At 76.0% G+C, this 57,043-nt stretch carries 53 protein-coding genes (2 of these 53 only partly in view); 35 read left to right on the top strand and 18 right to left on the bottom strand.

The annotated features are described in order from the left end of the window. The 4 genes in view from K5O09_RS18260 to K5O09_RS18245 are tightly spaced (at most 21 nt apart) and all read left to right on the top strand, a layout consistent with a single transcriptional unit that may run on beyond the window. On the top strand, positions 1-515 hold the end of the coding sequence (locus tag K5O09_RS18260; RefSeq protein ID WP_222170857.1) for an MMPL family transporter. It extends 2,227 nt beyond the left edge of the window; only the last 515 of its 2,742 coding nucleotides appear in the window; its start codon lies off the left edge, out of view; the stop codon is at positions 513-515. Then, on the top strand, positions 512-2,425 hold the full coding sequence (locus K5O09_RS19475) for a YhgE/Pip domain-containing protein (RefSeq protein WP_222170856.1): 1,914 nt from the start codon (positions 512-514) through the stop codon (positions 2,423-2,425). Before K5O09_RS18260 ends, K5O09_RS19475 begins: the two co-directional genes overlap by 4 nt. A 21-nt stretch (positions 2,426-2,446) precedes the next feature. Beyond that, positions 2,447-3,136 (top strand): response regulator transcription factor, encoded by a 690-nt coding sequence (locus K5O09_RS18250; protein ID WP_222170855.1) that lies wholly within the window; start codon positions 2,447-2,449, stop codon positions 3,134-3,136. Further along, positions 3,133-4,527: a cell wall metabolism sensor histidine kinase WalK gene (locus K5O09_RS18245; protein ID WP_222170854.1), complete on the top strand. Its 1,395-nt coding sequence runs from the start codon at positions 3,133-3,135 to the stop codon at positions 4,525-4,527. Before K5O09_RS18250 ends, K5O09_RS18245 begins: the two co-directional genes overlap by 4 nt. A gap of 29 nt (positions 4,528-4,556) precedes the next feature. Here K5O09_RS18245 and K5O09_RS18240 read toward each other — a convergent pair whose 3' ends face one another. The 3 genes from K5O09_RS18240 to K5O09_RS18230 all read right to left on the bottom strand — a co-directional run bounded on the left by K5O09_RS18240 (position 4,557) and on the right by K5O09_RS18230 (position 7,159). Continuing rightward, on the bottom strand, positions 4,557-6,224 hold the full coding sequence (locus K5O09_RS18240) for an amidohydrolase family protein (RefSeq protein ID WP_222170853.1): 1,668 nt from the start codon (positions 6,222-6,224) through the stop codon (positions 4,557-4,559). A 138-nt stretch (positions 6,225-6,362) separates the two neighbouring features. After that, on the bottom strand, positions 6,363-6,872 hold the full coding sequence (locus tag K5O09_RS18235; protein WP_222170852.1) for an ASCH domain-containing protein: 510 nt from the start codon (positions 6,870-6,872) through the stop codon (positions 6,363-6,365). Positions 6,873-6,931: 59 nt separating this feature from the next. Next, entirely contained in the window at positions 6,932-7,159 is a 228-nt protein-coding gene (locus K5O09_RS18230) for a PLD nuclease N-terminal domain-containing protein (protein ID WP_222170851.1), read from the bottom strand. Positions 7,160-7,260: 101 nt separating this feature from the next. On the opposite strand from K5O09_RS18230, the gene K5O09_RS18225 reads away from it, so the two are divergent. The 5 genes from K5O09_RS18225 to K5O09_RS18205 all read left to right on the top strand — a co-directional run bounded on the left by K5O09_RS18225 (position 7,261) and on the right by K5O09_RS18205 (position 13,066). After that, complete coding sequence (locus tag K5O09_RS18225) at positions 7,261-8,070, top strand: MerR family transcriptional regulator (protein ID WP_222170850.1); 810 nt, start codon at positions 7,261-7,263, stop codon at positions 8,068-8,070. A gap of 55 nt (positions 8,071-8,125) precedes the next feature. After that, on the top strand, positions 8,126-9,553 hold the full coding sequence (locus tag K5O09_RS18220; RefSeq protein ID WP_222170849.1) for a sensor histidine kinase: 1,428 nt from the start codon (positions 8,126-8,128) through the stop codon (positions 9,551-9,553). Further along, positions 9,550-10,221 carry a response regulator transcription factor gene (locus K5O09_RS18215; protein WP_222170848.1) on the top strand — a complete coding sequence of 224 codons (672 nt, stop codon included), beginning with the start codon at positions 9,550-9,552 and terminating at the stop codon, positions 10,219-10,221. The genes K5O09_RS18220 and K5O09_RS18215 overlap by 4 nt, the downstream gene beginning before the upstream one ends. 140 nt (positions 10,222-10,361) lie before the next feature. Beyond that, positions 10,362-11,129, top strand: coding sequence for an ABC transporter ATP-binding protein (locus K5O09_RS18210; RefSeq protein WP_222170847.1), 768 nt, complete (start codon positions 10,362-10,364; stop codon positions 11,127-11,129). A gap of 5 nt (positions 11,130-11,134) precedes the next feature. Next, positions 11,135-13,066: an ABC transporter permease gene (locus tag K5O09_RS18205; protein WP_255596424.1), complete on the top strand. Its 1,932-nt coding sequence runs from the start codon at positions 11,135-11,137 to the stop codon at positions 13,064-13,066. Positions 13,067-13,138: 72 nt separating this feature from the next. On the opposite strand, the gene K5O09_RS18200 is transcribed toward K5O09_RS18205, so the two are convergent. Together K5O09_RS18200 and K5O09_RS18195 are read right to left on the bottom strand one after the other, a co-directional pair. After that, a complete protein-coding gene (locus tag K5O09_RS18200; protein WP_255595875.1) occupies positions 13,139-13,840 on the bottom strand; it encodes a DUF4232 domain-containing protein in 702 nt (233 codons plus the stop codon). Positions 13,841-13,884: 44 nt separating this feature from the next. Beyond that, positions 13,885-14,925 (bottom strand): LacI family DNA-binding transcriptional regulator, encoded by a 1,041-nt coding sequence (locus K5O09_RS18195; protein ID WP_222170845.1) that lies wholly within the window; start codon positions 14,923-14,925, stop codon positions 13,885-13,887. Between the two features lie 242 nt (positions 14,926-15,167). Here K5O09_RS18195 and K5O09_RS18190 point away from each other — a divergent pair, with 242 nt between their 5' ends. The 5 genes from K5O09_RS18190 (at position 15,168) to K5O09_RS18170 (ending at position 22,482) form a co-directional block, all read left to right on the top strand. Beyond that, positions 15,168-16,469, top strand: coding sequence for an extracellular solute-binding protein (locus K5O09_RS18190; protein WP_222170844.1), 1,302 nt, complete (start codon positions 15,168-15,170; stop codon positions 16,467-16,469). 7 nt (positions 16,470-16,476) lie between these two features. Beyond that, on the top strand, positions 16,477-17,499 hold the full coding sequence (locus K5O09_RS18185; RefSeq protein ID WP_222170843.1) for a carbohydrate ABC transporter permease: 1,023 nt from the start codon (positions 16,477-16,479) through the stop codon (positions 17,497-17,499). After that, positions 17,499-18,386, top strand: coding sequence for a carbohydrate ABC transporter permease (locus K5O09_RS18180; RefSeq protein ID WP_222170842.1), 888 nt, complete (start codon positions 17,499-17,501; stop codon positions 18,384-18,386). The genes K5O09_RS18185 and K5O09_RS18180 overlap by 1 nt, the downstream gene beginning before the upstream one ends. Before the next feature lie 86 nt (positions 18,387-18,472). Further along, positions 18,473-20,911: a glycoside hydrolase family 3 N-terminal domain-containing protein gene (locus K5O09_RS18175; RefSeq protein WP_370635497.1), complete on the top strand. Its 2,439-nt coding sequence runs from the start codon at positions 18,473-18,475 to the stop codon at positions 20,909-20,911. Beyond that, positions 20,908-22,482, top strand: a complete 1,575-nt coding sequence (locus K5O09_RS18170) for a glycoside hydrolase family 43 protein (protein WP_222170841.1) — start codon at positions 20,908-20,910, stop codon at positions 22,480-22,482. The genes K5O09_RS18175 and K5O09_RS18170 overlap by 4 nt, the downstream gene beginning before the upstream one ends. 58 nt (positions 22,483-22,540) lie before the next feature. On the opposite strand, the gene K5O09_RS18165 is transcribed toward K5O09_RS18170, so the two are convergent. After that, positions 22,541-23,503 carry an acetylxylan esterase gene (locus K5O09_RS18165; RefSeq protein WP_222170840.1) on the bottom strand — a complete coding sequence of 321 codons (963 nt, stop codon included), beginning with the start codon at positions 23,501-23,503 and terminating at the stop codon, positions 22,541-22,543. Positions 23,504-23,569: 66 nt separating this feature from the next. Beyond that, the gene (locus K5O09_RS18160; protein WP_222170839.1) at positions 23,570-23,965 is read right to left on the bottom strand and encodes a hypothetical protein; all 396 of its coding nucleotides are present in this window, start codon (positions 23,963-23,965) and stop codon (positions 23,570-23,572) included. 153 nt (positions 23,966-24,118) lie between these two features. On the opposite strand from K5O09_RS18160, the gene K5O09_RS18155 reads away from it, so the two are divergent. Then, on the top strand, positions 24,119-25,594 hold the full coding sequence (locus K5O09_RS18155) for an amidase (RefSeq protein WP_222170838.1): 1,476 nt from the start codon (positions 24,119-24,121) through the stop codon (positions 25,592-25,594). A 4-nt stretch (positions 25,595-25,598) separates the two neighbouring features. Here the strand turns inward: K5O09_RS18155 and K5O09_RS18150 are convergent, their stop codons facing one another. The 3 genes from K5O09_RS18150 to K5O09_RS18140 all read right to left on the bottom strand — a co-directional run bounded on the left by K5O09_RS18150 (position 25,599) and on the right by K5O09_RS18140 (position 27,232). Beyond that, a complete protein-coding gene (locus K5O09_RS18150) occupies positions 25,599-25,820 on the bottom strand; it encodes a hypothetical protein (RefSeq protein ID WP_222170837.1) in 222 nt (73 codons plus the stop codon). A 58-nt stretch (positions 25,821-25,878) separates the two neighbouring features. Beyond that, a complete protein-coding gene (locus tag K5O09_RS18145) occupies positions 25,879-26,361 on the bottom strand; it encodes an NUDIX domain-containing protein (RefSeq protein ID WP_222170836.1) in 483 nt (160 codons plus the stop codon). A 61-nt stretch (positions 26,362-26,422) separates the two neighbouring features. Further along, complete coding sequence (locus tag K5O09_RS18140) at positions 26,423-27,232, bottom strand: DeoR/GlpR family DNA-binding transcription regulator (protein ID WP_222170835.1); 810 nt, start codon at positions 27,230-27,232, stop codon at positions 26,423-26,425. Between the two features lie 282 nt (positions 27,233-27,514). On the opposite strand from K5O09_RS18140, the gene K5O09_RS18135 reads away from it, so the two are divergent. From K5O09_RS18135 to K5O09_RS18105, 7 genes are all read left to right on the top strand, one after another. Next, complete coding sequence (locus K5O09_RS18135; RefSeq protein ID WP_222170834.1) at positions 27,515-28,810, top strand: sugar ABC transporter substrate-binding protein; 1,296 nt, start codon at positions 27,515-27,517, stop codon at positions 28,808-28,810. Positions 28,811-28,884: 74 nt separating this feature from the next. Then, positions 28,885-29,895: a carbohydrate ABC transporter permease gene (locus tag K5O09_RS18130; protein WP_222170833.1), complete on the top strand. Its 1,011-nt coding sequence runs from the start codon at positions 28,885-28,887 to the stop codon at positions 29,893-29,895. Positions 29,896-29,897: 2 nt separating this feature from the next. Beyond that, positions 29,898-30,785: a carbohydrate ABC transporter permease gene (locus K5O09_RS18125; RefSeq protein ID WP_222170832.1), complete on the top strand. Its 888-nt coding sequence runs from the start codon at positions 29,898-29,900 to the stop codon at positions 30,783-30,785. Between the two features lie 65 nt (positions 30,786-30,850). After that, positions 30,851-31,717: a ketose-bisphosphate aldolase gene (locus K5O09_RS18120; protein WP_222170831.1), complete on the top strand. Its 867-nt coding sequence runs from the start codon at positions 30,851-30,853 to the stop codon at positions 31,715-31,717. Positions 31,718-31,822: 105 nt separating this feature from the next. Continuing rightward, positions 31,823-33,010, top strand: a complete 1,188-nt coding sequence (locus tag K5O09_RS18115; RefSeq protein WP_222170830.1) for a PfkB family carbohydrate kinase — start codon at positions 31,823-31,825, stop codon at positions 33,008-33,010. Then, on the top strand, positions 33,007-34,074 hold the full coding sequence (locus tag K5O09_RS18110) for a DUF4432 family protein (protein WP_222170829.1): 1,068 nt from the start codon (positions 33,007-33,009) through the stop codon (positions 34,072-34,074). Before K5O09_RS18115 ends, K5O09_RS18110 begins: the two co-directional genes overlap by 4 nt. Beyond that, positions 34,071-35,108 (top strand): class I mannose-6-phosphate isomerase, encoded by a 1,038-nt coding sequence (locus K5O09_RS18105; protein ID WP_222170828.1) that lies wholly within the window; start codon positions 34,071-34,073, stop codon positions 35,106-35,108. Before K5O09_RS18110 ends, K5O09_RS18105 begins: the two co-directional genes overlap by 4 nt. On the opposite strand, the gene K5O09_RS18100 is transcribed toward K5O09_RS18105, so the two are convergent. The 5 genes from K5O09_RS18100 to K5O09_RS18080 form a co-directional block, all read right to left on the bottom strand. Continuing rightward, positions 35,087-35,314, bottom strand: a complete 228-nt coding sequence (locus K5O09_RS18100) for a hypothetical protein (RefSeq protein ID WP_222170827.1) — start codon at positions 35,312-35,314, stop codon at positions 35,087-35,089. The two genes, K5O09_RS18105 and K5O09_RS18100, sit on opposite strands and share 22 nt — an antisense overlap. Positions 35,315-35,343: 29 nt before the next feature. Continuing rightward, positions 35,344-36,675, bottom strand: a complete 1,332-nt coding sequence (efeB, locus tag K5O09_RS18095; protein ID WP_222172904.1) for an iron uptake transporter deferrochelatase/peroxidase subunit — start codon at positions 36,673-36,675, stop codon at positions 35,344-35,346. 176 nt (positions 36,676-36,851) lie between these two features. Beyond that, positions 36,852-38,042 carry an iron uptake system protein EfeO gene (efeO, locus tag K5O09_RS18090; protein ID WP_222170826.1) on the bottom strand — a complete coding sequence of 397 codons (1,191 nt, stop codon included), beginning with the start codon at positions 38,040-38,042 and terminating at the stop codon, positions 36,852-36,854. A gap of 110 nt (positions 38,043-38,152) precedes the next feature. Continuing rightward, on the bottom strand, positions 38,153-39,010 hold the full coding sequence (efeU, locus tag K5O09_RS18085; protein ID WP_222170825.1) for an iron uptake transporter permease EfeU: 858 nt from the start codon (positions 39,008-39,010) through the stop codon (positions 38,153-38,155). A 115-nt stretch (positions 39,011-39,125) separates the two neighbouring features. Further along, positions 39,126-39,968 (bottom strand): PhzF family phenazine biosynthesis protein, encoded by an 843-nt coding sequence (locus K5O09_RS18080; RefSeq protein ID WP_222170824.1) that lies wholly within the window; start codon positions 39,966-39,968, stop codon positions 39,126-39,128. A 50-nt stretch (positions 39,969-40,018) separates the two neighbouring features. Here K5O09_RS18080 and K5O09_RS18075 point away from each other — a divergent pair, with 50 nt between their 5' ends. Then, positions 40,019-41,005 (top strand): Gfo/Idh/MocA family protein, encoded by a 987-nt coding sequence (locus K5O09_RS18075; protein ID WP_222170823.1) that lies wholly within the window; start codon positions 40,019-40,021, stop codon positions 41,003-41,005. A 21-nt stretch (positions 41,006-41,026) separates the two neighbouring features. Here K5O09_RS18075 and K5O09_RS18070 read toward each other — a convergent pair whose 3' ends face one another. Further along, positions 41,027-42,307 (bottom strand): APC family permease, encoded by a 1,281-nt coding sequence (locus K5O09_RS18070; RefSeq protein ID WP_255595868.1) that lies wholly within the window; start codon positions 42,305-42,307, stop codon positions 41,027-41,029. A 277-nt stretch (positions 42,308-42,584) separates the two neighbouring features. Between K5O09_RS18070 and K5O09_RS18065 the strand changes: the two genes are divergently transcribed. From K5O09_RS18065 to K5O09_RS18025, 9 genes are all read left to right on the top strand, one after another. Then, on the top strand, positions 42,585-43,253 hold the full coding sequence (locus tag K5O09_RS18065; protein WP_222170821.1) for a hypothetical protein: 669 nt from the start codon (positions 42,585-42,587) through the stop codon (positions 43,251-43,253). Between the two features lie 70 nt (positions 43,254-43,323). Next, the gene (locus K5O09_RS18060) at positions 43,324-43,926 is read left to right on the top strand and encodes a hypothetical protein (protein WP_222170820.1); all 603 of its coding nucleotides are present in this window, start codon (positions 43,324-43,326) and stop codon (positions 43,924-43,926) included. A gap of 13 nt (positions 43,927-43,939) precedes the next feature. Continuing rightward, positions 43,940-44,578, top strand: a complete 639-nt coding sequence (locus K5O09_RS18055) for a hypothetical protein (protein WP_222170819.1) — start codon at positions 43,940-43,942, stop codon at positions 44,576-44,578. Next, on the top strand, positions 44,575-45,321 hold the full coding sequence (locus K5O09_RS18050) for a hypothetical protein (RefSeq protein ID WP_222170818.1): 747 nt from the start codon (positions 44,575-44,577) through the stop codon (positions 45,319-45,321). Before K5O09_RS18055 ends, K5O09_RS18050 begins: the two co-directional genes overlap by 4 nt. Further along, entirely contained in the window at positions 45,318-46,733 is a 1,416-nt protein-coding gene (locus K5O09_RS18045; protein ID WP_222170817.1) for a hypothetical protein, read from the top strand. The genes K5O09_RS18050 and K5O09_RS18045 overlap by 4 nt, the downstream gene beginning before the upstream one ends. Next, positions 46,730-47,443: a hypothetical protein gene (locus tag K5O09_RS18040; RefSeq protein WP_222170816.1), complete on the top strand. Its 714-nt coding sequence runs from the start codon at positions 46,730-46,732 to the stop codon at positions 47,441-47,443. The genes K5O09_RS18045 and K5O09_RS18040 overlap by 4 nt, the downstream gene beginning before the upstream one ends. Then, the gene (locus K5O09_RS18035) at positions 47,440-48,066 is read left to right on the top strand and encodes a signal peptidase I (RefSeq protein ID WP_222170815.1); all 627 of its coding nucleotides are present in this window, start codon (positions 47,440-47,442) and stop codon (positions 48,064-48,066) included. The genes K5O09_RS18040 and K5O09_RS18035 overlap by 4 nt, the downstream gene beginning before the upstream one ends. A 34-nt stretch (positions 48,067-48,100) precedes the next feature. Continuing rightward, positions 48,101-49,030, top strand: coding sequence for a cation transporter (locus K5O09_RS18030; protein ID WP_222170814.1), 930 nt, complete (start codon positions 48,101-48,103; stop codon positions 49,028-49,030). A gap of 57 nt (positions 49,031-49,087) precedes the next feature. After that, the gene (locus K5O09_RS18025) at positions 49,088-51,658 is read left to right on the top strand and encodes a helix-turn-helix transcriptional regulator (protein WP_222170813.1); all 2,571 of its coding nucleotides are present in this window, start codon (positions 49,088-49,090) and stop codon (positions 51,656-51,658) included. A 4-nt stretch (positions 51,659-51,662) separates the two neighbouring features. Here the strand turns inward: K5O09_RS18025 and K5O09_RS18020 are convergent, their stop codons facing one another. Further along, the gene (locus tag K5O09_RS18020) at positions 51,663-53,060 is read right to left on the bottom strand and encodes a UTP--glucose-1-phosphate uridylyltransferase (protein ID WP_222170812.1); all 1,398 of its coding nucleotides are present in this window, start codon (positions 53,058-53,060) and stop codon (positions 51,663-51,665) included. A 166-nt stretch (positions 53,061-53,226) separates the two neighbouring features. Next, entirely contained in the window at positions 53,227-53,763 is a 537-nt protein-coding gene (locus K5O09_RS18015; protein ID WP_255595865.1) for a TetR/AcrR family transcriptional regulator, read from the bottom strand. Between the two features lie 214 nt (positions 53,764-53,977). On the opposite strand from K5O09_RS18015, the gene K5O09_RS18010 reads away from it, so the two are divergent. The 3 genes in view from K5O09_RS18010 to K5O09_RS18000 are tightly spaced (at most 5 nt apart) and all read left to right on the top strand, a layout consistent with a single transcriptional unit that may run on beyond the window. Beyond that, positions 53,978-55,642, top strand: a complete 1,665-nt coding sequence (locus tag K5O09_RS18010) for an ABC transporter substrate-binding protein (protein ID WP_370635494.1) — start codon at positions 53,978-53,980, stop codon at positions 55,640-55,642. A gap of 5 nt (positions 55,643-55,647) precedes the next feature. Further along, positions 55,648-56,691, top strand: a complete 1,044-nt coding sequence (locus K5O09_RS18005; protein ID WP_255595863.1) for an ABC transporter permease — start codon at positions 55,648-55,650, stop codon at positions 56,689-56,691. Further along, positions 56,688-57,043 carry the 5' portion of an ABC transporter permease gene (locus tag K5O09_RS18000; protein ID WP_370635493.1) on the top strand. It continues 520 nt past the right edge of the window, so 356 of the gene's 876 nt are visible here — the first part of the coding sequence; the start codon lies at positions 56,688-56,690; the stop codon falls past the right edge of the window. The genes K5O09_RS18005 and K5O09_RS18000 overlap by 4 nt, the downstream gene beginning before the upstream one ends.

The raw sequence follows: 57,043 nt of genomic DNA, 5'->3' as shown, positions 1-57,043 counted from the left end.
CCCCGCTGGACGTGTGGGCGGACGCCGGCGACGTGGTGGCGCTCCCCGTGGCGGACCTGGCGGCCGCCCGCGCGGTGTCCCTGGCCCTGACCGCGCGGGCCCGGACCGTCTCCGGCGAGCTGGCCGTGGCGGGCCGCATCCTCCCCGAGCAGGCCGAGGAGGCGCGGTGCCTGGTCGCCGCCCCCACGGCCGCGGACGTCCCCGGCGGCACGACCGCCGAGGAGTACGCGCGCAGGACCCTCGCCCTGAGCCCCGGGTCCCGCCGCGTCCGCCGTGCCCGGGTCGACCGGGTGCGTGCCGTGCTCGGCGACCTGGGCACACCGACCGACGCCCTGGACCCCGCCGCCCGGCTGCGGCTGGCCGCCACCGTGGCGCTCGCGGGCGGCGCCCGGCTGCTCGTCCTCACCGACGCCCCGGCCGGCCTCGCCGCGACGCTCCTGCGCCACGGCGCCACCGTCGTCCGCCTCGACCTCGCCGCCGCCCCCGTCACCCAGGAGCTGGAGACCGTCCGATGACCCGCACCACCCGCACGCGGGCGGTGGCGCTCGCCGCGCTCGCCGCCGTCCTGCTGCCCGTCCTGGCGACCGCCGTCCTGATCTGGAGCTTCGCCGACCGCGCGGACGCCGTGGACCGGATCCCCGCCGCGATCGTGAACGAGGACGAGATCGTCCGCGGCGACACCCCCATGGCGGCGGGCCGGGCGCTGTCGTCCGCGCTCATCCACCCGGAGGACGGCACGACCTCCCTCGACTGGCGCCTGACCTCCGCCGAGGACGCGGAGCAGGGCCTCGCCGACGGCACGTACGACGCCGTGCTCACCATCCCGGAGAGCTTCTCGGCCGACGTGCTGTCCTCCGGCGGCGACGACCCCCGGCAGGCGCAGCTGGTGCTCGAGACCGACCCCGCGTCCTCCACGGTCGGCGCGGTCGCGAGCCGTGCCGTCGCCGACGGTGCGGCGCAGAGCCTGGGTGACCAGGTCACCGAGGCGTACCTCACGCAGGTCTACGCGGGGATGGACGACCTGTCCGGCGCGCTGACCGAGGCGACGGCGGGCGCGTCCGACCTGACGGACGGCCTCGACGCGCTGACCAGCGGGGCCGCCTCCGCCGCTGACGGCGCATTGTCCCTCGCGGAAGGTGCCGGCACGCTCGCCGCCGGCACCGACTCGGTGAGCGCGGGGGCGTCGTCCCTCGCCGGCGGCGCGCAGGACCTGTCCGGGGGAGCCGCGTCGCTGGCCGCCGGCACCGGGGACCTCGCGGCGGCGGCGGGCTCGGTCGACGCCGCCGCCGGGTCGCTCGCGACCGGCAGCCAGAGCCTGGCGTCCTCGCTCGCGGCGCTGTCCGAGGCGTGCCCGCCCGTGCCCGGGTCGGAGCCGTTCTGCGCCCAGCTCGACGCGACGGCCGGGGCCGCGGCCACGGTCGCCTCCGGGAGTGCGGACCTCGCGGCGGGCACCGCGGGGCTGGCCGCGGGTGCGGCGGGCGTCGACGACGCAGCAGGCCAGGTGGCGTCGGGGGCGGCCGGCCTCGCGTCCGGGGCGGCGGACCTCGCCACGGGTGCGACCCGGGCGGCCGACGCCGCGACGCAGCTCGGGTCCGGCGCCGCGGACCTGGCCTCCGGCGCGGACGAGGTCGCAGCCGGGGCGGCCACCGCGGCGACGTCCTCCCGGTCGCTCGCCGACGGTCTCGCGTCCGGGGCCGCCCAGGTGCCCGCCGTCGCCGGGGGGGACGCCGAGCGGCTCGCCGACGTCGTGACCGAGCCCGTGGCGGTGAGCGAGATCGCCGGGTCCGAGGCGGACGGGTGGCTCGCCGCGACGGTCACCGCGGTCGTGCTCTGGCTGGGGGCCGTCACGGTGGCGCTGGTCGGACGGCGCCCGGGCCGGCGGGAGCTCGACGCGCCGGTGCGGACCCGGCGCCTGGTCCGCCGCGTGCTCGCGCCCCGGGCTCTGGTGGCGGCGGTCGCGACGCTGGCGTGCACCGCGACCCTCGCGGTCGGCGGCGCGTCCGTCGCGGAGCCGCTGCCCTTCGCCGGCGTCGCGCTGCTGGCCGGCCTCGTGTTCACCCTGCTCGCCTCCGGCGCGGTGACCGCGCTCCCGCGGGCAGGCGTGCCGGCGCTCGCCGTCCTCACCGTGCTGGAGATCGCCGCGGTGGGCGGCCTGGTGCCCCTGGAGACCGCCCCGGCCCCGCTCGCCGCACTGCACGGGCTGCTGCCCCTGGGCGCGTTCGCCGACGCGGCCGCCGCGCTCGCCACCGGCGGTGCGGGCGGGTCCGGCGCCGCCCTCGGGACCGACCTGGTCGTGCTGGTGGCGTGGGGTGCGGCCGGCCTCGCGCTCGCTGCCGCGGGCATCCGCCGGCAGCGCCTCGTCCCGGTGCCCGTGGTCCCCGCCGTGCCCGCTCCGCGGCCGCCCGTCCTCATGCCCGCGGCCTGACGGGCGTGCGAGGCTGACGCCATGGCCCCCCGCGTGCTGGTCGTGGACGACGACCCCGAGATCCGGGAGATGCTCGCGTCGACCCTGGAGTTCGCCGGGTTCACCGTCGACGTCGCGGCGGGCGCCACCGAGGCGCTCTCGGCCCTGAGGGCGCACCGGCCGGACGTGCTGGTGCTGGACGTGTCCATGCCCGGCACCGACGGGTTCGAGCTCGTCCAGCTCGTCCGCCGGCGCGACGCCGCGCTGCCGGTGCTGTTCCTGTCCGCGCGGGACTCCGTCGACGACCGGGTGCGGGGCCTGCGGCTCGGCGCCGACGACTACGTGACGAAGCCGTTCAGCGCGGCCGAGGTGGTCGCCCGGCTGGACGCCCTGCTGCGACGGGGGTCGGTGGCGGAGCCCGACGACGACGTGCTGCGGTGCGCCGACCTGGAGCTCGACCGCGCCCACCACCTCGTGCGCCGCGCAGGCGAGCCGGTCGACCTCTCGCCGACCGAGTTCCGGCTGCTCGAGCTGCTGCTGGAGCAGCGCGGCCGGGTGCTGTCGAAGGGCCAGATCATGGCCGCGGTGTGGCAGTACGACTTCGGCGGCGACGGCAACGTCGTGGAGCGCTTCGTGTCGAACCTGCGGCGCAAGGTCGACGACGGCCACGCCCCCCTCATCAGGACCGTCCGCGGCTTCGGCTACGCGGTGCGCGACCCCTCGGCCGCATGAGGGCCCGCTCGATCCGGGCGCGGCTGACGCTGACGCTGTCCCTCGTCACGTCGCTCGCGATCGTCCTGTCGGCGGTCATCGGGTTCTCGCTGGCCTCGCACCAGCTCGACCAGCGTGACCGGCGCTCGCTCGAGGACGCCGCCACGCGTGTGCTCGGCAGCCTGCGCGCCGCCGGCGGGGCGGACCTGACGTCCGACCGGCTGGGCGACGCGGTCGGGCACCAGCTCGGCGTCGTGCTCGTCGGCGCCTCCGGGGACGTCCTCACCTCCGTGCCGCCGCTCGGCGCCGACCCGGCGACGGTCGCCGCCGTCGAGTCAGCGGAGCCCGTCGAGGTCGCCTCCGGGGACCTCGCGGCCGCGATCGACACGGCGGGCCTCCTCACCTACGCGGTCGGCGGCGCTCCCGTCGCGGTCGACCGCGTGGTGCTGGTCTCCGACGGCGGGCAGCGACGGGCCACGCTGGCGACGATCGTGGGGGCGCTCGCCGTCGGGGCGGCCGTCACGATCGCGCTGCTCATCGCCGTCGCCGTGGCGATCGTCGACCGCGGGCTGCGGCCCCTGACCGCCATGGCCCAACGGGCCGCGCGCATCGCCGGCGGTGACCGCAGCGTGCGGCTGCCGGTGGACGACCGGGGCGACCCGGCGGTCGCGGACGTCGCGCGCATGGTCAACTCGGCGTTCGACGCCCAGCAGGACGCCGAGCAGCGCACCCGGGCGTTCGTCGCGGACGCGTCGCACGAGCTGCGGTCCCCGCTCACGGCCGCCACCGGCTGGGTCGACCTGTACCTGCGGGGTGGGCTGACCGATCCCGACCGGCAGGCCGCCGCGATGGAGCGGGTGGAGAGCCAGCTCGTGCGGATGCGGCTGCTCGTGGAGGACCTCGCGCTGCTCGCGCGGACCGACTCCGGCCGACCCCTGGACAGCGAGCCGGTGGACCTCGCGGCGCTGGCCGGTGACGTGGTGGCCGACACCCGGGTCGTCGCGCCCGCGCGGGAGGTCCGGCTCGACGCCGACCGGCCCGCGGTGGTGCTCGGCGACGGCGCGCGCCTGGCGCAGGTGCTGCGGAACCTCGTCGGGAACGCCGTCCAGCACACCCCGCCGGACGCCGTGGTGACGGTGCGGGTCGTCCCGGGGGACCAGCGCCACCGGGTCGTCGTCGCCGACACCGGGCCCGGCATCCCGGCCGCCCAGCTCCCGCACGTGTTCGAGCGGTTCTGGCGCGGCGACCCCGGCCGGCCGCGTACCGCCGGCTCAGCGGGCTCGGGGTTGGGCACCGCGATCGCGCAGTCGCTGGTCGAGGCGCACGGCGGCCGCGTCTCGGTGACCAGCTCGCCGGAGGCCGGCACGGCGTTCACGGTCGAGCTGCCGGCCCTGACGACGGGCGGTCGCTGACCGCCGGCACGACCCGCCCACGGCACTCGTCACAGCCGGCAGCACAGGTCCGTGCTGCGGCGCGCCCCGGCGAGAGCCGCGGTCGCCGCCGCGCTCGGGCCCTCGGCGTCCAGCCGGTCGACCGTCGCGGCGAGCTCGTCCGCCGTGAATGGGTGCCCGCCCCGCACGACCACGGAGATGCTGCCCAGGTGCGCGGCGTCGGCCAGCGGGTCGGCGTCCAGGAGCAGCAGGTCGGCGTCCGCCCCGGGCACCAGGCGGCCCGACCGGTCGGAGCGGCCCAGGTACCGGGCGGGCGCGACCGTGGCGGACCGCAGGACGTCGAGCGGCGACAGGCCGGCGGCCGCGAGCTCCTGGAGCTCCAGCTGCAGCCACTGCCCCGGGACGCGGCCCTGGCCGTCCGTCGCCGCCACCACCGGCACCCCTTCGGCGTGCATGATCCGCACGACGTCCGCCGACCGCGCGTACGCCTCGCGGTAGGTGGCGCGCATCTCGGCGGGGAGCGCCCGGAACGTCGCCAGCACGTCCTCGTAGTCCGCCCGGGCACCTGCCGACATCCGGCGCAGCCACGGGTCGGAGGCGTACTCGGGGGAGTCGGCGAGGTACTGGGTGCGCAGCCGCACGAGCGTCGGCGACTGCCAGGTGCCGTGCGCGACGAGGGTCCGGGCGAGCGCCCGCGCCTTGTCCTCGTCGAACCCGTCGAGCGCCCGCTGCAGCAGCGCGACGCCGGCCGGGTCCCCGAACGCGGCCGGGTTGATGAGCTGCTTGTCCGTCATCGCCGAGAAGACCTTGTCGACGAACGGCAGGCCGGTCACCCAGCCGGGGATCGGCATCGTCTTGTCCTGCTGCGCCCACAGGTCGTCCTCGTCGGTCGCGCAGGCGATGAAGACCGCGTTCCCCGTGCCGAGGTGCTCGATGCAGTCGAACCCGGCCTCCGCGGCCTCGGCGACGCCGACCGACGGGGGCAGGTGCCCGGCGATCCGCATGCCGCGCTCGTGCGCCGCCTCGACCGCGGCGAAGAACGTCTCGCGCTCGACCATGACCATCTTGATGAAGTCCGCGCCGCGGTCCCACTGCCGCGCGACCTCGTCGCGGGCCTCCTGGGGTGAGCCGGCGGTGAACGGCAGCACCAGACGCCCCGGCATCGACAGCAGGGCGGGCGCGTGCGGGGTCAGCGGCAGCCGGTCCTCCGCGCGGTACCGCAGCAGGTCGTCCGTCCCGAGCATCTGCCGGAACCCGGTGGTGCCCTCGGCGAGCATCGTGGCGAGCAGCAGCTCCGGGTGCTCGGCCTGGAGCGCGTGGGAGTGCATGTTCGTGTAGCCCGGGACGGCCCAGCGCCCGTCGCCGTCGAGCACGGTGGCTCCGGGGCTCGACGTCACCTCGCCGACGGCCCCGACGGTCACGACCCGCCCGCCGCGCAGCAGCACCGACCGGCCCCCGGTGGCGCTGCCGTCGAGCGGGTCGACCACCGTCACGCCGTCGACGCGCAGCTCGTCGGCCGACGGGAACGGGACCCGCGCCGGCTCGGCGGAGGACGTCGCGGCCCGCCACGCCGGCCCGGCCGCCGCCCCGAGGCCGACGCCCACGGCGCCGATGCCGGCGGTCCGCAGCAGCGTGCGGCGGCTCGGGCCGCGGCGGGTCCGTGGCTCGGGGTGGTCGTCGGCGGAGGTGATCTCAGGCGGCGTGCTGTGTCGCTTCACGGGCCTGCCTCGGGCTGGTGCGCGGCCGAGGACGCGGTCCCCGTGCCCCTCGGAGGAGGGGCCGCGAGCCAGGATCACCCGGTCCGGCACCCGGGGGAACCGCCGCGCCCGGACCGTCAGGAAGGCCTCAGCAGAGCCTCAGTCCGCGTGCTCCGGCGGCCACACCACCCGGAACCGCTCCAGCACGATCTCGTCCGACTCGCTCCACCGGGCGCCGCGGGCCGCGCAGGTGCGCTCCCAGTAGACCCGGTGCTGCTCGCGCCAGCTCCGCAGGCTGCGGTCGTCCTCGCCCTCGTCGAACGCGAAGTCCGCGTCGACCTCGCGGAACGTCGCGATCCGCAGCTCGACGGTGCGGAGCACGAGAGCGGGGGCGCCGCGCCCGTCGCACGCGACCCAGTGCGTGCCGACGCGGGGCAGCGGCTCGCCGCGGTGCGCGAACTCGGTGACCAGCTCCGCGGTGGCGCGCTTGGCGCCGGAGCGGACGAGGCCGAGCAGTTCGTCGCTGAGCTCGACCGAGTCGCCGAAGCGGTCGACGACGTGCTCGTCGCCCGCGGCGACGGCCTCGGGGTGGGCGGTCACGTAGGCGGTCCAGAGCGCCTCCGCCGCGTCGGTGTCGAGCGGGGCGGGCGGGGTGCGTCGCGGGGTCACGGGTGGATCCTCGCAGGCGCGCCGACCGGGGTGGACCGCGGTCGCAGCCGCCGCCCGCGTCAGCCCGCCGTGCGGCGCCCCTTCGCGAAGTACGCCAGCGGCCCGACCCAGTTGACGAGGATCGCCAGCCCCCACGCGAGCTTGGTCCCGTTCACCTCGGCCGCAGGGCGGCGTGCGAGGTCGCGGTACGCCGCCGCGGTGAGCGTGACCTGGGCGAGGCCGGCGACGACGGCGCCGACCCGGCGGGACGCGGGGAGGTCCGACCAGCGGGTGTGGGAACGGCTCATGCACCCACGCTAGGCCGGGGCCGGTCGCGGCGGGAGGGTCCGACGGCCCCTGTCGTCGGGCGTTTGCCCCTGCCCCTGGGGCAGCCCCTAGCGTCGCGGCCATGACGACGAGGACGACCGGTGACCTGGCCCGCGCCGCGGCGGTGTCGGAGAAGGCGGTGCGGTTGTACGCGGACCGCGGCCTGCTGCACGCCGACCGGGACCCGGGCAGCGGTGCGCGGGTGTTCGCCGAGGACCAGGTGGAGGTGGTGCGCCGGATCGCGCTGCTGCGCGGGCTCGGGGTGCCGCTCGCCGACGTGGCGGCCGTGCTGGGGGCGGTCGACCCGGTGGCCGTGTTCGACGCGCTGTGGAGCGAGCGGCGCCGGGCCGGGGCCCGGGAGGCGGGCGCCGCGGAGTACGCGCGCTCCGTGCTGGCAGGTGCGCCCCGGGAGCTGCCGGCCGCGGTGTCGTACCGCGACGTGCCGGAGCGCCTGCTGCTCACCCTGGCCGCCTCCGCCACGCTCTCCGAGATGGCGGAGGTGCTGCCCGCCGCCACCGGGAGGCTGTTCGCGCACCTGACCGAGGCCGACGTCCCGCTCGCGGGCCCGGTGCACGTGCGGATCCGCTCCCGGGCCACGGAGACGTTCCCCGCGGACCTGGTGGTCTGCGTGCCCGTGCCGGCACCCCTGCGGCCGCCCGCCGGCACGGCGCTCGAGGTCGACCCCGCCCACCGCGAGGCCGTCGTGGGCCTCGACCAGCGGCAGGCGGACGACCAGCAGCTGCTCGTCGCGGTGCACGACCACCTGTCGACCGGGGCGGCCGGGGGGCCGACGCCGTGGGGGGACAACAGGGAGGTCTACCTGCCGGCGTGGGGGACGGGCGCCCCCGGCGTCGTGCTGGAGGTCGTCGTGCCCGTGGCCGCACCCGCCTGAGGCGGGCCACCGCGCCCCCGGGGAGGTCGTCTCCGCCGCGTGGCACGATGCCGGGATGGTGACCTCGCCCGCGCCGGACGCCGTCGGACGGACGCCGTCGGACGCCGTCGGGCAGCGGCCGGGCCGTGGCGACGTCGTGGCCGCGGCGGTCACCGGCGCCGCGGCGGTCGCGGGTCTGCTGGCGCTGCCGCTGCTCGCGCGCCTCGACACCGACCCCGTCGCGGACGCCGGCGTCCCGGCGGACGTGACCGTGGGGTCGGCCGGCTGGTGGCTGGTGCTGCTCGCGCTCGCCGGGCAGGCGGTCGCGCTGGCGTGGGTGCGGTCCCGGCCGCGCGCGGTCCTGCTCGGGGTGTCGGCCGCCGCGGTGGTGGCGGCGCTCGCGGCCGGTGCCGGGGCCGGCGGGCTGACGAGCCTGGCCGTGCTGGTGGCGGTGTACCGGGCGGGCGTCGCTGCGCCGTTCACGCGGCTGCGCGGGGTGCTGCCCGTCGTGCTCGTGCTGCTCGCCGCCGACGGGGCGCTCCGGGGCACCGGCCTCACGAGCAGCGTCCCCCTGCTGCTGGCGGCGGCCCTCGGGCAGGCCGTGCTCCTGGTGGCGCTGCCGCTCGGGACCGCGCTGGTCGTGGCGTCCCGGCGTGCCGTCCGCGAGGCGCAGGCCGGCGAGCTGCGCGCCCTGGCCCGGGAGCGCGACGCCCTGGTGCGGACGGCGGTCGCCACCGAGCGGACGGCGATGGCCCGCGAGCTGCACGACATCGCGGCGCACCACCTGTCGGGTATCGCGCTCATGGCCTCGGCGATCGACCGGCAGATCGACACCGACCCCGACGCGGCGCACCAGGGGGTGCGGGCGGTCCGGGACCAGAGCCGGGTGGTGCTGCAGGACCTGCGTCGGCTGGTGGGCCTGCTGCGGGCCGACGACGCCGCGGAGACCGAGGCGGCGTCCCTGGCGGCCGTCCCGGGGCTGGTCGCGGCAGCCGGCGCGGTGGCCGGGACGCCGGCGACGGTCGAGGTGCTGCGCCCGGACGGTGCCGACGGGGAGCTCGGCCAGGGCGTGGGTCCGCTCGGGCAGCTCACGGCGTACCGGATGGTCCAGGAGGCGTTGGCGAACGCCCGCTCCCACGCGCCCGGCGCGCCCTGCCGCGTCACGGTCGACGACCGTGGGGCCGACGCCGTGGTGGTGACGGTCCGTAACGACCCGCCCGATGCGGTGCCGGCGCCGGCCGAGCGGGACGACCGCGGGCACGGGCTGCGGGGGATGCGGGAGCGGGCGGACCTGGTGGGGGCGACGCTGCGGCACGGTCCGACGCCCGACGGCGGGTGGGAGGTGCGGCTGACGCTGCCCCGTGAGCGGCCGCCCGGCGCGGGACCTGCCGCCGCGCCGGCCGCCGACGGGCCACCGCCCCCACCCGCCGCGGGGCCGCCGCCGTCCCGCGCCGCCTCCTCGTCGCCCGAACCCGCCCCGCCGACCCCCGGAGCCGCCCCGTGACCCGCGTCCTCGTCGCCGACGACCAGCCCCTCGTCCGCGCCGGCCTGACCGCCCTGATCGACGCCGAGCCGGACCTCGAGGTGGTGGGGGCGGCCGCCGACGGCGACGAGGCCCTGGAGCTGGCCCGCAGCACCACCCCGGACGTGGTGTGCCTGGACGTGCGGATGCCGGGCCGCGACGGCATCTCCGTCGCGCGGGAGCTGTGCGGCCCGGACGCCGAGCACCCCGTGCCGGTGCTCGTGCTGACCACGTTCGACCTCGACGAGTACGTCTTCGGGGCGCTCGAGGCCGGGGCGTCGGGGTTCCTGCTCAAGGACGCCGAGCCGGAGACGATCGTGCACGCCGTGCGCCAGGTCGCGGCGGGGCTCGGGACGCTCGACCAGGCGCTGACGCACCGCGTGCTGCGGGAGTTCGCCGGGCGCCGGCGGCTGCAGCCGGTGACGGTGGAGCGCGGGGCGGACGTGCTGACGGCGCGGGAGCGGGAGATCCTCCAGCTGCTGGCGCAGGGCATGTCGAACGAGGAGATCGCCGCGACGCTCGTCGTGGAGGTGTCGACGGTGAAGTCGCACCTGGCGCGGATGATGCCGAAGCTCGGTGTGCGCTCGCGGCTGCAGGCCGTCGTGTGGGCGTACCAGAACCGCGTCGTGGCGGTGCCGGGCCCGCCGTAGGTCCGTCCCGGGGGGCACGGCTTGCGTCGGAAGATGCACGCCGTCGAGTTGCGTCGTCGGCGTCTGGAGGGCCCGGGCCCCGGTTCCTAGCGTGGTGAGCGAGAACGAGGACCCCCTCGCGCCGACCCCCGGAGGACACCGTGACGCTCCCCGCACCCACCACCGAGCAGCCCGCCGCGGGCACCGAACCGGCCGTCCGGCTGGTGCAGGTGCGCCGCTCCTACCCCAGCGGCCGCGGCACCGTCGAGGCGCTCGCGGGCGTCTCCCTGGCGCTGCCGCCCGGCTCCGCGACCGCGATCATGGGTCCGTCGGGATCCGGCAAGTCCACGCTGCTGAACTGCGCGGCGGGCCTGGACCGTCCGACCAGCGGGCAGGTGCTGATCGGCGGCGACGACCTGACCGCGCTGTCCCCGGACGCCGTGACGCGGTTGCGCCGGGAGCGCATCGGGTTCGTCTTCCAGTCGTACAACCTCGTCGGGCACCTCACGGTCGCGGAGAACGTCGCGCTGCCGCTGCAGCTCGGCGGGCGCGCGCCGGACCCGCACCTGCGCCGCTACCTCATGGCGGCCGTGGGGCTGGAGGGCATGGAGGACCGCCTCCCGGGCGAGCTGTCCGGCGGCCAGGCGCAGCGCGTGGCGATCGCCCGGGCGCTCATCACGCGGCCGGCGGTGGTCTTCGCCGACGAGCCCACCGGGGCGCTCGACTCGCACACGGGCGCCCAGGTGCTCGACGTGCTGCGCACCACGGCGGCCACCCTGCACCAGACCCTCGTCCTGGTGACGCACGACGCCCGCGTCGCGGCCACGGCGGACCGGGTGCTGTTCCTCGCGGACGGCCTGGTGGTCGGCCACCTGGACGCGCCGACCGTCGAGCAGGTCACCGACCGCATGCTCGGGCTGGGGCGGTGAGCGGCATGTGGTCGTCCGCCCTGTCCGCCGTGCGGGTCCACCGCGCGAGCCTCGCCGGCAGCGCCCTCGTGGTCCTGCTCGCCTCCGCCCTGCTGACCGCGACCGGCGCGTGGGTCGAGGCGGGCGCGCGGCTGTCCGCGGCCTCCGCCGCCCGGTCCGACCCGTCGGCGGCGATGCTGCTGGCGGTGGCCTCGTCGTTCGCGGGCACCGCCGTGCTCATCGCCCTGCTGGTGGTCGCGTCGACGTTCGCGGGCGCGCTGCGGCCGCGGTCCCGGGAGTTCGCGCTGCTGCGCGCGGTCGGCGCGACGACCGCCCAGGTCCGGTCGTCGATCTCCGCCGAGGTGCTGCTGGTGTTCGCGGTCGCGGCGCCGCTCGGCACCGTGCCGGGTCTGCTGCTCGCGCCGCGGCTGACCGGGGTGCTGCGCGCCGGGGGCGTGGTGCCCGACGGGTTCACGATGACGCTGTCGCCGTGGCCGGTGCTGGCGACCCTCCTCCTGCTGGTGCCGACCGCGCTGATCGCGGCGCGGGTCGCCGCCCGGGAGAGCGCGCGGCTCAGCCCGGCGACCGCGCTGCAGCGCTCGGCCGTGGAGCGGTCCGGGCTGTCGCGGGGCCGCCGGCTGACGGCACTCGCCCTCGCGGGGGTGGGGCTGGCCGCCGCCGGCGTGCCGTTCGTGCTGCCCGGGCTGATGGGCAGCGCGGCGGCGACCACGTCCGCGTTCCTGCTCATCACGGCCGCCGCGCTCGCGGGCCCGCTGCTGGTGGGCTGGGCGGCCCGCCGCGGGCTCGCGCTCGGGCGACGCGGTGCCGTGACCACGCTGGCGCTGGCGAACGCCCGCGGGTTCTCGCGGCGCCTCACCGGGGCGATCGTGCCGCTGGCGCTGCTGCTCGCGCTCGGCACCGTCCAGTCCGGCGTCAACGTGGGGGTGGTCGAGGCCGCGGAGGGGCAGGTGCGGGAGGGCGTGACGGCGGACCTCGTGGTGCCCGACCGGCCGGACGGGTCCGATGCCACCGCCCGCGTCGCCGCCCGCGTCGCCGCCCTCCCGGGCGTGGCCGCCGCCGCGCCGACGACGCTCGTCCCCGCGCAGGTCATGGTGGACGAGCCCGACGAGGACCTGCCGTTCCTGGACGCGCTGGGCTGGGAGCCGACCACCCTGCGCACCGTCCCGGCGGGGGACGGCCTGCTCGACCCGGACGTCCGGGCGGGCGACCTGGCCGGCCTGGCGGACGACGGCACGATCACCCTGAGCCGCGAGGCGGCCGTCGGCGGCGCCCGGGTGGGCGAGCAGGTGCTGGTCCGGATCGGCGGGCAGGAGCGGCAGCTCACGGTGGTCGCGCTGTACGACCGGGGCCTCGGGCTCGGCGACTACCTGGTGGGCGAGCGGGTCGCCGCGGACGCCGCGGCGGCCGGTGTCGAGCCGGCCGGCGGGGCGGTGCTGGTGCGCCTCACCGCGCCGGACGCGGCGCCGGCGGTGCGCGCCGCGCTGGGGGCCGCCGGCCTCGAGGTCACGGACGCCTCCGGTTACGCGGCCCAGGTGCGCGACGCCGCCGCGGGGGAGCAGGGCCTGTCCACCTGGCTGCTGCTCGCGCTGCTGGCGTTCGTCGCGGTCGCGGCGGCCAACACCCTCGTGCTGCTGGTGCGGTCGCGGGCGCCCGAGCTGGCGCTGCTGCGGCGCACGGGCGCCACCCGCCGGCAGCTGCTGGCCATGGTGACCGTGGAGTCGGGGCTCACGACGCTGACGGCCCTCGCGGTCGGGGTGGCGTGCGTGCTGCCGGCGCTGGTGGGCGTCGGGCAGGGGCTGCTCGGGAGCCCGCTGCCGGTCCTGGACGTGGGCGTGCTCGCCGGCCTGGCCGCTGCCGTGGTGGTGATCGGGGTGGTGGTGCCGGTCGCGGCGGCCGTGCGCGGGGTGCGCGGCGCGGCCCCCGCGGTGCTGGCATGAGGCCCGGAGTCCCGCACCCGTGACCTGGCGCCCGGCCGGCGACGCGCACCGCGTCCCGGCCGGGCGTCGTCGTCAGCTGCCGGGCTGCAGCGCCTGGACGGTCAGCAGCGTCACGTCCGGGCTCGCGCAGGCCTCGAGGTCAGCGTCCGGGACGTAAAGCGACTCCGTGGACCCGGGCGGGTAGACGCGGAACCCGTCGGGCTGCACGGGCGAGCACGACTCGGCGGGGTAGTTCTGCGCGACGGAGACGGTCAGGGGCGCGTGCGCGGTGCCGCCGGGGTCCAGCGTGACGGTGTCGTGGGCGCTCGACCGGTCGAGCGTCGCCGACGCCCCGACCTGCTCCCCGTCGCCGCCTCCGACGAACGACACGCCCGGCCAGCCCTGGAGCCAGCAGGCGTCGCCGCCGGTGTTCGTCAGGACGAGGTCGACGTGCCGGCTGCCGGCGGCGGCGTCCTGCGCGGTGACGGTGAGGGCGAGGTCCCCGGTGGCGCAGCGCGCGAGCTCGAGCCCGTCGCCCGCGCCCTCGTCGCCGGACGAGCCGCCGGGCCCCTCCCCGGACGTCCCGCCGTCGACGCCCGCGTCCCCGGTGGCTCCTGCGCCGGGCGTGGTGGCGTCGTCGCCGGGCGCGGGCGTGCTCGGCGCGGTGGTGGTCGTGGTGGCCGGTCCGGTGGGCCCGGCCGTGTCGTCGGAGGGCCCGCAGCCGGCGAGCACGGTGACGAGCCCGGCGGCGAGCCCGGCGGTCAGGGCGGTGCGGCGGACATGTGGCTGTATCACACAGCCATCCTGCGCCCGTCCGCGCGGGCGCGCAGGTCGGGAGGTCAGCGCCGCGGCGCGGTCGTGCCGCGCACCACCAGGGAGGTGGGCAGCCGCTCGTGCACGGCCCGCCCGCGCACGCCGGACCCCGCCGCACCGGCGGCCGTGCCGTCCGCCGCAGGACCGGCGGGCAGCGCGGCGAGCAGCAGCCGCACCGCGGTGGACCCGAGCTGCTGGATCTCCTGCCGGACCGTCGTGAGCGGCGGTGTGGTGGAGGCCGACTCCGGGATGTCGTCGAACCCGACCACCGACAGCTGGTCCGGCACCCGGACGCCCAACCGGGCGGCGGCGTCGAGGATGCCCATCGCGGAGACGTCGTTGGCGGCGAACACGGCCGTGGGCGGGTCGGGGAGGGCGAGCATCGCGGCGGTCGCCTCGTAGGCGGCGCCGCGCCGGTACTCCGCGACGTGCATGAGGTCGGCGTCGGGCGTCACTCCGGCGTCCATGAGGGCCTGGACGTAGCCGGCCTCGCGCAGCGCGGACGACTCCAGGTCGCGGCGGCCGCCGAGGAACCCGATCCGCCGGTGCCCGAGCCCGAGCAGGTGACGCACGGCGAGCATGGCGCCCTCGAGGTTGTCGGAGTCGACCGTCGGCATCGCGCCCGGGCCCGCGTGCGGGTCGACGGCGACCACCGGCACCGGCGCGTCCGGGTCGACCACCGTCGGTGTCACGAGGATGGCGCCGTCGATCAGCGTGCCGCTCAGCCGCGAGAGGTAGCGCCGCTCCCAGCCGGCCCGCCCGGCGCCCCCGCCGGTGTAGGCGAGCAGCGCGTAGTCGGTGTCGGCGAGCGCCGCGCCGACACCCTTGAGGATCTCGGTGGAGAACGGCTCGAACTCCGCGACGAGCACCCCGAGGGCGAACGTGCGGTGCGACCGCATGCCGCGCGCGACGAGGCTCGACTCGTACCCGAGGCGGTCGACGACCGCCTGGACGTGGGTCGCCGTCGCGAGCGCGATCCCGTCCCTCCCGTTGATCACCTTGGAGACGGTCGCCACCGAGACCCCGGCCTCGTGGGCGACGTCCGTGATCGTCACCCGGCGTGCCATGGCCGACATCCTACGGTTGCTAAAACGTTATCGACAACGGTTGACACGGTGGTTTGCCGCCTGCGAGAGTCCCTCGTGCAGTCCGGTCAGCGATGACGAGGGAGGCCCGACGTGAGCACTGGCGCACCAGTCGGCGTCGGCGAGGCCGAAGGGAAGCAGCCGGTGGGCTGAGGCCTGGCGGCACATCGGGTCCGACCCACCGGGGAGGACCTCCGGTCAACTCAACGAAGAGGACAGATCTCATGAAGGCACGCAAGACACTCGCGGTCGCGGCCGCGGTGGTCGTGGGAGCCATGGGCCTGGCCGCCTGTGGCGGTGGTGACGACTCCGGGTCGAACGGCGGGAGCAGTGACGGGAAGGTCGAGCTGACCTTCTGGCACAACTCCACGACGGGCGACGGCAAGGCGTACTGGGAGGACACGGTCGCCGCGTTCGAGGAGGCCAACCCGAACGTCACGATCACGATCCAGTCCATCCAGAACGAGGACATGGACGGCAAGCTCCAGACCGCCCTGAACTCCGGCGACGCGCCGGACATCTTCATGGCGCGCGGCGGCGGCAAGCTCGCCGACGTGGTCGAGGCGGGCCAGGCCATGGACCTCACCGACAAGCTCACCGACGAGACCAAGTCGGCGCTCGGCGAGGCGTCGCTGTCGGCGTTCTCGATCGACGGCAAGGTGTACGGCGTCCCGACGGCCGTGCTGCCCGGTGGCCTGTACTACAGCAAGGACCTGTTCGAGCAGGCCGGCATCACCGAGACGCCGACCACGATGGACGAGCTGAACGACGCCGTCGACAAGCTCAAGGCCGCCGGCATCCAGCCGATCGCGCTGGGCGCCAAGGACGCGTGGCCCGCCGCCCACTGGTACTACTTCTTCGCGCTGCGTGAGTGCTCCGCGGACACGATGGCCCAGGCCGCCGCCGACATGAGCTTCGACGACGAGTGCTGGACCAAGGCCGGTCAGGACCTGCAGGACTTCGCGGGCACCGAGCCGTTCAACAACGGCTTCCTCACCACCTCCGCGCAGCAGGGCGCCGGCTCGTCGGCCGGTCTCGTCGCCAACCACCAGGCCGCCATGGAGCTCATGGGCGCCTGGGACCCGGGCGTCATCGCCTCGCTGACCCCGGACCAGAAGCCGCTGGCCGACCTCGGCTGGTTCCCGTTCCCGGCGGTCGACGGCGGCGAGGGTGACCCCTCCGCCATGATGGGCGGCGTCGACGGCTTCAGCTGCTACGTGGACGCCCCTGCCGAGTGCGCGGACTTCCTCAACTTCGCCGCTCAGAAGGAGTACCAGGAGAACTACGCCACGGCGTTCGTGACCCTGCCGGCGAGCAAGGACGCGCAGGGCGTCGTCACCGACCCCGCCCTGAAGGACGTGCTCACGGCCTACAACGACGCGGCCTACGTGTCGGTGTGGCTCGACACCCTGTTCGGCCAGAACGTCGGCAACGCGCTGAACACCAGCGTCGTCGACATGCTGGCGGGCAACGGCAGCCCGGACGCGATCGTCGAGACGGTCAACGCCGCGGCGGCCAAGGAGTAGCTGGATCATGAGCGACTCGCAGGGCGTGGGCCCGCTGGTCACGACGTCGCCCGAGGGTCGCTCGGGTGTCGGGGACGGTGCCGTCGCGGCGCCGTCCCCGGCCCCCCGGCCGCGGCGCCGGAAGAGGGGGAGCTGGCGTCAACGGCTCGAGGTGACCCTCCTGACCGGCCCCGCCATCCTGATCTTCCTGGCGTTCGTGATCTTCCCGGTCGTCATGGCCGCCTACTACGGGTTCTTCAAGTGGAAGGGCTACGGCCCCCCGACCGACTTCGTCGGGCTGCAGAACTACCTCACGATCTTCCAGGACCCGACCTTCATCGACGCCCTGCGGCACAACGGCTTCATCGTCGTCATGTCGCTCGTCATGCAGGGTCCCGCAGCCGTCATCCTGGCGCTGCTGCTCAACCGCAAGATCCGCGGGCGGTCGCTGATCCGCGTGCTGATCTTCGTCCCGTACGTGATCTCCGAGGTCATCGTCGGCACCGGCTGGAGCCTCATGCTCCAGACCAGCGGCGCCGTGAACGACCTGCTCGGCAAGATCGGCCTCTCGGGCTGGGCGGTCGACTGGCTGTCCGACCCGAAGATCGCCATCTGGTCGCTGATGATCATCATCACCTGGAAGTACATCGGCTTCGCGGTGATCCTGTTCCTCGCCGGTCTGCAGTCGATCCCCGAGGAGCTCCACGAGGCCGCCGCCATCGACGGCGCGTCCTACTGGCAGGCGCAGCGCAGCATCACGCTCCCGCTGCTCGGCCCGACCATCCGGATCTGGGCGTTCCTGTCGATCATCGGCTCGCTGCAGCTGTTCGACCTCGTCTACATCATCTGGGGCCAGTACGTGTCCGCCACGGCGGGGACGTCGACGATGGCCACGTACATGGTGCTCAACGGCCGGAACGCCGGGAACTACGGCTTCGGCAACGCGGTCGCGGTCGTCCTGTTCCTCATCTCGCTGGTCATCGCGCTGACCTACCAGCGCTTCGTGCTCCGGCGTGACACCGAGGGCGCGCTCACGGAGAGGAAGAAGTGATGGCCGCCACCGCCGTGCAGGCGCCGCCCGTCGCCGCTCCCGGCCCCGCCCCGCGGCGCCGCGGGAAGTCGCTGGACCGCGTCAACCCGATGGTCTACGTCGTCGCGTGGGCCCTGGTCGGGGTGTGCATCGCCCCGGTGCTCTACATCATCCTGGGTGGCCTGCGGACGAACTCCCAGATCACGCAGGACCCGTCGGGCTTCCCCTCGACGTGGGAGTTCGGCAACTACGTCGACGTGCTGAGCAGCTCGCTGTTCTGGCAGCAGGCCGGCAACTCCGCGATCACCGCGATCGTGACCACCATCGGCGTCGTCGTGCTCGGGGTGATGGCCAGCTTCGTCCTCGCCCGGTACGACTTCCTCGGGCGCGGTGCGATGTACTCGCTGTTCGCCGCGGGCCTCATGTTCCCGATGACGGTGGCCATCACGCCGCTGTACATCATGATCAAGAGCCTCGGCCTCATGAACAGCCTGGCCGGCATCATCCTGCCGCAGATCGCCTTCGCGCTGCCGACGACGATCATCATCCTGGTGCCGTTCCTGCGGGCGATCCCGAAGGAGCTCGAGGAGGCCGCCGCCATCGACGGCGCGAGCCGACTCGGGTTCTTCTTCCGGATGGTGGTCCCGCTGTCCGTGCCGGGCGTCGTCACCGTCGGCATCCTCGCGTTCATCGCGAGCTGGAACAGCTACATGCTGCCGCTGTTCATCCTGAACGACGAGTCCATGTACACCCTGCCGCTGGGTGTGCAGTCGTTCGCCTCGCAGTACTCCGTCGACACCGCCCGGGTGCTGGCGTTCACGTCGCTGTCGATGATCCCCGCGCTGATCTTCTTCTCGCTGTTCGAGCGGCGGATCGTCGGCGGGCTCACCGGCGCCGTCAAGGGCTGAGGCCACCGGCGCCCCGGCGGCTGCACGGCTGCCGGGGCGCCGGGCCCGCCCCCCTCGCACGTCCTTCTCTCTAGGAGCACCTCCGCGTGTCCGACCACATCGCCGACCGCCCCGCAGGACGCGTGGCCCCGTCGTTCCCCGCCCTGCCCGCCTGGCCCGTCGTCTCGGACCGCGTACGCGACCTGCACGCCCGGATGACGCTGGAGGAGAAGCTCGCCCAGCTCGTCGGCTACTGGCTCGACCAGAACGGCACCGTCGCGCCGATGCAGTCCGAGATGGCCGCCGGCCAGAAGGACTCCGGGGAGCTCCCCGAGATCACCCGGCACGGCCTGGGTCACTACACCCGCGTCTACGGCACCCGCCCGGTGGAGCCGGCCGAGCGCGCCGCCTGGCTGTGGGCCGAGCAGCGCCGCCTCAAGCGCGAGACGCGGCTCGGCATCCCCGCGCTGGTCCACGAGGAGTGCCTCACCGGGCTCGCCGCCTGGAAGGCCGCCACCTACCCGACGCCGCTCGCCTGGGGTGCGTCGTTCGACCCGGACCTGGTGCAGGAGGCCGCCCGCGCGATCGGTGACTCGATGCGCGAGCTCGGCATCCACCAGGGCCTCGCGCCCGTGCTCGACGTCGTCGGCGACCCGCGCTGGGGCCGCGTCGACGAGTGCATCGGCGAGGACCCGTACCTGGTGGGCACCGTCGGCACCGCGTACGTCCGCGGCCTCCAGGAGGCCGGCGTCCACGCGACGCTCAAGCACTTCGTGGGCTACTCCGCCTCCACGGCGGGGCGGAACCACGCGCCGGTCGAGGCCGGCCCCCGCGAGATCGCGGACGTCTACCTGCCGCCGTTCGAGATGGCGGTCCGCGACGGCGGCGCGCGCTCGGTGATGAACGCCTACGTCGACATCGACGGCGTCCCGCTCGCGGCGAGCTCCGAGTACCTGACGCAGGTGCTGCGCGAGGAGTGGGGCTTCGACGGCGTCGTGGTCGCCGACTACTTCGCCGTGGCGTTCCTCGAGGTGATGCACCGGATCGCGGCCGACCGCGGTGAGGCGGCCGCGCTGGCGCTCGAGGCCGGCATCGACATCGAGCTGCCCACCGGCGACGCGTACCTCGAGCTCGCGGACCGGATCCGCGCCGGCGAGGTGGACGAGGCGGTCGTGGACCGCGCGGTGCTGCGTGCGCTCGCCCAGAAGGAGGAGCTCGGGCTGCTCGACCCCGACGCGTTCGAGGACGAGCCCCCGGCCGACATCGACCTGGACTCCCCGCGGCAGCGGGCGCTGGCCCGGCGGCTCGCGGAGGAGTCCGTGGTCCTGCTGAGCAACGACGGCGTGCTGCCGCTGGCCCGGCCGGCGCGTGTCGCCGTCGTCGGCCCGAACGCCGACCGGGCCGAGGCGCTCATGGGCTGCTACTCGTTCGCGAACCACGTGCTCGCGCACCACCCGGGGCTGCCGGTCGGGTTCGAGATCCGCAGCGTCCAGGACGCGCTGCTGGCCGCGCTGCCGGAGGGCACCTCCGTGGTGACCGCCGAGGGCTGCACCGTCGAGGGCGACGACCGGTCCGGCTTCGCGGAGGCGGTCGCCGCTGTCGCGGACGCCGACGTGGCCGTGGTCGTCGTCGGCGACCAGGCGGGCCTGTTCGGGCGCGGCACGGTCGGCGAGGGCAACGACGTCGAGTCGCTCGAGCTGCCCGGCGTGCAGCGGGCCCTGGTCGCCGACCTGGTCGCCACCGGCACGCCCGTCGTCATGGTGCTGCTCACCGGACGCCCGTACGCGATCGGCTGGGCCCTCGACGGCACCGGCCCGCGACCCGCCGCGGTCGTGCAGGCGTTCTTCCCGGGCGAGGGCGGTGGCGACGCGATCGCCGACGTGCTGACCGGTGCCGTGAACCCGTCCGGCCGGCTGCCGGTCTCGCTGCCGCGCGCGGCCGGTGCCCAGCCGTACCGCTACCTGCACCCGGTGCTCGGCGGGCCCTCCGACGTCACGTCGACCGACCCGACCCCGGTGCGGCCGTTCGGCTTCGGCCTCGCGTACACGACCTTCGCGTACTCGGACCTGGCCGTGGACGCCACGGTGGACTCGGCCGGGTCGTTCGAGGCCGCGGTCACGGTGACGAACACCGGGGACGTCGCGGGCACGGAGACCGTCCAGCTCTACGGGCGCGACGTGCACGCCTCGCTGGTCCGACCCGTCGTGCAGCTGCTCGGCTACGGCCGGGTGGACCTGGAGCCCGGCGAGTCCCGCCGGATCACGTTCCGCGTCCCGACCACGCGTCTGGCGTTCACCGACCGCCGGCTGGTGCGGGTGGTCGAGCCCGGCGACGTCGAGGTGTGGGTCGCGTCGCACGCCCACGCGTCCGCGCACGACGCGCTCGGTGACACCACGGGCGGGGCGATCAGCAACAGCCGCGGCCGCGAGGAGCGCGCGCTGCCCGGCACCGCGACGCCGCGGCGCACCGTCGTGGTCACCGGCGGGGTCCACGAGGTGACGGGCGCCGACCAGCGCGTGGTCGAGGTCAAGGTCACCGCGCCGTGACCACCGTCCCCAACCCGCTGCTGCCCGGCTGCTACCCGGACCCGTCGGTCTGCCGGGTCGGGGACGACTACTACCTCGTCACGTCGACCTTCGAGTACCTCCCGGGTCTGCCGGTGTTCCACAGCCGCGACCTCGCGAGCTGGGAGCAGATCGGGCACGTCGTCGACCGCCCCGGGCAGCTCGACTACACCGGTCTGGCGTCCTCGTCCGGCCTGTACGCCCCGACGATCCGGCACCACGACGGCCGGTTCTGGGTCATCTGCACGCTCGTGGACCAGGCGGCCGCCGGCCGGGAGCCCGGCCGCGGCAACTTCCTCGTGACCGCCGCCGACCCGGCCGGGCCGTGGTCCGACCCGGTGTGGCTGGACGAGGACGGCATCGACCCGTCGATCCTGTTCGACGACGACGGCCGCGTCTGGGTGCACGGCACCCGCCTGGCGCGGGAGCCCGAGTGGCACGACCAGACCGAGGTCTGGGTGCGCGAGCTCGACACGGAGACGCTGCGCCTGACCGGCCCGGAGCACGTCGTGTGGTCCGGGGCCGTGCGCGGTGCCGTCTGGGCCGAGGGGCCGCACCTGTACCGGGTGGGCGACCGCTACTACCTGCTCGCGGCGGAGGGCGGCACCGAGTTCCACCACGCCGTCAGCGTCGCGCGCGCCGACCACGTGACCGGCCCGTACACCGGGAACCGGGGCAACCCGGTCCTCACGCACCGGCACCTGGGGCGCGGCACGGACGTCGTCGGCGTCGGGCACGCGGACCTGCTGGAGGCGACCGACGGGACGTGGTGGGCGGTCGCGCTCGCGATGCGGACCTACGGCGGCTACCACTACCCGCTCGGGCGGGAGACGTTCCTGGTGCCCGTGACGTGGGAGGACGGCTGGCCGGTGTTCGCGCCGGGGCTGGGCCGCGTCCCGGACCACGTCGAGGTGGCGGGTGCCGGCGCGTGGCACCCCGGCGCCGTCCAGGCCGCCGCCCCCGGACCCGTCCCGGCCGGTGACCTGCGGTGGACCGCGGTGCGCGCCCTGCCGTCCGAGGTCGCCACCGCCGACGGCGACGCGTGGGTCCTGCCCGTGCGCCCGGCGGGGCTGGGCGACGTGGAGGTGCCGGCGTTCCTGGGTCTGCGCCAGCAGCGCACCGACCTCGACCTGCGCGTGACGCTCGAGGCGGACCTGGCCGAGGGCGAGGAGGCCGGCCTCGCGGCGCGGCAGTCCGAGCGGCACCACGTCCGGCTGTCGGTCGGCGCCGCGCAGCCGGACGGCTCGCGGCGGGCCGTGCTCGTGCACCGTGCGGGTGAGGACGAGACGGAGCTGGGCGCCGCGACCCTCACCGGCCCGGCGGACGCGCCCGTCACGCTGCTGCTGCGCGCCCGGGGCACGGACTACGCGCTGCACGCGGGTCTCGGCGACGCCGAGCCCGTGCTCGTCGGGCACGCCGACGCCCGGTGGCTCGACTCGGTCACCACCGGCGGGTTCCTCGGCGTGTGGCTCGGGGTGCACGCGACGAGCGCCGGCCGGCCGACGACGTCGGTGGTGCGGGTCCGCGAGGTGCTGCTCGACCACCCGCGGTAGCAGCCGCCGCACGACGGCAGAGGCGCGGCGTCCCGGTCGGGGCGCCGCGCCTCGTGTCTCAGCCCAGTGTCGCCCGGACGAACTCGACGGCCTCCAGGTCCTCCTGCGGCCCCCCGGACTCGTGCCCGTTGTAGCGCCAGACCCGCAGGTCCTTCGGGCCCCGCCACTCGCGGTGCGCCGCCACGACGGTCGACGGCGGCACCACGGGGTCCATCAGGCCCACCGAGAACCGCGCGGGGGCGGTGCCCCGGCGGGCCATCGCGACGCCGTCCACGTAGGACAGCGTGCGCAGCACCTGCTCGGCGGCGTCCCGGTGGATCGCGAGGTACTCGACGACCTCCGAGAACGGCTTGGCGTCGGTGATGCCGATCGCCCGCGCGATGTCGCACAGGAACGGCACGTTCGCGACGACCGCGCCCACGCCGTCCGCCAGCGCGCCCGCCGCGAGCGCCATCGCGCCGCCCTGGCTGCCGCCCACCACCGCGACCCGGTCGGGATCGACGCCCGGAAGGGCGCGGGCGGCGTCCACGGCGAGCACCGCGTCGGTGAACAGCCGGCGGTAGTAGTACGTGGCCGGGTCCTCGATGCCGCGCGTCATCACGCCCGGCACCTGCGGGCCCGTGCCCCAGGGGTCCGGCGTCGCGCCGCGGCTCCAGCCGGCGCCCTGCCCGCGGGTGTCGACGTACAGGTGCGCGAAGCCCGCGGAGGCCCACAGCAGGTTCTCGGTGACCTCGCCGCGGCCGCCGCCGTAGCCGACGTACTGCACGACCACCGGCAGCGGGCCGTCCACCCCGGCGGGGCGGCGGTACCACGCCCGCACCGGGTCGCCCGCGAAGCCCGGGAACGTGACGTCGTGCAGCTCGACCGTCGTCAGCGGCGTCGCCACCGGCTCCACCGTCGTCGCGGCGCCGCGCCCGCGGCTCTCGGCGAGCGTGCCCGCCCAGAACACGTCGAAGTCCTCCGGGTCCACCAGCGTGGACACGTGCTCCCACAGCTGCGGCTCGGCCAGGTCCAGGTACACGGCACTCCCGTCATCGGCGACGTCACGGACGGGAGAACGATATCGGTGCGCGGGTGACGGTCCAGGTCAGACACCCGGGGCGAGCCCGCCGACCGGCCGGGACGGCACGCCGCGCCCCGCCCACACGGCACGGCCGCCACCGTCGAGCACCGGCGTGAGGACGACGCCGAGGGGGCCGGCGGTCGGCCACGGACGCCGCGTGAGGTCGACGACGTGCTGCTGCACGAGCTCCGCGACCTGCACGCACAGCTCCTCCTCGTCGCCCGCGTCGAGAGCCGTGAGGTTCTCCGCCAGGCGGAGCACGCGGACGGGCCCGTCCTGGTCGGCCGGGATCCACGCGCGCCACGCCGGGTCCGCCGCGAGGGTCCCGTCGTCGAGCACCACCACCTCGAGCCGCGGCGGGTCGACGGCGGCCGTGACGAGATCGGCGCGCACGCGCGCGACGGCCGTGCGGTGGTCCACGTCGGGCTCCTCTCCCACCCGGTGCGCCCGGGTGCGTCGTCCGTCTCCCACTCTGGCCCGTCCCCGCGGCCTGCGCGGGGGCGGACGCGCCCGCCCCCGCGACCGGGGTGCGCGGCAGGCGTCGTCGCCGGCGCCCGCGCCTACGCTGGCCGGGTGACCGCGCTGCACGACCGGACCGCCCTCGACCTGCGTGACGGCCTGCGCGCCGGCGACCTCGACCCGGTGGCGGTCGTCGACCACTTCCTGGCGCGGGCCGCGGCGAGCGACCTGGGAGCGTTCGCGACGATCACCCCGGACGCCGCGCGGGCGCGCGCGTCGGCGCTCGCGGCGGACGGGCCGGCGGCGGGTGCGGTGCTGTGGGGCCTGCCGCTGGCGGACAAGGACCTGGGGGACCGCGCGGGGGTGCCGACGGGGTTCGGGTCCCGGGCGTGGGCCGGTGAGCACCGGTACGTCCCCGAGGTGAGCGGTGACGTCGCCCAGGTGCTGGACGCCGCCGGCGCGGTGTCGATCGGGAAGACCGCGGCGCCCGAGCTCGGGTTCCCGGCCACCACCGAGCCGCTGACCGGGCCGCCCGCCCGGAACCCGTGGGACCCCGGGCGCAGCGCCGGCGGGTCCAGCGGCGGCGCTGCGGTGGCGGTCGCGGCGGGCCTGCTGCCCGTGGCGCCCGGCTCGGACGGCGGCGGGTCGATCCGGATCCCCGCGGCGGCGTGCGGGCTGGTGGGGCTCAAGCCGACGCGGGGCCTGCTGCCGGCGGGCGGCGGGGTGGAGTCGCTGGGCGGGCTGGTGGTGCACGGGCCGATCGCCCGGACCACGGCGGACGCGGCGCTGCTGCTGGAGGGCCTGCTGCCGCGGGACGCCGACGGGACGGTGCCGCACCCGCGCACGCTGCGGACCGCTGCGGGCCCGGCCGGGTCGTACCTCGCGGCGGCGGTGGACGGCGCGACGCCGGACGGGCGGTCGACGTTCCGGGTGGGCGTCAGCACGTTCAGCGCGTGGCAGGACGCGTACGACGTGGCGCCGGGACCCGAGGCGCTGGCCGCGCTGCACGACGCCGTCACGGCGCTGGGCGGGCTCGGGCACGACGTCGAGGACACCGGACGCTGGGACCCCGACCCGCGCTACGCGCCCGCGTTCCGCGCGCTGTGGATGGCCGGCGCGTCCGCGGTGCCGCTCGACGACCCGGAGCGGCTCGCGCTGCTGGAGCCCCTGAGCCGCTGGCTGGTGGAGCAGGGCCGGGCGCTGCCGGCGCGGGCGCTCGCGCAGGCGCTGACGGACCTCGCGCGGTTCGAGCGCACGATGGTGGCGCGCGTCGAGCGCTACGACGCGGTGCTGCTGCCGGCGATGGCGATGACCCCGCGGCCGCTCGGCTGGTACGACGCAGAGGACCCGGAGCGGAGCTTCGCGCAGCAGTGCGCGTACACGCCGTACACCTCGATGCTCAACGTGGCGGGGCTCCCCGCGGTCACCGTCCCGGTGCGGTGGACCGAGCCCGACGCCGCGGCGCCTGCGGGACTGCCGATGGGCGTGCAGCTCGCGGGCCGCCCCGGGAGCGAGCACGTGCTGCTGGCGCTCGCGGCGCAGCTCGAGGAGCGGCTGCGCTGGCCGGACCGCCGCCCGCCCGCCTGGTGACCGGTCAGCTCGCGCGGCGCCGGGTGCGGTCCGGCAGCGACGTCCGTGCGCGGTAGACGGCCGTCATGCGGTCGAACTCGTCGCGGGTCAGGCCCATCGCCTCGATCATCTCGACCTCGAGCCGCTGGTGCTCGACCCGCTCCGCCGCGGTGCGGGGCGGCCGCGCGGCGAAGTAGCGCGCGCTGACCTCGGTCAGGCGGTCGTGGTCGATCGGCCGGCTGCTCATGCGGAGCACCGTACGACCGACCACCGACACGCCCCGGGCGGGGCCGGGCAGCCCGGCGTCAGCCCTCGGCGACCACGTCGACGAGGCGGTCGAGGAACCCGGTCTGCGCCTCCACCAGGAGCCCGCGCGCCTCGTCGAGGCCGCACCAGCGCAGCTCGTCCAGCTCCGGGAACGTGACCTCCCGCCCGCTGCGGGGCGGCCACTCCACCGTGACCTTGCTGACCGGTCCGCGCGCGGCGGCGAGGTCCAGGTCCGTGGCGCGTGCCCAGACGCGCACGACCTTGCCCGCGCGCTGGCGGACCTCCCCGAGGTCGACGTCGGCCCCCGGGGGCGCGGGGAGGCCGACCTCCTCGGCGAACTCCCGCAGCGCGGTCGCGAGCGGGTCCTCGCCGGGCAGCGGCTCGCCCTTCGGCACGGTCCAGGACCGGGGACGTCGCGCCCAGAACGGCCCGCCCGTGTGCCCGACGAGCACCTGGAGCGCGTCGTCGGGCCCCCGGCGGTGCAGCAGCAGGCCGGCGCTGGTGCGCGCGGCGGCGGTCACGGGCGGTCCGGGGCGTCGCGGGTTCCTCGCACGGCTCCGATCCTGCACCCGGCGCGCGGGCTCAGCGCGGCAGCAGCACCTCGACACCCGCCTCCGCGAGCGCCCGGGCGAGGTCGGGCGGGGGCGGGGAGTCCGTGACCAGGTAGTCGGCGCGGGCGAGCTCCGCGATCTGCGCGAAGAGCCGGCGGCCGAACTTGGAGGAGTCGGCGAGCACCGCCACCTTGTCGGCGCGGTCCATCATCTCGCCCATCATCGAGGCCTCGACGAGGTTGCTGGTGGAGAAGCCGACGTCGGGCGAGACGGCGCCCACGCCGATCAGCGCGAGGTCGCAGCGGATGTCGACCTCCGGCTGGTGCGTCCACGCGGGGAGGCGGACCGGCCCGAGGGTCGCCTGGTCCATGAGCCGCACGCTGCCACCGAACACGTAGAGGTCGCGGTACACCTTCGGGTCGAGCTCCGTGGCGCCGCGCAGGCTGTTCGTGGCCACGGTCAGGTCCCGGTGGTCGGCCAGCGACCGCACGAGCGCGAGGGTCGTGGTCCCGGCGTTGACGATCACGGCCTGCCCGTCTCGGACGAGCTCGGCCGCGCGGGTGCCGATCTGCTCCTTGGCCTGGGTCTGCAGACGCATGCGCACGTCGAGCTCGGTGTTCGGGCGGGGGGCGGCGGACAGTCCGACGGCACCGCCGTGGGTGCGGACCAGCACGCCGTCGGCGTCGAGCTGGTCGAGGTCGCGGCGGATCGTGTCCGCCGACACCTCGAAGCGCTCGGCGAGCTGCGCGACCGTGACCTCGCCCGCGTCGGCGACGAAGGCGGCGAGCTCGGCCTTGCGCCCGGCGGGGAGGCGGCGGGGGGTGCTGTCGGAGGACGACATACGAAACTTCTAGCACAAAAACGCGCAGTCCGGAGGAAGAACGCAGCTCGCCGCGCACAGCACCGCAGGCGCTGCGGCACCCGGCGGAGCCTCCGGCGCGGCCCTGCGGGAGGGGCTCGATCGCGCTCCGCCTGCGGTCGCGCTCCCATCCGCGGTCCGCCGCGCGTGCGTCCCCATGCGTGGCTGGAACCCCTTGACGCCCGCACAACCCCGCACTACCGTGCTCAAACACGCAGAGATGCGCACTCGGCCGCAAGAAGCGGCAACCCTGGAGGGAGAGTCATGAGCAACGGAGCTCGGATGCGGTACCTGGGCGGCACGGCGGTGATCGGCGCGGCGGCGCTGCTCCTCACCGCGTGCGGCAGCGGCGGCGGCGACGCCGCAGAAGGGGGATCGTCCGGGGGCGACGTCACCATCGAGTTCGCGCAGTGGTGGGAGCCCGAGCTCCCCGACGGCGCGTTCCGCGAGCTGATGGACACGTTCGAGTCGGAGAACCCCGGCATCAAGGTCGAGCTGCTGAGCGGCCCCTACGCCTCGACCAAGGAGCAGGTGCTCGCGGGGGCGGCCGCAGGCACGATGTCCGACGTCGTCGGCCTCGACGGCGCCTGGGTCAACGACTTCGCGAAGCAGGGGTCCATCGCGGACCTGTCGGCGCTGATGTCCGAGGACGGGTTCGACGACAGCCAGCTCGTCAGCCAGGTCCAGGTGGACGGCAGCACGTACATGATCCCGGTCGTCAACTTCGTGTACCCGATGTTCAGCAACGACGACCTGCTGGCCCAGGCGGGCGTCGACGCGCCGCCGAGCACCCGCAGCGAGTTCGCGGCCGCGGCGGAGGCGGTGACGGCGCTCGGCGACAACACGTACGGCTGGGTGCTCCCGCTGTCGCTCGAGGCCCCCAACGGCGTGCAGAACGACGTCATGTCGTGGGTGTGGGCGTCCGGCGGGTCGATGCTCGCGGACGGCCAGCCGGCGCTGACGGACAACCCGGACGTCGAGAGCGGCATCCAGTTCGTCGCCGACCTGTGGGACGCGGGCGTCGTGGCCCCGGGCTCCTTCACCATGAAGGAGCAGGACAAGGTCGAGGAGTTCACGAACGGCCGCGTGGGCATGATGATCGACTCCCTCGCGCACGTGACGACGATCCAGGAGTCGAACCCCGACCTCGGCTTCTCGATCTCGGCGATCCCTGCCGAGGACGACTACACCGGTGAGCGCGGCATCCCCTACGCCTCCTGGGGCATCGGCGTCGCCGAGAACTCGGAGCACAAGGCCGAGGCCATGAAGCTCGTCGAGTTCCTCATGAGCGAGGAGACGAACGCCCAGCTGTCGTCCATCGCGAACGCCTTCCCGGGCAACACCGAGTCCGTGCCCGACTTCGTCGAGGACAACGAGCTGTTCGCCACCGCGTTCGAGATCTACCAGGACGGCTACCCGGCGAACGAGTTCACCGGGCTCCCCGTCGCCGAGGAGCTCATGCGCCAGCTCGGCGAGCAGCTCCAGAAGGCTCTGAACGGCGACCAGAGCGTCGACGACGCCCTGACCGCCGCCCAGAAGTCGTGGGAGAGCGAGTTCTGACCCACCCCGAGAGCGACCGCGCCGGGCGTGCCCCTGACCCGCCCGGCGCGGTCCTCGGTCAAGGAGGACCGACCGTGTTCACCTCGCACGCGCAGCGGACGCCGGCCACCGCCGGGGCGTCCCGCGCCACGGGCGCCGACCGCACCGACGGCGCGCCCGGCGCCGGCGGCCCGCCCGCCCCGACCCCGCCGTCCACCCGGGCGGGGTGGGAGCGGCTCAAGCGCCGCCTCACCCCCTACGGGTTCCTGAGCCCGACCGGCGTGCTGCTGGCGATCCTCATGCTGACGCCGATCGTCATGGTGATCTGGTACTCGCTGCTCGACGGCGTGATCACCACCAAGAACTCCGCGTTCGTGGGCTTCGCCAACTACACCGAGGTGCTCACCGACCCGGTGTTCTGGACGGCGGCGCGCAACACCCTCGTGTTCACCACGGTCAGCGTGGTGGCGCACTTCGCGATCGGCCTCGGCTTCGCGATGCTGCTCAACACGCCGCTTCTCAGCCACCGCGTCAAGGCGTTCTTCCGCGTGATCTACGTGCTGCCGTGGCTGTTCACGGTGGCGATCATCGCGGTGCTGTGGCGGCTGCTGCTCAACCCGAACGGCGTCGTGAACTACCTGCTCGGGACGGTCGGCCTCACGGACGGCCAGACGGAGTGGCTGGCGAACCCGAGCACGGCGCTCGCGGCCGTCACGTTCATCAACATCTGGGCCGGCTACCCGTTCTTCATGATCTCGCTGCTCGCCGGCCTGCAGGGGATCCCGCGCGACCTGTACGAGGCCGCCCGCGTCGACGGCGCGACGCCCTTCCAGCAGTTCCGCAACGTCACCGTCCCGCAGCTGCGCCCGATCATCGTCTCGATGGCGCTGCTGGACTTCATCTGGACCACGCAGCAGTTCGCGCTGATCTGGATGACGACCGGCGGCGGGCCGATCAACGCGACCGAGATGCTCAGCACCTTCACGTACAAGCTGGCATTCAGCCGGTACGAGTTCTCCGTGGCCTCCGCGTCCGCGGTCGTGGTGCTGCTGGCGTCGATGGTCCTCGCATTCTTCTACGTCCGGCACCAGAAGGCACGGGACTGATCATGGCGACCCTCACCACCACCCCCGCGGCCCGGCCCGGGGCGCCCGCCCTGCGCACGCCGCCCCGCCGGACCGGGCAGAAGGCGCTGGTCCTGACGGCGCTGGTGGTCGGCGCGCTGTTCGCCGGCCTGCCCGTGCTGTGGATGCTGTCCAGCTCGTTCAAGGCGAACCCGGAGATCTTCGCCTCGCCGCCGCGGCTGCTGACGGAGGGCTTCTCGCTCGACGCGTACACGACGATCCTCACCGACCCCGTGAAGCTGCGGTTCTTCGGCAACTCGTACCTGGTGGCCGGCAGCGTGACGCTGCTGACGCTGCTGGTGGCGGTGCTCGCGGCGTACGCCTTCAGCCGGTACGACTTCCCGGGCAAGAAGGTCATCAACGTGGTCATCGTCAGCGTGCAGGCGGTCCCGCCGATCACGCTGCTGATCCCGTACTTCGGCCTCATGGTGGCGCTCGGGCTCTACAACACCTACCCCGGTCTGATCCTCACCTACATGGTGTTCACGCTGCCCTACGCGATCATCATGATGACCGGGTACTTCAACACCCTCCCGCGGGAGCTGGACGAGGCCGTCAAGGTGGACGGCGCGGGGCCCCTGACCGCCCTGTGGCGCATTCTCGTCCCCATCTCCGTCCCGGGCCTGGTCTCGGTGGGCGTCTACACGTTCATGATCGCGTGGAACGAGTTCCTGTTCGCGCTCACGCTCACCCGCACCGAGGACATGCGGACCGTCCCGATCGGCATCCAGCTGCTCATGGGCCAGCACTCGTACGAATGGAACGAGATGATGGCGATGAGCATTCTGGGATGCATTCCCGTCCTCGTTCTCTTCCTGTTCTTCCAGCGGTACTTCATCGGTGGGATGACGGCAGGCGCCGTGAAGGTCTGACCGGGGTTCCCGGCGGCACGACGCAGCACACGCAGCACGACCACGACACGACAAGGAGTCACCCCATGTTGATGAACGGCGCGGACCTGCTGGCCGTCGCGAACGAGCACAGCTTCGCGGTGCCGGCGTTCAACATCAGCGACTACGCCATGTTCAACGGGATCGTCGCGATCTCGGAGGAGCGTCGCGCCCCGCTGATGGTCGCGATCCACCCGGACGAGGTCAGCCACCTCGGGCACGACGTCATGCCGGCGCTGATCCAGCGCGCGCACAAGGCCTCGGTGCCGGTGGCGATCCACTGGGACCACGGCGGGAGCTACGAGCAGGTCCTCACGGCCATCCAGATCGGCTTCACGTCCGTCATGATCGACGGGTCGATGCTCCCGTACGAGGAGAACGTCGCGATCACGGCCCGGGTCGTCGAGGCGGCGCACGCCGTCGGGCTGTCCGTCGAGGGCGAGCTGGGCACCATCGGCAAGCTCGACGAGCAGGCCGAGGCGGGCGTGGCGGTGTCCAACATCATCTACACCGACCCGGACCAGGCCGTCGACTTCGTGCAGCGCACCGGTGTCGACAGCCTGGCGGTGGCGATCGGCACGGCGCACGGCCTGTACCCGAAGGGCCTCAAGCCCGAGCTCCGGCTCGACCTGCTGACCGAGATCAAGTCGCGCCTGCCGATCCCGCTGGTGCTGCACGGCGGCTCCGGCAACCCGGACGACGAGATCGGCCGCGCGGTCAAGCTGGGCGTGAACAAGATCAACATCTCCAGCGACATCAAGGTGGCCTACCACGACCGGATGCGGGAGGTGCTGGCCGACCTCACGCTGCGCGAGCCGAACACGATCCAGCCCCCGGCGGTCGAGGCCATGAACGTGGTCGCCGCGCAGAAGATCGAGCTGTTCGACGCGGCCGGCAAGGCCGAGCTGTACTGACCCCGTGCCGGCCGCCGCCGACCCCCGGTCGGCGGCGGCCGGCGCACCGCACGCACCGGACCAGCAGCACACCGCACCACCACGGCGAGGAGGCCGGCACCGCCCATGAGCACGCGCTACGTCCTGGGACTCGGCGGGACCGTCGACTACGAGATCGACTGGGACCCGGGGACGCTCGAGCGGCTGGCCGCGGAGTGGGGGCTGCGCGCGGACGAGCTGGACGCCCGCATCCCGGTGCTCAGCGAGCGGGACCTGCTGCGCTCGCTGCTCGGCTTCGTCCGGGACGGGGCGGGCGGCGAGCGGTTCGTCGCGTCGTCCGAGATCGTCGAGGCGTTCGCCCGGAGGTTCTCGTCGCGGGTGACGCTGGGCGGCACGTGCGTGCGCGCGGCGATCGCCATGGACCGGGTGCGTGGCCTGCCGGCCCTGGTGCACCTCGTGAGCATCGACGACGACGTGCGGCGGCTGCTGCCCGCGAGCACCACCTACCTGTGCTCGGCGGACCGCGACACCACCGACCCGCACCTCATCGTGCAGTACCCGGCGGGGTCCGCGGTGCGGGTCGCCGGCGTCGAGGTGGTGGCCGCCCGCCCGAACCGCCTCATCTACGTGAACGACCCGCCGAACCGGGAGCTGGTGCTGCACCCGGCCCTGGGTGACGCGTGCGCGAGCGCCGACGTGGTGCTGGTCTCCGGGTTCAACGTCATCCAGGAGCGCGACACGCTGGACGCGCGGCTCGCGACCCTCGCCGCCGACCTCGACCGTGTGCCGCCCGGCGGGTTCGTGTACTTCGAGGACGCCGGCTACCACCTGCCCGCGCTGCGGGAGCCGGTGCGGGACGTCCTCGCCCCGCGGGTGGACGTGTGGGCCGTCAACGAGGACGAGCTCCAGGAGTGGACCGGCCGCGCCGTCGACCTGCTGGACGCCGCGGACGTCGCGAAGGCCCTCGAGGAGCTGCACGCGGCCGTCCCCGCCCGCACGCTCGTGGTGCACACCCAGCACTGGGCGCTGGCCGTCGGCGCCGGGGCGGCCGGGCTCCGGACGGCCCTGCGGGGCGGCATCGACATGGCCAGCACGCGGTACGTCCACGGCGACGCGTTCACGCGCGACGACTACGTCGCGACGGCCGCGCGCACGCCCGGTGCCGCGGGGACGCGGTTCGCGCGGGAGGTCGAGGCCCTCGCGGCCGACGTCGCCTGCGAGCCCGCGTACGTGCTGGACGTCCCGCGGCCCACGACGATCGGGCTCGGCGACACGTTCGTGGGCGGGTTCCTGGCCGCCCTGGCGGCCCCGTGACCGCCCGCGGGGCCGGGGAGCTGCTGACCGAGGGCCTGGTCGCGCTCCCGGAGGCGGTCGCCCAGGTGCTCGACGTGGTCCGGCCGGGCGGGGAGCGGCTCCTGGTGGTCCGCCTGGCCGGCGGGCTCTCGTTCGACGTGCGGCCCGACCGCGGCCTCGACCTCGGGCCGGCGTGGTGGGGGGACGTGCCGCTCGCGTGGCGGTCGCCGCACCGCGCGGACCCCGGGCCGGGCGCCGGGTGGGAGGAGCGGTTCCTCGGCGGCCTCGTGGTGACGTGCGGGCCGGAGAACATCGGACCGCCCACCGCGACGGCCGGGCAGCACGGCAGCCACCACCTCACGCCCGCCACGGAGGTCCGGTGGTGGCGCGAGGTGACGCCGTCCGGGGTCGCCGTGCACGTCCGCGGGGTCGTGGGGTTCTCCACGCTGTACGGCACGCGGCTCGTCGTCGAGCGCGAGATCGTCGCGACCACCGGCAGGCCGCGCGTCGAGGTCCGCGACGTGGTGCGCAACGACGGCGACGCCCCGGTCGGCGTGCCGCTGCTGTACCACGTCAACCTCGGCGCGCCGCTGCTGGCCCCCGGCGGCAGGCTGCGCGTGGACGCCGGCCGGACCCGGCTGCGGGAACCGCTGCCTCCGGGGCGCGAGGCCCTGGCGATGCCGGAGCCGTCGCCCGGCGCCGACGCGGTCGTGGGCGAGCACCGGGACCTGGCGGTCACGGACGGGCGCGCGCGGGCGGTCCTCACCGGCGGCGCCGCGGAGGTGGCCGTCGACTGGACCGCCGCGACCCTGCCGCGGCTGTGCACGTGGGCGTGGCCGGCCCGCGGGGCGTGGGTGCTCGGCGTCGAGCCGGCGAACGCGCCGCTGTTCGGGCCGGAGCGCGACGGCCCGCACGCCGGTGCGCCGGTGCTCGGGCCGGGGGAGTCGTGGCGGACGGGCGTCGTCGTCGAGGTGCTGCCGCCGGAGGCCGACCCCGCCGCGTCCCCGGGCCGCGCCGCGGCGCCCGCCGGTTCCGGCGCACACCCCGGTCCCCACCCCGATCCCCGCCCGGAGGAGCAGCCGTGACCCGCCCCGTCCCCCTGCCGGCCAACCAGCCGGCCGACCGCTTCTACGCCGGCGGCGCCCGCATCGCGGCGTTCCGCGGCCCCGGCGGGCACCCGGCCGCGGGCGACCACGTGCCGGAGGACTGGGTGGGGTCGACCACGACGCTGTTCGGCGAGCACGAGCTCGGCCGCACGCGGCTGCCCGACGGCCGGCTGCTCGCCGACGCGGTCGCCGCGGACCCCAGCGCGTGGCTCGGGCCCGAGCACGTCGCGCGGTACGGCGCCGACGCCGGCCTGCTGGTCAAGCTGCTCGACGCGGGGGAGCGGCTGCCGGTGCACGCGCACCCCGACGTGGCGTTCGCGGCACGGCACCTGGGCCTCGCCCACGGCAAGACGGAGGCGTGGGTGGCGCTCACCGCCGCCCCGGTGCACCTCGGGTTCCGGCGCGACGTCGGCGCCGCCGAGCTGCGGAAGTGGGTGGACCGCCAGGACACCGCGGGCATGCTCGACGCGATGCACGTGCTCGACCTGGAGCCCGGCGACGCCGTGCTGGTGCCCGCGGGGCTGCCGCACGCGATCGGCGCCGGCGCGTTCGTGGTCGAGCTCCAGGAGCCCACCGACCTGTCGATCCTCGTCGAGTGGGACGGGTTCGCGATCGACGGCGCGGCCGCGGGGCACCTGGGCCTGGGGTTCGACGTGGCGCTCGCGGCGGTCGACCGGCGCGGACGGTCGGCGGCCGAGGTCGCCGCGCTGCGGGGCGCGCGGGCCGGCGACGACGGGGACCTGCTGCCCGCCGCCGCGCCGTTCTTCCGCGTCGAGCGGCTGCGCGGCGCAGGCGGGTGGGACCCGGGGTTCGCGGTCGTGGTCGCCGTCGCGGGCAGCGGCGCGCTGGTCGCGGCGGACGGCGGGCGCACCCCGGTGTCAGCGGGCTCGACGGTCCTGGTGCCGTGGTCGGCCGGGCCGCTGCGCGTCGAGCCGGACGCGGGCGCCGCGCTCGAGGTCCTGCGCTGCCGCCCGCCGGCCGCCGACGCGGGTCAGCAGCCCGCGGAGTCGTAGCCGCACAGCAGCTCCCACGCCTGCCCGGCGAGCCGGGTGGCCACGTCGCGGGCGGCGCCCACGGTGCGCTCCCCGCCCTCCAGGCCGACCACCGTGACGGCCGTGCCGCGGCGGGTCACCGCCAGGTAGCTGCCGAGCGCCTCGTCGAGCGGCCCCTGCGCCGAGGCCCCGTCGACGTCGGTCGCCAGCCCCGGAAGCCCCCGCACCCGCCGCCCGATCGCGCGGCCCGAGCCGGTCAGCCCGTGAACAGGTCCTGGCCGACGAACGGGCTCGACGCCGTGGTGATCGGCGTCCCGTCCGAGCCCGTCACGAGTGACCCGTCCGGCAGCCCCGGCGGCACCGCGTACAGCCCCGACGCGGTGTGCTGGAGGTACTCCATCAGCCCGTCGTCGCGGGACAGCCGGTTCTGCATCGGGATGTAGTGGGTGCGCGGGTCCGTGACGAACGCGAGGAAGAACAGCCCCGCGTCCAGGCGGCCCAGGGAGTCGTTGCCGTCGGTGAAGTTGTAGCCGCGCCGCAGCATCCGCACGCCCGCGTTCTGCGTGGGGTGCGCCAGGAACACGTGGCTGTCCACCGGGATCAGCGGCCGGCCCTCGCGGCCCGTGACCGCGAAGTCCGGCTCGGTGAACTCGGTGCCGCCGGACAGCGGCGCGCCCTCGCCCTTGGTGCGGCCCACGACGGCCTCCTGCTCCCGCAGCGAGCTGCGGTCCCAGGTCTCGATGGTCATCCGGATGCGCCGCGCCACCAGGTAGCTGCCGCCGGTCATCCACGCCGTCGCGGGGGTGGTCGCGCTCGCGGGCACCCACACGTGCGCCTCGACGTCCGACTCCTCCTCGGCCTTGAGGTTGGCGGTGCCGTCCTTGAACCCGAACAGGTTGCGGGGGGTCGCCTGCGCCGACGAGGTGGACGACGTGCGGCCGTAGCCGAGCTGCGTCCAGCGGATGGTGGCGGCGCCGAACGCCGCGCGGGACAGGTTCCGGATGGCGTGCACCGCCACCTGCGGGTCGTCGGCGCAGGCCTGCACCACCAGGTCGCCGTCGGAGCGCGCCGGGTCGAGCTGGTCGCCCGGGAAGTGCGGGAGCTCGACCAGCGCGTCCGGCAGGTGCGCCGCCAGGCCGAACCGGTCGGTGCCCGCCGTGTCCCCCGCCCCGACGAACAGCGACCGCCCGAACCCGAACGTGATCGTCAGCCCGGCCGCCGGCAGGTCCGCCGCCTCGCCCGTGTCGTCCGGCGGCGCGTCGTAGGGACCGGACGCCGGCCCGTACGGGCCGGCGGCGAGCCCCTGCGTCAGGCGCGCGGCGATGGTCGTCCAGCGCTGCAGCAGCGCCACCAGCTCCGCGCGGTCCGTCGTCGTGACGTCGAACGCCGCGAGGTACAGCCGGTCCTGCGCGGGCGTCACGATGCCCGCCTGGTGCGCGCCGGTGAACGGGTACGTCGTCGCGGCGGCCCCGGGGGCCGCCGGGGCCGCCGCGGCCCGGCCCGCGCCGAACCCCGCCGCGCCGCCCGCGACCGCGCCGAGCGCCGCCCCGCCCAGCAGGCCGCCGCCGAGCAGCGCGCGCCGGGACAGGCCCCGACGGGGCTGCGCGGCCCTGGGGTCCGTCGAGTGCGCCGGCTCGGTCGAGGCCGCGCGGGCCGGCGCCGCGGCCCCGGGCGCGCCGGGGCCGCCGGGGTCGCCGGGGGCGGGGGAGCCGGCCACGGGGCCGGTGGGGGCGGTCACGGCGCGGTGTCCTTCCCTGCGCGGCGTCAGGCGCCGGTGACGACGGCGGTGAGCCGGGACAGCGGCTCCGACAGCGCGTCGACGCCCGTCGCGAGCTCCTTGACCTGCTGCTCGGTCAGCGTGTCGTAGCCCACGAAGCCCGTGTCCACGGAGCCGTACTGCGCCAGCAGGCCGTCCAGCGCGGCGAGCTGCTCCGTGAGCGCGGCCGCGAGGTCCGGGTCCTCCTCCTCGACGACGTCCGCGAGCACCTCGTACGCCACGCGCGCGCCGTCGACGTTGGCCTGGAAGTCCCACAGGTCGGTGTGCGACCAGATCTCCTCCTCGCCGGTGACCTTGCCGGTCGCGACCTCGTCCAGCAGCTCCTTGGCCCCGTTGGCGATCTGGAACGCCTCGAACGTGAAGTCAGGGTCGTTCACCTGGTCCACGAGGTCCTGCGTCCAGCCGACCAGGTCCTCGGCGGCGGACGCGCGCTGCTCCGGGGTCAGCGGCACGTACGTCACGCCCCCGTTGTCGGCGGGGGTCGGCGGCCACAGGTCCTTCTCCAGGTAGTGCCAGCCGCTCCAGACCTGCCCCTCCTCGAGGTCGGCCTCGCGGGCGTCGGTCAGCGGGTCGAGGTCGCCGAAGGACTCCGCGACCGGCTCGACGCGCTCCCAGTGCACCCGCGTCGCGGCGTACAGGTCGCGGGCCGCGTCGTCGTCGCCGCTGGTGTAGGCGGCGGCGAACTCCTGCGTCCCGGCGATGAGCGCGCCGACCTGGTCCTTCACGTACGCGACGTACTGCGCCTCCGCGTCCGCGAGCTGGGCGGCCACGTCGCCCGTCGGTCCCACCTGCGCGCCGGAGTCGGTCACCGTGAACTCCGACCGGATGCCGTCGCCGACCATCCCCGGCTTGCACGCGGTGTAGTACGTGCCGGGGCGCACCTGCACCACGAGGTCACGGGTGATGCCGGGCCCGATGTTCTCCACCTCGGACACCACGCGCAGCCCGTCGTCGCCCAGCAGGTAGAACTCGGTCACGTCCGTGCCGTCGTTGGTGACCTGGAACGTCAGCGTGCCGCTGGGCGCCGTGGCGGCGGAGACCTCGCAGGCGTCGGCGGTGCTGCTCACGGTGAGCGCCCCCGCGGACGCCCCGGCCTCCGGGGCGTCGTTGTCGACGCAGGCGGCGAGCGGCAGGACGAGGGCGGCGAGCGCGAGCGCGCCGACGGTGGTGCGGGACATGGGACTCCTCGTGGGTGGCAGGACGGGTCGGTGGGAGGGGCTCGTGGCGGCGCGCGGAGCGGCCGGCCGGGAGCCGACGGGTGCGTCGTGGGGCGGCGGACCGCCCGGCGTCAGGACGCGGTGGCGGGCTGGGCGGCGCGCGGCACGGCGGGCGGTGCGGGCCGGTGGCCCCAGGTGGTGCGGATGAAGACCGTGAGGACGGGGACGACGTACGCCACCCACGCGACGAGCTGGAGCCAGGTGGTGGCCGGCGTGAAGTTGAGGACGCCCTTGAGCAGCGTCCCGTACCAGCTGCTCGGGGGGACGGCTGCCGAGACGTCGAACGCGAGGCTGTTCAGGCCGGGCAGGATCCCGGCCTCCTGGAGGTCGTGGACGCCGTACGCGAGCACGCCGGCGGCGACGAGCACCAGGAACAGGCCGGTCCACGCGAAGAACCGCCGCAGGTCGAGGCGGACGGCGCCGCGGTACATCAGCCACGCGAGCGCGACGGCCGTGAGGATGCCGAGCCCGGCGCCCAGGAGCGGTGCCGCCGTGCCGTCGGAGGTCGCCTGCGCCCCCGCCCACAGGAACAGCGCGGTCTCGAGGCCCTCGCGGCCGACAGCCAGCAGCGCGACCACGACGACCGCGCCGCGCCCGGCGGCCACGGCGTCGTCGAGCCGGTGGTGCAGGTCGGCCGTGAGGTGGCGGGCGGTGCGCGCCATCCAGAAGATCATCCAGGTGATGAGGCCGACGGCCACGATCGAGAGGGTGCCGCCGATGGCCTCCTGCGCCTCGAACGACAGGCCACGCGGCCCGAACGTGAGCAGGGCGCCGAACCCGAGCGAGATCCCGACCGCGGCGGCGACGCCGGCCCACAGGGCGGGCAGCAGGCGGCGGCGGTCGGTGCGCACCAGGTACGCGACGAGGATGCTCACGACGAGCGCGGCCTCGAGGCCCTCGCGCAGGCCGATCAGGTAGTTGGCGACCATCGGGCAACCTTCGTTCCGGCCGTCGGCCCGTCCGGCGGCAGGGGAAGGTTAGCCTGTCCTCACATCGTGGCGACAGGGGTCCGAGGGGTGGACCGCCCCCGGGGCACCGGGGGTCTCAGAGGTGCACGGTGCCCTCGACGCACGTCACGGTGCCGCCGCCCACCCAGACGGTGCCGGAGGCGTCGCGCTCCACGTGGACCCGCCCGGCGCGGCCCAGCACGCTGCCCTGCGCCGCGACGTACGACGACGGCGCCCGGCCCGTCCCGGTCAGCCACTGCGCCACGACGGCGTTCAGCGACCCCGTCACCGGGTCCTCCCCGATCCCCAGGTCCCCGACGAAGGCCCGGACCTCGAACGCCGCCTCCGCCCCCGGGGGGTACGGCCCGACGACGCCGACGTGCGCCCCGCCCAGCGCCGCGCCGTCCGGCCGCAGCGCCAGCACCCGGTCCGCGGAGTCCAGCAGCAGGATGTTCCACCGGGGTCCGTTGTCCACGAACCGGTGGTCCACGACGGCCCCGTCCGGCAGGCCCAGAGCGCCCACGGCGCGCCGCAGCACGTCCGGCGCCACCGGGGTGTCCGCCAGCGGCTCCGGTGCCGCGAACCGCAGGCCGCTGTCCCCGCGGCGCAGCACCACGCGCCCCACCCCGCACTCCTGCACGACCTCCACCCCGGCCGGCCGGCCGCCGGCCGCGAGCCAGGCGTGGCACGATCCCAGCGTCGGGTGCCCGGCGAACGGCAGCTCGCCACCCGGGGTGAAGATCCGCAGCCGGTAGTCCGCCCCCGGCAGCGTCGGGGCGAGCAGGAACGTCGTCTCCGACAGGTTGGTCCAGCGGGCGAACGCGGCCATCTGCGCGTCGTCGAGGTCGTCGGCGTCGTGCACCACCGCGACGGGGTTCCCGCGCAGCGGCTCGGAGGTGAAGACGTCGACCTGGCTGAAGCGGTGCGGAGCGGCGGGCATGCCACCCACGCTACGGGCGGAGAGCGCGGGTGCCGGGCTAGGGTGCCGCCATGTCGACGGTGCGTCTCGGGGTCCTCGGTGCGGCCCGCATCCTGCACGACGCGGTGACGGCCCCGGCCGTCGCCGTCCCGGAGGTCGAGGTGGTGGCGATCGCCGCACGCGACCGCGACCGCGCCGAGGCGACCGCCCGGCGCGAGGGCATCCCGCGCGTGGTCGGCTCGTACGACGAGCTGCTCGCCGACCCCGACGTCGACGCGGTGTACGTGCCCACCCCCGCCGCGCTGCACGGCGTGTGGGTCCGCCGCGCGATCGAGGCGGGCAAGCACGTGCTGTGCGAGAAGCCGTTCACCGCGGACGCGGCCGAGGCGGAGGACGTCGCGGCGCTCGCGGACGGCACCGGCCTGGTGGTCATGGAGGCCTTCCACTCCCAGCACCACCCGCTGTGGCCCCGGGTGCGGGCGCTGCTCGACGACGGCGCGATCGGCCAGGTGCGCCGGGCGGAGGCCGACTTCTGCGTGAGCATCCCCGACCGCTCCGACATCCGCTGGCAGGAGGCGATGGGCGGCGGCGCGCTCATGGACCTCGGCGTGTACCCGCTCCGCATGCTGACGGTGCTGTTCGGGGCCCCGCAGGTGCGGTCCGCGACGGCGGACGACGTCGACGGCGTCGACGCGTCGATCGAGGTGCTGCTCGACCACCCCGGCCGGGTGGACGGGACGGTGCGCGCGAGCATGGTCGCGCGGGAGCCGGTCGTGCGGGCGCGCATCGAGGGGAGCGCCGGCGCGCTCGTCGTGCACGCGCCGTACGCGCCGCAGCACGGCGGCCGGATCGTGGTGGAGCGTGACGGCGGCACCCTCGAGGAGGCCGCGGACCCCACGCCGTCGTACGTGTGCATGCTGCGGACGTTCGCGGACGCGGTGCTGCGCGGAGCCGACCCGGTGTCCGGCACGGCGCAGGCGGTCGAGGCGATGCGGGTCGTCGACGCGGCCTACCGCGCGGCGGGCATGGCGCCCCGGCGTCCGGCCCCGCTGGGCTGACCGGGCCGGCAGCGCCCGCGCTCAGGCGCCGCGCCGCCGCCGGAGCCGCTGCGCGACGACGCGCCCCACCACGCCGGCCGCGACCACGGCGAGCCCCCCGAGCACGGACGCGGGCGGCAGCGTCACGGCCAGCGCGACGCAACCCGCCGCGCCGAGCACCTGCAGCGCCCGGGGGAACCGCCGGTGCGAGCGGTCCTGCGTCAGGGCGGCCAGGTTCGCGACCAGGTAGTACAGCAGGACGCCGAACGACGAGAACCCGATGGCCCCGCGCAGGTCGACCGTCACGACCAGCACCGCGACCACCACGCTCAGGGCGGCCTCGGCGTGGTGCGGCACGCGGGTCCCGGGGTGCACGGCGGCGAGCGTGCGGGGCAGGTCGCCCTCGCGCGCCATGGCGAGCGCCGTCCGGCTGACGCCCGCGACGAGCGCGAGCAGCGCGCCCAGCGCGGCGGCGGCGGCGCCGACCCGGACGACCGGCCCGGCGCCGGGCAGCCCGCTCGCGTCGGCGAGCGCGGCCAGCGGTGCGCGCGAGGCGGCCGTCGTCTCCGGCCCGAGCACGGTGAGCAGCGCGACGGCGACGGCGGCGTACACCAGGACCGCGAGGCCGAGCGCGACCTGGATGGCCCGCGGGATGGTCCGCGCCGGGTCCCGGACCTCCTCGCCCATCGTCGCGATGCGGGCGTACCCCGCGAAGGCGAAGAACAGCAGCCCGGCCGAGCCGAGCACGCCGCCGGCGCCGAGGGCCGGGCCTCCCGACCACGCCCGGTCCCAGGAGGGTGCCCCGCCCGTCAGCCCCGCCACGACCACGACCGCGAGCGCGGTCAGCGCGACGGCGACCACGACGCGCGTGAGCCGCGCCGTGCGTGTCACGCCCCGCAGGTTCACCGCCGTCAGGGCGAGCACCGCCAGCACCGCCACGGGCCGCTGCCACGCCGCCGGGACCGCGTACGCGGCGAACGTCAGCGCCATGGCGGCGCAGGAGGCCGTCTTCCCGATGACGAACGACCAGCCGGCCAGGAAGCCCCACCACGGGCCGAGCCGCTCGCGCCCGTACACGTACGTCCCGCCGGATGCCGGGTACTGCGCCGCGAGCTGGGCGGAGGCGGTCGCGTTGGCGTACGCCACGACCGCGGCGACCCCGAGCCCCACGAGCAGACCCGCGCCCGCGGCGGCCGCGGCCGGTGCGAACGCGGCGAACACCCCCGCGCCGACCATCGACCCGAGGCCGATGACGACGGCGTCGCCCGTGCCGAGCCGTCGGGCCAGGGACGTCGGGTGGGGGGCCTGCTGCCGCTCTCGCACGTGACCAGTGTGCCCGCCCCCGGCGGTACTCAGTGACCCGGTGCGCATCTACCCAGGACGTCGGCCACCTCGGTGGAGGGCTACGTCTTCCCACAACTGTGACATCTCGGATCCTCGCATCGGCGCAGGTCAGGGTGTCGCCCGGGACTGAGGGGGCTACCCAGCGTGCCCGGTGAGCAGGCGTGAGGTCCCCGATCGTGTGTGAGCCGCTGTCGGGGTCCGCGCCCCTGCGCACCCCGGGCACCACCCCCCTGATGCTCTGGAAGGAGCACCCCTGATGGCTTCTGCCCGCACCCGCCTCGTCCTGTCGATCGGCGCCGTGGCCGGCGTCGGCGCCCTGGTGACGGCCGCGACGTTCACGGACTTCGCGAACCTGAACCTCGGCGACGGCACCGACGGCGGCGGCATCGGTTCCGGCCGGTTCAACATCCAGGTCGTCGGGACCGACGGTGCCGGCATGCCGGTCCCCGGCACCTGGCAGGAGGCGAACCTGCCCGAGGGCGTCGACATCGCCGTCCCGGGCGCCGGCTCGATCACGCCCGGCGGCACCATCGAGGTCGACCTCCCGTACCGCAACGCCTCCACGTCGCTCGGCGCGGACATCGACCTGTGGCTCAAGGAGGTCCCGGGCCGCACCTCGACCCCTGCGTACCTCGACGCCCTGCGCTTCACCATCCTCGACGGCGCCGGCGTTCCGCTGGTCAGCGACGTGACGTTCGACGAGCTCGACGCGAGCAGCGCGGCCGAGAAGATCAGCCTGACCGACGCCCTCACCGGCTCCGAGCTCGCCGCCGGCGCGGAGGACTCGATCACCGTGCAGGTCTCCCTGGCGGACTACGACGCCGACAACAGCAGCGGCGACGCGGACGGTCTCACCAACGACGTGCTCAACGGTGGCGTGGCGTACGTCCAGCTGCACTGGGACGCGGTCTCGACCGCCGACTGACCGCACGCAGGCCCGCGGGCGGTCGGCGCCCGCGGGCCTGCGGCACCCCTGACACCCTGGAGGAGAGCCGATGCACCGGCGGATCATGCTGTCGTGGTGCGCCCTGGCCGGCGTCGCCGCGCTGACCACCGCCGCGGCGCTCACCGGCAGCGGCGAGCAGGACGTGCGCTTCTGGCCGGGGGCGGGGCACGACCTCGTGGTCGCCGGCTCGACCCGCCCCGGGTGGGTGCCGTCGGAGGCGGACTGGCAGCAGGGCCGACCGGAGACCTACCGCGTCGTCCTCGACCCGGCTGCCGGCGAGCTCGGCCCCGGTGGTGCCCTCCGGCTCCGCGTCGCGGCGCGGCACGGAGCGCACGACACGCCGTCCGAGGTGCTGCTGGCCGTCACCGACCCGGACGACCTGGGCGCCCGCACCGACCCGCGGACGGGCTCCCGCCTGGAGCTGTTCGACCAGCTCCACCTCCGCGTCGTCGATGTGGCCACGGGAGAGGTCCTCGTCGACGCGGGACCCGGGAGCGGCGGCGACGACCGGTCCGCCCGCTGGGGCGGGGTCTGGCAGCCCGGCGAGGTGCGGCTCGTCGACATCACCGTCACGGTGCCCGAGGGCCTCACCGACGCCTGGCAGGGCGCCGCCACCGACATCCAGGTCGACCTGGTCTCCGAGAGCGTCTGAGAGGACGACGACCGTGCATCCTCCCCGTCACCGGGACCGGGCCCGCCGGCTCCGTCCCGCGGTGCTCGCCGGAGCCCTGGGACTCGTCTCGGTCGCGGCCGGCGCCGCCGTCCTCGCGACCTCCGCCCGTGACGTGCAGGCGGGCTACCACGACACGACGACGGCCGTCGTGGAGCTCTCCGGCGCGTTCGCCCTCGAGGTCTCCGGCACGGCGCCCGACGGGTCGCCCGCCGGGCCGGTCGCGGGCGACCCGGAGCCGCTCGTCGTCCGGGCCGCCGGCGGGTCGGCGTACACGACGCACACGCCCGTGGAGTGGCAGGCGACGGTCCACGCGCCCGACGCCGCGGGCCGCGTCGTGCTCACGCTCGTCGACCCGGACCCGGCGGACGTCGTCGTGGGCGGCACCCGGTACCCGGACCTGTTCTCCACGCTGCGGTTCACGGTCCTCGACGTCACCGACCCCGGCCGGCCGGTGACGCTGGCCGCCGACGCGACCGCCGCCCAGGTGGCGGCCGCCGGGCTGACGCTCGACGTGCCCGCCGGCGGGTCCCGCACCGTCGCCGTGCGCGCCGTGGTCGCCGAGGGCACCTGGCGGCTGTACGACGGGCGCACCACCGCCACCGGCCTGCGCTTCAGCGGGGTGGGCTCGTGACCCGCGCGACCCGCGCGACCCGGACGGGGGCTGCGGGCCGCGCCCTGGCCGTCGGCGTCGGCCTCGTGCTGCTCGCGTCCGTGGCAGCCCCCGCGGCATCCGCGGCACCGGGCCGGCCGGCAGTCCCCGACGCCGCCGGTCCGGTCGTCCGCGCGACCGGCGCGGACCTCGAGGAGCTCATCGAGGTCTCACCCGCGGCCGTGGACCTCGTCGCACCGCAGCCGGGCCACGCCGTGACGTGGACCATGACCGTGACGAGCACCGCGGGGAACGCGGGCGACCCGCTGCCGATCTGGCTCGCGGTGAGCGGCACGGACGGTCCGCTGCTCCGCGGGGAGCACCCGCTGACCCTGACCGTCACCGCCGAGGACGGCACGGTGCTGCTGGCGTCGTCGAACATCGCGACGCTGCTCGGACGCCGGGTCGCCCTGCCCGACCTCGAGGGCAGCACCACGGTCACCGCCCGGACGGAGCTGCCGGCCGAGGCGTCCGACGAGTACCGGGGCGCGCGCGGCTCCGTGCGGCTCGCCGTCACCGCGCAGGCCCCCGCACCGTCCTCGTCCGCCGGCGGTGCGCTGGCCCGGACCGGCACCGGCGCGGTCGGGCTCGCGCTGGTCGCGGTCGCCCTGCTCGGCGCGGGCGGCACGGCGCTGGCGAGCCGCCGCGGCGCGGCCCCCCGGCCGTCCCGTGTCACCACGTCCCCCGCGCCCCGCACCGGCCGGACCCCGGAGGAACCCCGATGACCCGCACCCCCCGCACGCCGTCCCGTCGCCGACGGCTCCTGTCCGTGGTCTCCGTCGTCGCGGCGACGACGCTGGCGGCGACCCTCGGCGGTGCCGCCACGGCGGCCTACGTCGACGTGTCCGCCGTCCGTACCGCACCGATGCCCGCCGAGCTGGGCGGTGAGCCGCCGGAGCAGCGCACGGGGCTGGCGCTCGGGTCGCGCATGGTGGACACGGGGGTGGGCGTCACCGCCGCCGGCCGCGTCGTCGTGTGGGGCCTGGGCATGTACGGCATCAACGGCACCCCGAACGCCGAGATGAACATCGGGCCGACCGTGGTGGCCGGTCTGCCCGAGGTCGTCCAGGTCGCCACCGGCATCTACTCGCTCAACGCGCTCGGTGCCGACGGGACCGTCTGGGGCTGGGGCGACTGCTCGCGCGCCGCGGGCACGGACCTGTCCACGGCGTTCACCGACTACGGCTGCTCGGTCGGCGCGTACGGCTCGCCCGCGGCCCCGCCGCGCCAGGTGCGCATCGGCGCCCGCGCCTCGACGACCGCCGCCCCCCTGCTGGACCGGGTGACGGCCATCGCGTCCACCGAGTACGCCGGTGCGGCGCTGCGGGACGACTGCACCGTCTGGCACTGGGGCGGCCACTGGGGCGACGCCGTCTACCAGTACGGGTACGGCGGGAACGGGCTGGCGCAGCTCGGTGCCAGCAAGGTCAAGGGCCTCCCGGACCCGACACGGGTCGCCGGCGCCTGCCCCACGAGCGTCGTCGGCGGCTACGACACGTTCTGGATCATCCTGGAGAACGGCGACGTCTACTACCTCGGCGGTCGCACGCCGCTGAACACCACCGTGAACGGCAACCCGTCCGTCGCGGCGGACCAGGTGGCGACCGGCGCCTCGCTCTCCGCGCGCCCGGTCACCGCCCTGCAGCCCTGGCTGCTGCGGACGGTCGGTGCCGACCGTCCGCACGTGGTCAGCGTCGCCGGAGGCATCCAGATGGGCGGTGCCCTGCTGTCCGACGGCTCGGTGCTGTCGTGGTCCACGTACTCCGCCGACCGTACCGGGCGGTCTGCGCCCGGCACCTCGTGGCGGACGCCCGGACCGGTCACCGGGCTCGGCACCGGCGTGGTCGAGATGGCGTTCGGCTTCACGGGCGCCGCGTTCCTCAAGTCGAACGGCGAGCTGTGGTGCTACGGCGCCGGCGACGACTACGCCCGCTGCCCGACCACGCCCACGCGCCTCGCCACCGGGGTCACCCAGTTCGGGGTCGGCCAGGGCTTCACGATCTGGCAGACGGCCGACGGCGTGTTCTCCGGCCGCGGGTACAACCCTCGCGGGGCGATCGGGCTCCCCACCGGCGTCGCGATCGGTCAGAACCGGGTGGTCAGCCACGACCTGTCGATGCTGGCGGTGACGCCGTGAGCCGGGCCGCCGCCGGGCGGCACGTCCGCAGGCCCCGGCGCCGGGGCCGGCCGCGCGCCGCCACGGTCCTGGTCGCCGCGCTCGCGCTCGCCGTCGGCGGTCTCGGGGCCGTCGGCGCGGCTGTCGTGCCGACGGGCGCCGCGCTGCGGGACGTCGCCGGCCTCGACGCCACCGTCGGCAGCGGCGAGCGGTTCGACATCGGCCTGGTGCAGGACGGCGTGCTGCGGCAGGCGGAGGGCGACGGGGTGTCGTGGCAGGTCGACGACGGCGGGTCGCTCCTGCCGGGGCACGTCGTGACCTTCGACGTGCCCGTGGCCAACAACGGCCCGTACGACGCCGACGTCGTGCTCGCGGTCGCCGACCGGTACGCGGAGACCGCGCCGAGCGGTCCGGGGTCCGACCCCGTCGGGCTGTACCGCTGGTCGGTGGCCGACGCGCAGACCGGTGCGGTGCTGGCGGGGACCCCCGACGCGCCGCTGAGCAGCACGGTCACCGCGGCGCAGCTGGGGGGCGTCGTCGGCGCCCTGCACCTCGCCGGGCGCACGCTCCCTGCCGTCGCGGACGGTGCGCCGTGGTCCGCCGACCCCGCGGCCCCGGGGGACCACCGGGTGCTGCGGGTCACGGTGGCCTACCCGGACACCCCCGCGACGGAGGCGTTCAACGGCGGCCGGTCGGCCCTGGCGCTGGTGTTCACCGGGAGCTCGCGGTGAACGGGACCGGTTACCGGGTCGCCTGGCGGGTCCTGCGCGTGGTCCGGAGCGTCCTGCTGACGGCCACCGCGGTGCTCGGTGCCGTCAGCATCGGCGCCGTCGTGGCGGGCGTCGTGCTGGACGTCCGACCTCTCGTCGTGGTGTCGGGGTCCATGGAGCCGGGCATCCCCGTCGGCTCGCTGATCGCCGGCCGGACGGTGCCCGCGGACCAGGTGGAGGTCGGGGACGTCGTGACCGTCCCGCGGCGCGAGGGCACCACGGACCTCGTGACCCACCGCGTGGTGGAGGTCCGCACCCCCGACGGCGCGGACCCCGGGGTGCGGGAGCTGGTGCTCCGCGGGGACGCCAACGAGACCGACGACCCGATGCCGTACGTGGTCGGCGAGGCGCGGCGGCACGTGGCGACCCTGCCCGGCGGCGGCTACGTCGTCCGCACGCTCCAGTCCGGCCGCGGGGTCGTCGTGGTGGGAGGAGTGCTCGTCGCGGCCGTCGTGCTGACGTTCGCCGTGCCCTCGTCCGACGCCCCGACGGGCGGGCCGGCCGGTGGCAGGTCGGGGACGGGCGGCCGGCACCGGGCGCCTCCTCGACGCCGGGGCGCCCGGGGGGTCACACTGCGTGCCTGAGCCGCGCGCCGCGCGACCGGCACCGGGAGGCCCCGTGGACGGACCCGAGCGCCCCGACCTGGTCGGCCCGCGGCTCCGGCGCGAGCGGTCGGCCCTGAGCGCGTCGGCGGGTGCGGCGGCCGTGCTCGGCTCCGGCGCGGCCGTGTGGGGGCTGGTCGCGGGCTCCGGGGTGATCCTGTTCGACGGCATCTACACGGCGGCCGGTACCGCGCTCGTGGGGGTGTCCGCGCTGGCGTCGCGCGCGGCGGCGTCGGAACCGGGCGGGCGCTACCCGTTCGGCCGGCACGGCGCCACGCCGCTCGCGGTGGCGATGCAGGGGGCGGCGCTGCTCGCCACCCTGGTCTACGGGGTCGCCGACGCGGTGGGCACGCTGCTGGCGGGAGGCTCCGACGGTGACCCCGGGTCGCTGGTGGCGTACGGCGCGGTGTCCGCCGTCGTGAGCGCGGGTGTCGCGCTCTGGCTGCGTCGTGCCGCGCCGGGCTCGGAGCTCGTCCACGCGGAGGTCGTGTCCTGGCGCGCGGGCGCGTGGCTGAGCCTGGTCGTGGCCCTCGGCGGGGTGGCCGGCCTCGTGCTGGAGGGGACCGGGCGCGACGCCGCGGTGCCGTACGTCGACCCGGCGCTGCTGCTGCTCGCGGTGGCGCTGGTCGGGGCGCTGCCGCTGCGGCTGATCCGCGACGGGATGCACGAGCTGCTCGAGGGGGAGCCGCCGGCGGAGGTCGCGCAGGAGGTGGGGCGCGCGGTCGCGACGGCCCGGGAGCGGTTCGGGCTGCCGGAGCCGGTCGTGCGCGCCACGAAGCTCGGGGGCCGGCTCTACCTCGAGGTCGACTTCGTGGTCGAACCCGGACGGTGGGACGTGGACGAGGAGGACAGGGTGCGGCGCGCGGTCGTCGACGGCCTGGCGCGGGTGCCGCTGGACGTGTGGGCGACCGTCGAGCTCACGACCGACCCGGAGCTGGCCGCCTGACCACGGCGCCCCTCGGACGCGGCGCCCCACCCGTGTGACGCGCGAGACCCTGGAGGCATGGTGCTGGACGCGTTGAACTCTGTCGCCGCCGCCGCGCTGCGCTGGCTGTCCCTCGGCCGTGACGTGGTGGTCCGTGGGGACACCGGGTCGGGGAGGTCGACGGTGCTCGGCGTCGTCGCGCGGCTCGGGGAGCGCCAGCACCTGGGCGTCGTCCTGGCCGACTGGTACGACCTCGCGGGCCGCGTGCCACCCGCGGGCGTGCGGCCTCTCGCGCCGGCGGTGCGGCAGGACGACGACGTGGTGGACGGTCTGGTCGCGGACCTCGGCCCCCGCGGGGTCCTCCTCGTCGACGACGTCGACGAGCTGGACGACGCGACGCTCGAGGTGCTGGGCCGGGTGCTCCGTCGCAGCCGCGCGCGGTTCGTGGCGACCGCCACGCGCGACGTCGCGCGCCTCGGCCGGCCGCCGCTGTCGAGGCTCGTCGCGTCGCGGGCGCCCGCGGAGGTCCGGATCCCCCCGCTGGGGTACCAGGCGATGGCCCGGATGGTCGCCTCGCGGCTGGACGGCCCGGTCGACGCCGCGCTGACGTCCTCCCTGACCGCGTGGTCGGCGGGCAACCCGGCCGTGGCCGCCGCGATGGTGGACGCGGCCCAGTTCGCGGGGGCCGTGGGGCGCCGCGACGAGGTCTGGACCGCGGTCGGGGATCTCGACGACGTGCCGCTCGACGCCGTCGCCCACCTCATGGCGGCCGGGCTCCCGCCCGGTGCGCAGGACGCCCTGGAGGTGCTGGCGGTGCTCGGCCCGGCACCGTCGGAGGTCGTGCACCGGCTCGTGCCCGCCGCCGACCTGACGGTGCTGGTCGCGCGCGGCCGGGTGGTGTCCTACGGCGGGGACAGCGGGTTGCTCGCGGTGTCCCCGCCGGCTCTGGCACGTGCCGTCCGGGACCGTCTGAGCGAGCCGCGCCGCCTGGACGTCGCCCGCCTGCTCGTCCCCGAGGCCGGCCACGACCTGCCGCTGCCGTCCGTCCGCACCGGGTTGACGGACATGATCGTCTCGGCGGTCGGCGACCCGGCGGAGTCGTACTGGCGGTGGGCGGCGGAGCTGACCGGCCTGGTGCACGAGCGGTCCGTCGTCGCCGAGGCGAGCGCCCGCGGGGCGTGGGAGGAGCGGCCGGAGGTGGCGACGGCGCTCCCGTACCTGGTGGCGCTGCTGCGCCGTCCCGCGACCGACCGGGTGCGGGACGTCGTCGACGGGACGGTGCGCAGCCCCGGGGAGGACCCGCAGCTGGCGGCCGCCTTCGACGACCTGTGCCGCCAGTGGCAGGCGTGGTGGCGCAGCGAGGGCGGGGACCCGGCGGTCGACCCGGGCGCCCCCGCGGAGCCTCCGGGTGCGGTCGTCGCCGACGCGCCGGGCGACGCGGCGCTGCGGTCCGCGGTCGCCGTCGCGGTCGCGGAGGGCGGCGACGACGAGGCGCTGCTGCGACGGCTCCCGCTGCCCGGGCCGGACGCGCCGGAGCCCGGACGGTCGCAGGCGGTGCTCACGGCGGCCTCGGTGCTGCTCGAGGCGGGCCGCCCGGAGGCGCTGCTGCGGCTGACGGCGGACGCCCGGGTCGCGCCGTGGATGCCGGCGGAGGTGGGCCACGCGATCGCCGGCCTGCGGAGCATGGCCCTGCTCCTGCTCGACCGGGTGGCGGAGGCGGAGGCCGGGTCCCGGGCCCTGCTGGAGACGGCCTACGACCGCCTGGACGCCGCGGGGATCCGCACCCACAGCCTCTCCCTCGCGCACGCCCTGACGGTGCGCGGTCAGTGGACCGCCGCCTGGCGCGTCCTGAGCACGGCGCTGCGGCTGGGACCCCCGGGGCTGTTGGGCGGAGCCTTCTACCGGCGCACGCTCACGCTCGCCGCCATGCTGGCCGCGCTGATGCGGAACAGCGACGTGGCGCAGATGCTCGCGTCGGAGCTGCGGCACGCGCCGCGTCTGCACGAGCCGGTCGTCGACTCCATGCAGGGGGTGGCGGAGGCGTACCTGCTGCTCGACGGCGGGCGGCCCGCGGAGGCCGACGCGCTGATGTGGCGGGTCGGTGACCGCTGCCGGCTCGCGGGCCGGCTGATGCTCGCCCTGGAGTACTGGACGCTGCGCCTGGAGCCCTCGACGCGGGAGCAGGTGGCGCGGATGCGTGAGCTGTCGGAGCGCGTGCCCCTGCCGCTGTTCGCGCCGCTGGTGGACCTGCACGCGGCGCTGCTGGGTGACGACCTCACGGAGCTCGACCGTGCGGTGCGCGCGGCGCGCCTGGAGATGGTCCCGGGCCTGGCGCCCCGGGTGCTCGAGGCGGTGAACCGGCTGCGGGACGCCGCGGGCCTGCCGGCGCTCGCCGACACGGAGGTGGACGACCTCCTGGGCGAGCACATCGCCGAGGCGATCCGCACCGTCCAGCCGGTGCACCGGTCCGCCGACCTGCTCTCGGACCGCGAGCACGAGGTCGCCGTGCTGGCCGCGCAGGGGCTGACGAACCGGGAGATCGCCGTGCGGCTGCACCTCAGCACGCGCACCGTGGAGAACCACGTCCACCGGGTGCTCGGCAAGCTCGGCCTGCGCAGCCGCTCCCGGCTGGCCGAGGTGGTGCTGTGAGCGCTCAGCGCTCGTCGGTCTCCGCCCCGAGGACCGTGCCGGCCGGGATCTCCCCGGGCGCGCCGTCGGCCGTCACCTCGGCGTCGCCGGTCGCGACGACGTCCGCGCCGAACGTCCAGTCGCCGCGGACGGTCAGCGAGCGCGCCCGGCGCAGGGACGGCGCGCCGTGGGCGAACCGCTCCTCGAACCGGCCGACCGTCTTGTAGACGTCGGGGTCGAGGTCGACGAGCGGGGCACGGTCGACGGCGAGCCGCAGCGTCGCGTCCTCGGCCAGCTCGTAGGCGTCCGACCGGATCACCAGCAGGTCGTTCGTGGTCTTGACCGGCAGGAACCGCTCGCGCCCCACAGCGATCGCGGTCGCACCCTCGAACACCTCGATCGCGGCGCCCATGGCGGTCTCGATCTGGAACACCTCGGGCGAGCCCGGGTCCGTCGGGTCGACCGTCTTGACGTTCCGGATCAGCGGCAGGCCCAGCACCGGGCCGCGGGACTCCAGCGCCGCCGCGAGCTGCTCCAGGTCGAACCACAGGTTGTTCGTGTGGAAGTACGGGTGCCGGTGCTCGTCGGTGAAGTAGTCCATCTCGTCCGGCGGGGTCTGCGCGGTGTCCCGCAGGATCAGCCGGCCGTCGGACTTCCGGACCGCGAGGTGTCCGCCCTTGCGGTCCGCGGCGGTGCGGCGGCAGACCTCCGCGGCGTAGGGGGCCCCGGACGCGGCGAACCAGCCGGCGATGACGGGGTCGGGCGCAGCACCGAGGTTGTCGGAGTTCGACACGGACGCGTAGCGGAACCCGGCGTCGAGCAGCGCCCGCAGCACCCCGGACGCCAGCAGCGCGGTGTACAGGTCGCCGTGCCCGGGCGGGCACCACTCGAGGGTCGGGTCGGCCGGCCAGCGCACCGGCGTCAGGTCGTCCGTGCGGAGCTTCGGCTCCTGGTTCTGCAGGAAGTCGAGCGGGAGGCCGTCCACGGCGACGTCCTCGTGCCGAGCCAGTGCGGCGAGCGAGTCGTCCCGGGTGCGGAACGAGTTCATGAGCACGAGCGGCAGGCGGACGCCGTGCGCCGCCCGGGCTCGCCGCACCTGCTCGACGGTGAGGTCGAGGAACGACCTCCCGTCGCGCACGGGAAGCAGCGACTTCGCCCTGTCCATCCCCATCGAGGTGCCGAGGCCGCCGTTGAGCTTGATGACGGCGGTGCGGGCGAACGCCTCCCGCGCGGCCTCCGGGGCGACCGTGACGTCGGCGAGCGCCGGTGGGTCCAGCAGCGGCTCGATGGTGTCCTCGGGGATCAGCCCCGTGGCTCCCGCCTCGAGCTCGCGGTAGTAGTGGGTGAACACCTCGACGGCGGTGGGGTCGACGCCCGCCGCGGTCATCGTGTCCTGGGCCTGCCGGAGTCCGGAGTCGCTCATGGCCCGATCCTAGGAAGACCGGTGGCCGGGGCGCAGGGCGAGCGTTCCGGCCGGCGCGCCGTCCCGGGCCCACGACGACGTCACGGCGGGCGTGCTCGGCGTCCGCGTCCGCGACCCCGTGGCGGTGTGCGCGGGCGAGGACCAGCGGGTCCCGGAGCGCGAGCTGTCAGGGCAGGGCGGCGCGCACCGGCTCCAGCGCCCGGTCGAGCAGGTCCGGCAGCCGCGTGCGGTCGGCCCCTGCGTGCGCCCACGCCTCGACGGCCGCGGCGAGCGCACCCGCCCAGGCGGTGCCGGCCACGCGGGCGCGCAGCGGGTCGACCCCCCGCGCGACGGCGTACGCGGCGAGCGTCGCCCCGAGGTCGGCGGTGCGCCGGGCGGCGGCGAGCCGGAGGTCCTCGCCCAGACCCATGGCGTCGGCCTGCGTGAACGCGAGGGCCACGTGCTCCGCCGGCAGGTCCGCCGCGAGCTCGCGCAGGGCGGCCGCGAGCACGGCACCGGGGGCAGCGTCCGGGTCGGCGCCCGCCAGCCCCGCGCGCAGCCGTTCGGCCCGCTCGTCGAAGGCCGCCCACAGCAGGTCGGCCTTGCCCGGGAAGTAGTTGAAGAAGGTGCTGCGCGAGACGCCGGCGCGGCGGGTGATGTCGGCGACGGACGTGGCGGCGTACCCGCGCTCGAGGAACAGCTCCCCGGCTGCCTCCTCGAGCATGGCGCGCGACGCCGCCGGCGGCCGGCCGGAACGCCGCGGACCGGGGCCGGCGCCGCGGGCCGCGGGCGGGACCGGCGGCGGGCTTCCGGGGGGCGGGGACGGGGGCACGGCCGCCATCGTAGGACGAGCGTCACACCGGCAGCAGGGTGCCGTGCGCCCGCGACGACCTATTGTTGGACTCCGTTCAACAACCTGTCCGAGCGAAGGTGGACCCGTGCCCGACGCCGCTTCCCGACCCCGACGCCTGCGCCGCACCGCGCGCGCCGCCGCGCCCGCCGCGGTGCTCGCCCTCGTGCTGGCCGCCTGCTCCGGCGGCGACGGCGGCGCGCAGGACGACGCCACCCCGCGCACGGGTGGCACGCTCGTGTACGCGACGGGCGACGCCGAGCCGACCTGCCTCGACCCGCACGTCGGCGGCAACTACCCGCAGGCCCTGATCAGCACGCAGTACCTGGAGCCGCTCGTCGGGAGGGACGCGGACGGGACGATCCTGCCGTGGCTCGCCACGGAGTGGACGACCTCCGAGGACGGCCTGACCTGGGACTTCACCCTCGCGGACGACGTGACCTTCACCGACGGCACCCCGTTCGACGCCGCGGCGGTCAAGGCGAACATCGAGCACCTGCAGGACCCGGACACCGGGTCGTCCACCGGCTACCTCGCGGTGCAGAAGGTCGAGCAGGTCGAGGTCGTCGACGCCACGCACGCCCGGTTCCACCTGTCGGCCCCGGACTCCGCGCTGCTGGAGTCGCTCAGCCAGCAGTGGACCGCCATGCAGTCACCCGCCGGCATCGCCCGCGGGACGGACGCCAACTGCGCGGCCCCCGTCGGCACCGGCCCGTTCGTCGTGGAGTCCTGGACCCCGCAGCAGCAGGTCGAGCTCGTCCGCAACGAGGACTACGTGGCCCGTGACCCGCAGGCCGCCCACGAGGGCACCGCGTCCCTGGAGCGCATCGTCTGGCGGTTCATCCCCGACGCCGCGACCCGCTACGCGGCGCTGCGCTCCGGCGAGGTCCAGGTGATCGACAACCCGCAGCCCGACGCGATCGCGCAGGCGGACGCCGGCGGCGACATCACGCACCTCGACGCCCCGCGGCCCGGGTCGGTGAACCGCATCGAGCTGAACAGCGCCCAGCCGCCGTTCGACGACATCCGGGTGCGGGAGGCGTTCGTCCGGGCCGCCGACGTCGACCCCGGCATCGAGACCCTGTTCGCCGGCACCGCGACCCGCTCGTCCTCGCCGCTGTCGAGCGTGGAGCCGGTCGCGTACTCCGACCCGGACCTGTTCGGCACCGACACCGACCGCGCCGAGCAGCTGCTGGACGACGCGGGCTGGACGGAGCGGGATGCCGACGGGTACCGCACCCGGGACGGGGAGCGCCTGACCGTGCGGTTCCCGGTGAGCACCAACCAGTCGGTGGCCGCCGAGCAGTCGCTGTTCGAGCAGATCCAGGCCAACGCCAAGGCCGTCGGGTTCGACGTGGTGCTCACGCCGCTGGACCTGTCCGCCTGGTACGGCGCCCTGGGCGCCCACGAGTACGAGGCGGTCTCCGCGCCGTACACGAAGGTCGGGCCGGACGTGCTGCGGATCCTCTACCACTCCGACGGCACCGTCCCCGCGCCCAGCGGCTACTTCGCCAACCACGCGGGCGTCACCGACCCGGAGCTCGATGCGCTGCTCGACGAGGCGTCCGCGACGGCCGACGCGGACCAGCGCGCCGACCTGTACCGGCAGGCGCAGCAGCGCGTGCTCGAGGGGTACTACATCCTGCCGCTGTACGACCAGCAGAACCACTTCCTCACCCGCGGCGTCACGGGGGTGCGGACGCTCGACACCGTGGCGACGCCGACGTTCCTCGACGCGCGCCTGGCGTCCTGACGGCCGTGGCCCCGGGGCGGGCGGCGCGACCGTCGGTGCGGGCGCGGCGGGTGCTGCTCTGGCTGCTCCGCCGCGCCGGGTCCGTCGTGCTCGTCGCCTGGGTGGTGGCGACCGTGGTGTTCTTCGCCCTGCGCGCCGCCGGCGGCGACCCCACGGAGGCGATCCTCGGCGGACCCGGGTCGCAGGCCGGCCCCGACGCGGTCGCCGCCGCGCGCGCCCGGTACGGGCTCGACCAGCCGCTGCTCGTGCAGTACGCGGTGCAGGTGTGGCGGGTGCTGACCCTCGACCTGGGGGAGTCGTACGCCCGGACCGTGCCCGTCGCCGACCTGCTGGCGGAGCAGCTGCCCGGCACGCTGCTGCTCGCGGTCGCGTCGCTCGCGCTGGCGTGGGTGCTCGCGCTCGCGGTGGCGACGGCGGCCGCCCGGGCCTCCGGACCGGTCGGGCGGGCCTGCGCGGCGGCGCTGCGCGGCGCCGAGGTGGTCGCCGCCGTGCTCCCGCACTTCTGGCTCGGCGCGGTGCTCATCGTGGTGTTCTCCTCGACGCTCGGGTGGCTCCCGGCGACCAGCTCCGGCACCGACCCCGCCGGTCTCGTGCTGCCGACCGTGACGCTCGCCGTGCCGGTGGCCGGGTTCCTCGGGCAGGTCATGCGCGACTCGCTGGACGAGGCCGCCGCGGCGCCGTTCGCGACCTCGGCCCGCGCCCGCGGCGCCTCGCCCGGGCGGGTGCTGTGGCGCCACACGCTGCGCCACGGCGTGCTGCCCGCGGTCGCGCTGTCCGGCTGGGCGTTCGGGTCGCTGCTCAGCGGCGCGGTGGTGGTGGAGACGCTGTTCGGCCGGCCGGGGCTGGGGCGCCTGCTGCTCGACGCGACGATGCAGCGGGACGTGCCCGTGGTGGTCGGCGCGGTGGTCGTCGTGGCGGTCGCGTACGTGGCCGTCATGCTGCTGGTCGACGTCCTGGAGCGGCTGCTCGACCCGCGGCTGCGCCCGGCCGCGGAGGTCGCGGGGGCCCGGGCGCCCGCGACCTCCCGGGAGCCGGCGGTGCTCGGGTGACCGCCGCAGCCCCCGGACGTCCCCGCGCCGCGCGCCGGACCCGGGGTCCCGCCGTCCGCGGTGTGCGCGCGGTGGTGCGCACGCTCGGCGCCCCCGGAGTCCTCGCGGCGGCCGCCGTGCTGGTCATGGCGGTCGCGGTCGTCCGCCCGGGCCTGCTCGCCCCCGGCGACCCGACCGCCATCGACGCCCGCGCCGCGTTCACGCCCCCTGGCCCGGGGCACTGGCTCGGCACGGACGAGTCCGGGCGCGACGTCTGGACCCGCGTCGTGCACGGCGCCGGCGCCTCGCTCGGCATCGGCGCGGCGGCCACCGCCATCGGCGTGGGCGCCGGGCTCGTGCTCGGCTTCGCCGC

It is taken from the genome of Cellulomonas sp. C5510 (assembly GCF_019797765.1).
GTDB lineage: Bacteria > Actinomycetota > Actinomycetes > Actinomycetales > Cellulomonadaceae > Cellulomonas.
The sequence above is the reverse complement of the archived record's forward strand: the minus strand, read 5'-3'. Positions and strand labels throughout refer to the sequence as shown.

Coding starts and splice junctions, on each gene's coding strand:
- K5O09_RS19475 (WP_222170856.1), top strand. CDS start 512: ATGACCCGCACCACCCGCACGCGGGCGGTGGCGCTCGCCGCGCTCGCC.
- K5O09_RS18250 (WP_222170855.1), top strand. CDS start 2,447: ATGGCCCCCCGCGTGCTGGTCGTGGACGACGACCCCGAGATCCGGGAG.
- K5O09_RS18245 (WP_222170854.1), top strand. CDS start 3,133: ATGAGGGCCCGCTCGATCCGGGCGCGGCTGACGCTGACGCTGTCCCTC.
- K5O09_RS18230 (WP_222170851.1), bottom strand. CDS start 7,159: ATGAGCCGTTCCCACACCCGCTGGTCGGACCTCCCCGCGTCCCGCCGG.
- K5O09_RS18225 (WP_222170850.1), top strand. CDS start 7,261: ATGACGACGAGGACGACCGGTGACCTGGCCCGCGCCGCGGCGGTGTCG.
- K5O09_RS18220 (WP_222170849.1), top strand. CDS start 8,126: ATGGTGACCTCGCCCGCGCCGGACGCCGTCGGACGGACGCCGTCGGAC.
- K5O09_RS18205 (WP_255596424.1), top strand. CDS start 11,135: ATGTGGTCGTCCGCCCTGTCCGCCGTGCGGGTCCACCGCGCGAGCCTC.
- K5O09_RS18195 (WP_222170845.1), bottom strand. CDS start 14,925: ATGGCACGCCGGGTGACGATCACGGACGTCGCCCACGAGGCCGGGGTC.
- K5O09_RS18190 (WP_222170844.1), top strand. CDS start 15,168: ATGAAGGCACGCAAGACACTCGCGGTCGCGGCCGCGGTGGTCGTGGGA.
- K5O09_RS18185 (WP_222170843.1), top strand. CDS start 16,477: ATGAGCGACTCGCAGGGCGTGGGCCCGCTGGTCACGACGTCGCCCGAG.
- K5O09_RS18180 (WP_222170842.1), top strand. CDS start 17,499: ATGGCCGCCACCGCCGTGCAGGCGCCGCCCGTCGCCGCTCCCGGCCCC.
- K5O09_RS18150 (WP_222170837.1), bottom strand. CDS start 25,820: ATGAGCAGCCGGCCGATCGACCACGACCGCCTGACCGAGGTCAGCGCG.
- K5O09_RS18140 (WP_222170835.1), bottom strand. CDS start 27,232: ATGTCGTCCTCCGACAGCACCCCCCGCCGCCTCCCCGCCGGGCGCAAG.
- K5O09_RS18135 (WP_222170834.1), top strand. CDS start 27,515: ATGAGCAACGGAGCTCGGATGCGGTACCTGGGCGGCACGGCGGTGATC.
- K5O09_RS18125 (WP_222170832.1), top strand. CDS start 29,898: ATGGCGACCCTCACCACCACCCCCGCGGCCCGGCCCGGGGCGCCCGCC.
- K5O09_RS18120 (WP_222170831.1), top strand. CDS start 30,851: ATGTTGATGAACGGCGCGGACCTGCTGGCCGTCGCGAACGAGCACAGC.
- K5O09_RS18115 (WP_222170830.1), top strand. CDS start 31,823: ATGAGCACGCGCTACGTCCTGGGACTCGGCGGGACCGTCGACTACGAG.
- efeO (WP_222170826.1), bottom strand. CDS start 38,042: ATGTCCCGCACCACCGTCGGCGCGCTCGCGCTCGCCGCCCTCGTCCTG.
- efeU (WP_222170825.1), bottom strand. CDS start 39,010: ATGGTCGCCAACTACCTGATCGGCCTGCGCGAGGGCCTCGAGGCCGCG.
- K5O09_RS18080 (WP_222170824.1), bottom strand. CDS start 39,968: ATGCCCGCCGCTCCGCACCGCTTCAGCCAGGTCGACGTCTTCACCTCC.
- K5O09_RS18075 (WP_222170823.1), top strand. CDS start 40,019: ATGTCGACGGTGCGTCTCGGGGTCCTCGGTGCGGCCCGCATCCTGCAC.
- K5O09_RS18065 (WP_222170821.1), top strand. CDS start 42,585: ATGGCTTCTGCCCGCACCCGCCTCGTCCTGTCGATCGGCGCCGTGGCC.
- K5O09_RS18060 (WP_222170820.1), top strand. CDS start 43,324: ATGCACCGGCGGATCATGCTGTCGTGGTGCGCCCTGGCCGGCGTCGCC.
- K5O09_RS18045 (WP_222170817.1), top strand. CDS start 45,318: ATGACCCGCACCCCCCGCACGCCGTCCCGTCGCCGACGGCTCCTGTCC.
- K5O09_RS18025 (WP_222170813.1), top strand. CDS start 49,088: ATGGTGCTGGACGCGTTGAACTCTGTCGCCGCCGCCGCGCTGCGCTGG.
- K5O09_RS18020 (WP_222170812.1), bottom strand. CDS start 53,060: ATGAGCGACTCCGGACTCCGGCAGGCCCAGGACACGATGACCGCGGCG.
- K5O09_RS18015 (WP_255595865.1), bottom strand. CDS start 53,763: ATGCTCGAGGAGGCAGCCGGGGAGCTGTTCCTCGAGCGCGGGTACGCC.